The 57,671-nt window shown below is 46.7% G+C and carries 54 protein-coding genes and 1 tRNA gene (1 of these 55 running past the window's edge); 45 read left to right on the forward strand and 10 right to left on the reverse strand.

What is annotated here, in order from left to right; translation table 11 throughout:
- Positions 1-345 precede the first annotated feature (345 nt).
- From H9L42_RS00005 to H9L42_RS00015, 3 genes are all read left to right on the forward strand, one after another.
- Positions 346-657 carry a metal-sensing transcriptional repressor gene (locus H9L42_RS00005; protein ID WP_187301418.1) on the forward strand — a complete coding sequence of 104 codons (312 nt, stop codon included), beginning with the start codon at positions 346-348 and terminating at the stop codon, positions 655-657.
- Between the two features lie 32 nt (positions 658-689).
- Complete coding sequence (locus H9L42_RS00010) at positions 690-3,218, forward strand: heavy metal translocating P-type ATPase (RefSeq protein ID WP_187301419.1); 2,529 nt, start codon at positions 690-692, stop codon at positions 3,216-3,218.
- A gap of 442 nt (positions 3,219-3,660) precedes the next feature.
- Positions 3,661-4,425 carry a helix-turn-helix domain-containing protein gene (locus tag H9L42_RS00015; RefSeq protein ID WP_187301420.1) on the forward strand — a complete coding sequence of 255 codons (765 nt, stop codon included), beginning with the start codon at positions 3,661-3,663 and terminating at the stop codon, positions 4,423-4,425.
- Between the two features lie 688 nt (positions 4,426-5,113).
- Here the strand turns inward: H9L42_RS00015 and H9L42_RS00020 are convergent.
- Together H9L42_RS00020 and H9L42_RS00025 are read right to left on the reverse strand one after the other, a co-directional pair.
- Complete coding sequence (locus H9L42_RS00020) at positions 5,114-7,294, reverse strand: YhgE/Pip domain-containing protein (RefSeq protein ID WP_187301421.1); 2,181 nt, start codon at positions 7,292-7,294, stop codon at positions 5,114-5,116.
- Positions 7,291-9,858, reverse strand: coding sequence for a YhgE/Pip family protein (locus H9L42_RS00025; RefSeq protein WP_187301422.1), 2,568 nt, complete (start codon positions 9,856-9,858; stop codon positions 7,291-7,293). Before H9L42_RS00025 ends, H9L42_RS00020 begins: the two co-directional genes overlap by 4 nt.
- Before the next feature lie 243 nt (positions 9,859-10,101).
- Here H9L42_RS00025 and H9L42_RS00030 point away from each other — a divergent pair, with 243 nt between their 5' ends.
- Positions 10,102-10,338, forward strand: coding sequence for a hypothetical protein (locus H9L42_RS00030; RefSeq protein ID WP_243235579.1), 237 nt, complete (start codon positions 10,102-10,104; stop codon positions 10,336-10,338).
- Between the two features lie 11 nt (positions 10,339-10,349).
- Positions 10,350-11,378: a type II TA system antitoxin MqsA family protein gene (locus H9L42_RS00035; protein WP_187301423.1), complete on the forward strand. Its 1,029-nt coding sequence runs from the start codon at positions 10,350-10,352 to the stop codon at positions 11,376-11,378.
- A 159-nt stretch (positions 11,379-11,537) separates the two neighbouring features.
- On the opposite strand, the gene trpA is transcribed toward H9L42_RS00035, so the two are convergent.
- The 7 genes from trpA to trpE are packed head-to-tail and all read right to left on the reverse strand — an operon-like array spanning position 11,538 to position 17,980.
- Positions 11,538-12,326 (reverse strand): tryptophan synthase subunit alpha, encoded by a 789-nt coding sequence (trpA, locus tag H9L42_RS00040; RefSeq protein ID WP_187301424.1) that lies wholly within the window; start codon positions 12,324-12,326, stop codon positions 11,538-11,540.
- Positions 12,319-13,509 (reverse strand): tryptophan synthase subunit beta, encoded by a 1,191-nt coding sequence (gene trpB / locus H9L42_RS00045; protein WP_187301425.1) that lies wholly within the window; start codon positions 13,507-13,509, stop codon positions 12,319-12,321. The genes trpA and trpB overlap by 8 nt, the downstream gene beginning before the upstream one ends.
- Position 13,510: 1 nt before the next feature.
- The gene (locus H9L42_RS00050; RefSeq protein ID WP_187301426.1) at positions 13,511-14,128 is read right to left on the reverse strand and encodes a phosphoribosylanthranilate isomerase; all 618 of its coding nucleotides are present in this window, start codon (positions 14,126-14,128) and stop codon (positions 13,511-13,513) included.
- Positions 14,125-14,907 (reverse strand): indole-3-glycerol phosphate synthase TrpC, encoded by a 783-nt coding sequence (gene trpC / locus H9L42_RS00055; protein WP_187301427.1) that lies wholly within the window; start codon positions 14,905-14,907, stop codon positions 14,125-14,127. The genes H9L42_RS00050 and trpC overlap by 4 nt, the downstream gene beginning before the upstream one ends.
- A gap of 4 nt (positions 14,908-14,911) precedes the next feature.
- A complete protein-coding gene (trpD, locus tag H9L42_RS00060) occupies positions 14,912-15,937 on the reverse strand; it encodes an anthranilate phosphoribosyltransferase (protein ID WP_187301428.1) in 1,026 nt (341 codons plus the stop codon).
- The gene (locus H9L42_RS00065) at positions 15,930-16,517 is read right to left on the reverse strand and encodes an anthranilate synthase component II (RefSeq protein WP_187301429.1); all 588 of its coding nucleotides are present in this window, start codon (positions 16,515-16,517) and stop codon (positions 15,930-15,932) included. Before H9L42_RS00065 ends, trpD begins: the two co-directional genes overlap by 8 nt.
- Positions 16,514-17,980, reverse strand: a complete 1,467-nt coding sequence (gene trpE, locus H9L42_RS00070) for an anthranilate synthase component I (protein ID WP_187301430.1) — start codon at positions 17,978-17,980, stop codon at positions 16,514-16,516. Before trpE ends, H9L42_RS00065 begins: the two co-directional genes overlap by 4 nt.
- A gap of 898 nt (positions 17,981-18,878) precedes the next feature.
- Here trpE and H9L42_RS00075 point away from each other — a divergent pair.
- The 16 genes from H9L42_RS00075 (at position 18,879) to H9L42_RS00150 (ending at position 37,011) form a co-directional block, all read left to right on the forward strand.
- Positions 18,879-19,679 (forward strand): acyl-CoA dehydratase activase, encoded by an 801-nt coding sequence (locus H9L42_RS00075; protein ID WP_187301431.1) that lies wholly within the window; start codon positions 18,879-18,881, stop codon positions 19,677-19,679.
- Between the two features lie 489 nt (positions 19,680-20,168).
- Complete coding sequence (gene nhaC, locus H9L42_RS00080) at positions 20,169-21,623, forward strand: Na+/H+ antiporter NhaC (RefSeq protein WP_187301432.1); 1,455 nt, start codon at positions 20,169-20,171, stop codon at positions 21,621-21,623.
- An 89-nt stretch (positions 21,624-21,712) separates the two neighbouring features.
- The gene (locus H9L42_RS00085) at positions 21,713-23,536 is read left to right on the forward strand and encodes a sigma 54-interacting transcriptional regulator (RefSeq protein ID WP_187301433.1); all 1,824 of its coding nucleotides are present in this window, start codon (positions 21,713-21,715) and stop codon (positions 23,534-23,536) included.
- Between the two features lie 221 nt (positions 23,537-23,757).
- Positions 23,758-25,029 carry a glycine/sarcosine/betaine reductase component B subunit gene (locus H9L42_RS00090; RefSeq protein ID WP_187301434.1) on the forward strand — a complete coding sequence of 424 codons (1,272 nt, stop codon included), beginning with the start codon at positions 23,758-23,760 and terminating at the stop codon, positions 25,027-25,029.
- 18 nt (positions 25,030-25,047) lie between these two features.
- Positions 25,048-26,343, forward strand: coding sequence for a glycine/betaine/sarcosine/D-proline family reductase selenoprotein B (locus tag H9L42_RS00095; RefSeq protein ID WP_187301435.1), 1,296 nt, complete (start codon positions 25,048-25,050; stop codon positions 26,341-26,343).
- Between the two features lie 22 nt (positions 26,344-26,365).
- Positions 26,366-26,743: a GrdX family protein gene (locus tag H9L42_RS00100; RefSeq protein WP_187301436.1), complete on the forward strand. Its 378-nt coding sequence runs from the start codon at positions 26,366-26,368 to the stop codon at positions 26,741-26,743.
- A gap of 15 nt (positions 26,744-26,758) precedes the next feature.
- Positions 26,759-27,697, forward strand: coding sequence for a thioredoxin-disulfide reductase (trxB, locus tag H9L42_RS00105; protein ID WP_187301437.1), 939 nt, complete (start codon positions 26,759-26,761; stop codon positions 27,695-27,697).
- A gap of 15 nt (positions 27,698-27,712) precedes the next feature.
- Positions 27,713-28,030, forward strand: coding sequence for a thioredoxin TrxA (gene trxA / locus H9L42_RS00110; RefSeq protein ID WP_187301438.1), 318 nt, complete (start codon positions 27,713-27,715; stop codon positions 28,028-28,030).
- 43 nt (positions 28,031-28,073) lie between these two features.
- On the forward strand, positions 28,074-28,535 hold the full coding sequence (gene grdA / locus H9L42_RS00115) for a glycine/sarcosine/betaine reductase complex selenoprotein A (protein ID WP_187301439.1): 462 nt from the start codon (positions 28,074-28,076) through the stop codon (positions 28,533-28,535).
- Between the two features lie 86 nt (positions 28,536-28,621).
- Positions 28,622-30,163 carry a glycine/sarcosine/betaine reductase complex component C subunit beta gene (gene grdC / locus H9L42_RS00120; RefSeq protein WP_187301440.1) on the forward strand — a complete coding sequence of 514 codons (1,542 nt, stop codon included), beginning with the start codon at positions 28,622-28,624 and terminating at the stop codon, positions 30,161-30,163.
- Between the two features lie 18 nt (positions 30,164-30,181).
- Positions 30,182-31,294 (forward strand): glycine/sarcosine/betaine reductase complex component C subunit alpha, encoded by a 1,113-nt coding sequence (grdD, locus tag H9L42_RS00125; protein WP_187301441.1) that lies wholly within the window; start codon positions 30,182-30,184, stop codon positions 31,292-31,294.
- Between the two features lie 177 nt (positions 31,295-31,471).
- Positions 31,472-31,568 (forward strand) — tRNA-Sec (locus tag H9L42_RS00130).
- A 28-nt stretch (positions 31,569-31,596) separates the two neighbouring features.
- On the forward strand, positions 31,597-33,003 hold the full coding sequence (gene selA / locus H9L42_RS00135) for an L-seryl-tRNA(Sec) selenium transferase (RefSeq protein WP_187301442.1): 1,407 nt from the start codon (positions 31,597-31,599) through the stop codon (positions 33,001-33,003).
- Entirely contained in the window at positions 33,000-34,910 is a 1,911-nt protein-coding gene (gene selB / locus H9L42_RS00140; protein ID WP_187301443.1) for a selenocysteine-specific translation elongation factor, read from the forward strand. The genes selA and selB overlap by 4 nt, the downstream gene beginning before the upstream one ends.
- Before the next feature lie 10 nt (positions 34,911-34,920).
- Entirely contained in the window at positions 34,921-35,835 is a 915-nt protein-coding gene (locus H9L42_RS00145; RefSeq protein WP_187301444.1) for a selenium metabolism-associated LysR family transcriptional regulator, read from the forward strand.
- 9 nt (positions 35,836-35,844) lie between these two features.
- Positions 35,845-37,011, forward strand: a complete 1,167-nt coding sequence (locus H9L42_RS00150) for an aminotransferase class V-fold PLP-dependent enzyme (protein ID WP_187301445.1) — start codon at positions 35,845-35,847, stop codon at positions 37,009-37,011.
- 38 nt (positions 37,012-37,049) lie between these two features.
- On the opposite strand, the gene H9L42_RS00155 is transcribed toward H9L42_RS00150, so the two are convergent.
- Entirely contained in the window at positions 37,050-37,262 is a 213-nt protein-coding gene (locus H9L42_RS00155; RefSeq protein WP_207734885.1) for a sulfurtransferase TusA family protein, read from the reverse strand.
- Between the two features lie 188 nt (positions 37,263-37,450).
- Here H9L42_RS00155 and yedF point away from each other — a divergent pair, with 188 nt between their 5' ends.
- The 24 genes from yedF to H9L42_RS00270 form a co-directional block, all read left to right on the forward strand.
- The gene (gene yedF, locus H9L42_RS00160; RefSeq protein WP_187301446.1) at positions 37,451-37,801 is read left to right on the forward strand and encodes a sulfurtransferase-like selenium metabolism protein YedF; all 351 of its coding nucleotides are present in this window, start codon (positions 37,451-37,453) and stop codon (positions 37,799-37,801) included.
- Positions 37,802-37,817: 16 nt separating this feature from the next.
- Positions 37,818-38,099, forward strand: a complete 282-nt coding sequence (locus tag H9L42_RS00165; protein WP_187301447.1) for a putative Se/S carrier protein — start codon at positions 37,818-37,820, stop codon at positions 38,097-38,099.
- 48 nt (positions 38,100-38,147) lie between these two features.
- Positions 38,148-39,188 (forward strand): selenide, water dikinase SelD, encoded by a 1,041-nt coding sequence (gene selD / locus H9L42_RS00170; protein ID WP_187301448.1) that lies wholly within the window; start codon positions 38,148-38,150, stop codon positions 39,186-39,188.
- A 115-nt stretch (positions 39,189-39,303) separates the two neighbouring features.
- Entirely contained in the window at positions 39,304-40,212 is a 909-nt protein-coding gene (locus H9L42_RS00175) for a CobW family GTP-binding protein (RefSeq protein WP_187301449.1), read from the forward strand.
- On the forward strand, positions 40,212-41,090 hold the full coding sequence (locus H9L42_RS00180; RefSeq protein ID WP_187301450.1) for a uroporphyrinogen decarboxylase family protein: 879 nt from the start codon (positions 40,212-40,214) through the stop codon (positions 41,088-41,090). The genes H9L42_RS00175 and H9L42_RS00180 overlap by 1 nt, the downstream gene beginning before the upstream one ends.
- A gap of 15 nt (positions 41,091-41,105) precedes the next feature.
- Positions 41,106-42,176: a uroporphyrinogen decarboxylase family protein gene (locus H9L42_RS00185; protein ID WP_187301451.1), complete on the forward strand. Its 1,071-nt coding sequence runs from the start codon at positions 41,106-41,108 to the stop codon at positions 42,174-42,176.
- Positions 42,177-42,204: 28 nt separating this feature from the next.
- Positions 42,205-42,852 carry a corrinoid protein gene (locus H9L42_RS00190; protein ID WP_187301452.1) on the forward strand — a complete coding sequence of 216 codons (648 nt, stop codon included), beginning with the start codon at positions 42,205-42,207 and terminating at the stop codon, positions 42,850-42,852.
- A gap of 19 nt (positions 42,853-42,871) precedes the next feature.
- The gene (locus H9L42_RS00195) at positions 42,872-44,017 is read left to right on the forward strand and encodes a double-cubane-cluster-containing anaerobic reductase (RefSeq protein ID WP_187301453.1); all 1,146 of its coding nucleotides are present in this window, start codon (positions 42,872-42,874) and stop codon (positions 44,015-44,017) included.
- Between the two features lie 59 nt (positions 44,018-44,076).
- The gene (locus H9L42_RS00200; RefSeq protein ID WP_187301454.1) at positions 44,077-45,093 is read left to right on the forward strand and encodes a uroporphyrinogen decarboxylase family protein; all 1,017 of its coding nucleotides are present in this window, start codon (positions 44,077-44,079) and stop codon (positions 45,091-45,093) included.
- Between the two features lie 17 nt (positions 45,094-45,110).
- Positions 45,111-46,874, forward strand: coding sequence for an ASKHA domain-containing protein (locus H9L42_RS00205; RefSeq protein ID WP_243235581.1), 1,764 nt, complete (start codon positions 45,111-45,113; stop codon positions 46,872-46,874).
- A 528-nt stretch (positions 46,875-47,402) separates the two neighbouring features.
- A complete protein-coding gene (locus tag H9L42_RS00210; RefSeq protein WP_207734886.1) occupies positions 47,403-47,783 on the forward strand; it encodes a VOC family protein in 381 nt (126 codons plus the stop codon).
- Positions 47,784-48,302: 519 nt separating this feature from the next.
- Entirely contained in the window at positions 48,303-49,097 is a 795-nt protein-coding gene (locus H9L42_RS00215) for a DUF6017 domain-containing protein (protein ID WP_187301456.1), read from the forward strand.
- A gap of 148 nt (positions 49,098-49,245) precedes the next feature.
- Positions 49,246-49,647 carry a single-stranded DNA-binding protein gene (locus H9L42_RS00220; RefSeq protein WP_187301457.1) on the forward strand — a complete coding sequence of 134 codons (402 nt, stop codon included), beginning with the start codon at positions 49,246-49,248 and terminating at the stop codon, positions 49,645-49,647.
- A 50-nt stretch (positions 49,648-49,697) separates the two neighbouring features.
- A complete protein-coding gene (locus H9L42_RS00225) occupies positions 49,698-49,886 on the forward strand; it encodes a hypothetical protein (protein WP_187301458.1) in 189 nt (62 codons plus the stop codon).
- A 28-nt stretch (positions 49,887-49,914) separates the two neighbouring features.
- The gene (locus H9L42_RS00230) at positions 49,915-50,703 is read left to right on the forward strand and encodes a ParA family protein (RefSeq protein ID WP_187301459.1); all 789 of its coding nucleotides are present in this window, start codon (positions 49,915-49,917) and stop codon (positions 50,701-50,703) included.
- Positions 50,703-51,806, forward strand: a complete 1,104-nt coding sequence (locus H9L42_RS00235) for a ParB/RepB/Spo0J family partition protein (protein WP_187301460.1) — start codon at positions 50,703-50,705, stop codon at positions 51,804-51,806. Before H9L42_RS00230 ends, H9L42_RS00235 begins: the two co-directional genes overlap by 1 nt.
- A 419-nt stretch (positions 51,807-52,225) precedes the next feature.
- Entirely contained in the window at positions 52,226-52,486 is a 261-nt protein-coding gene (locus tag H9L42_RS00240) for a type II toxin-antitoxin system prevent-host-death family antitoxin (RefSeq protein ID WP_187301461.1), read from the forward strand.
- Positions 52,476-52,796 carry a type II toxin-antitoxin system RelE/ParE family toxin gene (locus tag H9L42_RS00245; protein ID WP_187301462.1) on the forward strand — a complete coding sequence of 107 codons (321 nt, stop codon included), beginning with the start codon at positions 52,476-52,478 and terminating at the stop codon, positions 52,794-52,796. Before H9L42_RS00240 ends, H9L42_RS00245 begins: the two co-directional genes overlap by 11 nt.
- Before the next feature lie 136 nt (positions 52,797-52,932).
- Entirely contained in the window at positions 52,933-53,067 is a 135-nt protein-coding gene (locus tag H9L42_RS17220) for a hypothetical protein (RefSeq protein ID WP_346726247.1), read from the forward strand.
- Positions 53,048-53,191 (forward strand): hypothetical protein, encoded by a 144-nt coding sequence (locus H9L42_RS17225; RefSeq protein WP_346726248.1) that lies wholly within the window; start codon positions 53,048-53,050, stop codon positions 53,189-53,191. Before H9L42_RS17220 ends, H9L42_RS17225 begins: the two co-directional genes overlap by 20 nt.
- Before the next feature lie 432 nt (positions 53,192-53,623).
- Positions 53,624-55,330: a fibronectin type III domain-containing protein gene (locus H9L42_RS00255; protein WP_187301463.1), complete on the forward strand. Its 1,707-nt coding sequence runs from the start codon at positions 53,624-53,626 to the stop codon at positions 55,328-55,330.
- An 83-nt stretch (positions 55,331-55,413) separates the two neighbouring features.
- A complete protein-coding gene (gene srtB / locus H9L42_RS00260) occupies positions 55,414-56,127 on the forward strand; it encodes a class B sortase (RefSeq protein WP_187301464.1) in 714 nt (237 codons plus the stop codon).
- A gap of 16 nt (positions 56,128-56,143) precedes the next feature.
- The gene (locus H9L42_RS00265) at positions 56,144-56,314 is read left to right on the forward strand and encodes a hypothetical protein (RefSeq protein WP_187301465.1); all 171 of its coding nucleotides are present in this window, start codon (positions 56,144-56,146) and stop codon (positions 56,312-56,314) included.
- Positions 56,315-56,482: 168 nt separating this feature from the next.
- Positions 56,483-57,671: the 5' end (the start) of a SpaA isopeptide-forming pilin-related protein gene (locus H9L42_RS00270; protein ID WP_187301466.1), read on the forward strand. Its footprint extends 2,573 nt past the window's final position; 1,189 of the gene's 3,762 nt are visible here — the first part of the coding sequence; it begins with the start codon at positions 56,483-56,485; its stop codon lies beyond the right edge, outside the window.

Below are 57,671 nucleotides of genomic sequence, written 5' to 3' on the forward strand. Positions count from 1 at the left end.
ACTGATAGATATATACATCCTTGTTGTTGGCACTGCCGGTAATATTTACATACATGGTGAAAACCTCCTTCTTTATATTATATCACAACGAGCACCGACAAGCACTAACAAAATCATAAGATTTGACAAAAAAATTCACCGCAAGCGGTGTTATTTCAATATGTCTGGTTTTTGCAATTGAAAATGATGTGTCAAACTCCCGGCCGTTACAGTGAGGACACAGGACAGTTCTTTTTCTTTTTGCAGGCGAGGAGAAAAAATTCTATATTTTTTTGTTTGCAATATACCCTTATGGGGTATATAATGAGCGTGGAAAGAGAAGAAACTGAGTGAGGGAGTTTAAATATGGAAGATAAAAAGAATTGCTGCCACAGCGCGCGCAGAACAAAGGAGCGCTCGGAAAAAGAGTACCGGGATCTGATTAACCGGTTGAACCGCATTGAAGGACAGGTGCGGGGAATCCGCAAGATGGTGGAAAGCGACGCATACTGCCCGGATATTCTGATTCAGGTGTCCGCGGTAAACGCCGCGCTGAACAGCTTTAACAAGGTATTGCTCGGAAATCATATCCGGACCTGCGTGGCGGAAGATATCCGCGCGGGAAAGGATGAGACGATTGACGAGCTGGTAAAAACCCTGCAGAAACTGATGAGATAGTTCCAAAATTCAGCAGAGACAGGAGGCAAATCATGGAACAGTTTAATGTAACAGGAATGAGCTGCGCCGCCTGCAGCGCGCGGGTGGAAAAGGCAGTTTCCAAGGTGCCGGGTGTCACGTCCTGCTCGGTCAGCCTTTTAACCAATTCCATGGGTGTGGAGGGAACCGCCGCTCCCTCGGAGATCATTGCGGCGGTGGAAGAAGCGGGATATGGGGCGTCGGAAAAAGGCGCCGCCGGATCCGGATCATCCGCGGCAGCAGCGGCAGCGGATAGGGAAGAGTTTTTAAAGGATCATGATACTCCGGTTCTGAAAAGGAGACTGATCTGGTCTCTCTGTTTTCTGATTCCCCTGATGTATGTTTCCATGGGGCATATGATGTGGGAATGGCCCCTTCCGGAAATTTTCGCGCGGAATCATGTGGCTCAGGGAATCTACCAGCTGCTTTTTACAACCGCGGTTATGGTCATTAATCAGAAGTTTTTTATCAGTGGATTTCGCAGCCTCTGGCACAGAGCGCCGAATATGGATACCCTGGTGGCGCTGGGAGCGGGAGCTTCTTACGGATACAGCCTTTACGCGCTGTTTGCTATGACCGGCGCGCAGATGCGGGGCGATATGGCGGGCGTAATGACCTATATGCATGAATTTTACTTTGAATCCGCGGCAATGATCCTGACCCTGATTACCGTTGGGAAAATGCTGGAAGCCCGTTCCAAGGGAAGGACAACCGACGCTCTCAAAGGCCTGATGAAGCTGGCGCCAAAAACCGCGACTGTGTTACGGGACGGAGCGGAAACCGAAGTGTCCGTTGATCAGGTGCGGAAAGGCGATGTTTTTGTCGTGCGGCCGGGAGAGAATATTCCGGTTGACGGGATTATCCTCGAAGGTTCCAGCGCGGTAAATGAATCCGCGTTGACCGGAGAGAGTATTCCGGTGGATAAAAATGCAGGAGATACCGTCTCTGCAGCGACACTGAACCATTCCGGATTTATTAAATGTGAAGCCACAAGAGTTGGAGAAGATACAACCCTTTCCCAGATTATCCAGATGGTAAGCGACGCGGCCGCCACAAAAGCGCCCATTGCCAAGGTAGCGGATCGGGTATCCGGTATTTTCGTTCCGACGGTAATCGGAATCGCCGCCCTTACGATTCTGATCTGGCTGATTGCCGGACAGGACGCGGGAACAGCTCTGGCAAGAGGAATTTCTGTGCTGGTGATCAGCTGTCCGTGCGCGCTGGGACTTGCCACTCCCGTGGCCATTATGGTCGGAAACGGTATGGGGGCCAAAAACGGAATTATGTTTAAAACCGCGGTTTCCCTGGAAGAGACCGGAAAGACACAGATCGTGGCGCTGGATAAGACGGGGACCATTACAAGCGGTGAACCTGAGGTGACGGATATGATTCCGGCGGCCGGTGTTTCTGAGGAGGAACTTCTCTCCATGGCATATGCTCTGGAAAAGAAGAGCGAGCATCCGCTGGCCCGGGCGATTCTGGCGCGGGCACAGGAAGACGGTCTGCAGGAAGGCGCCGAAGTCGCGGACTTTACGGCGGTTCCGGGAAACGGGCTGACAGGCACATTGGAAGGCGATGCTCTCTGCGGCGGCAACCTGAAGTTTATCCGCCAACACGCGGAGGTTTCCGATCTTCTGAAAAAACAGGCGGAAAAACTTTCCGAAGAAGGCAAGACGCCGCTGTTTTTCAGCAGGAACGGTATGCTGATCGGTATTATCGCGGTTGCGGATGTCATTAAGGAAGACAGTCCGCAGGCGGTCAGAGAACTGCAGAATATGGGAATTCATGTGGTAATGCTTACCGGCGACAATGAGAGGACTGCCAAAGCCATCGGCAGACAGGCCGGTGTCGACGAAGTTATCGCGGGCGTGCTGCCGGAAGGGAAGGAAAGTGTCATTCGTGCCCTTTCCAGAAAAGGGAAAGTCGCCATGGTAGGTGACGGAATTAACGACGCGCCGGCTCTTACAAGAGCGGACATCGGAATTGCCATCGGAGCAGGTACCGATATTGCCATTGACGCGGCGGATGTGGTACTGATGAAAAGCAGGCTCAGCGATGTGCCGGCAGCCATCCGGCTGAGCAGAGCGACCTTGCGGAATATTCATCAGAACCTGTTCTGGGCCTTTATCTATAATGTGATCGGAATTCCGCTGGCCGCGGGAGTGTGGTATCCGCTACTGGGCTGGAAGCTGAATCCGATGTTCGGAGCGGCGGCCATGAGCCTGTCCAGCTTCTGCGTAGTGACCAACGCCCTCAGGTTGAACTTTTTCAACATGAGAGATGCGAAAAAAGATAAAAAAATTAAGCAAAAAGAAAAACAGGAGGAACAGACAATGGAAAAAACAATCAAAATTGAAGGCATGATGTGCGGCCACTGTGAGGCGACGGTAAAGAAAAGCCTGGAGGCCCTGGAGGGAGTGGACGCGGCGGATGTCAGCCACGAAAAAGGAACCGCGGTTGTTACCATGAACCAGGAGATCGCGGACGATGTGCTGAAGAAGACGGTGGAGGATAAAGACTATAAAGTGTTGGAAATTAAATAAAGGGTGAATGCTGCGTTTCGGTTGAATAGGCTGCCGGAACGCGGCTTTTTTTTAGGATTATCATAGTCATGACCATCGGTATTGCTGTTTCCGCCTTTTGGACCGGGAAAAAGCGCGATTGTATCCCACACGCGAATATTGGCGCCAGTGGATACAAAACTTTCCCATTAGCGGGATCGGATTTCGGAAAAAACTTCGATTTTCTCCAGTTTCTCAAAAAGTGAAGCCGCAAACCCATAAGTTTTGTATCCACTGGCGGAAGATCGGGCTTTCAGGATACAAAGGAGAGGAAAAAGGAGTGGTTCGCCATCACCGGAGAAGCCCTTCAGCCCCAGAAGCAAGCAGTGTTCCGGTATTTACAGGGAAAAAAACGGAACAAAAAATCCGGATATATACAAATAAAAAATTTTCGGATATAATAAAAAGCAGGGAGGGGATGCAGATGCCAAATTTGAAAAACAACGAATTTCAGATGATCAGCGATATCCTGCTGGAATTATACTCGATGAATGATTTAAAAGAGATTGAACATCATTTCCTGATGAACGTCCGTGCCCTGATTCCTTATAATCAAAGCAACTTTCGCGCCGTCTCGCCTGACAGCGGGGAGGTCCTGAAAGACGGCACGGTTTTTATTGATACCGATGCGGCAATGATCCCTGTCTTTTTTCATAACATAGAGCCGGAAAAAAACTATCTGAAAAATTTGTTCAATTACAGAGAATCCATTGTATATAATGAAACGGATTTGCTGGATGAAGATGTCAGAAAGAATACAGAATTTTATCGTGATTACCTCCTTCCGCAGAAGATTCCCTATAGCTGCGGAATTATTCTGATTGAAGAGGAAAAACTGATTGGCGTAATCAGTATCTTCAGGAGCAGGGAGTGGGGGGACTTTACAGAAAAGGAACTGTTTATCCTCAATATTTTCAAAAATCATCTTACAAAAATCATTATGCGCTGTCTGCAAAGGCAGAAACAGACCATAGTGTTTGAGGACAGCAACCTGACTCCGCGGGAGCGGGAGATTGCGGAAATGATCTTTTCGGATGTCCCCAATTTCAATATTGCTCAGATGCTGTATATCAGCGCCAATACCCTGAAAAAGCATTCTTCCAATATATATAAAAAGCTCGGGGTATCTTCCAGAAATCAGCTGCGGCAGATGCTTTCGGAGATTGGAGATATGGGGGAAGAATCTTAATCTGCCCGCGATTCGGAGAGTTGAAAATGCATATACATTTGCATCAATGATTGAATATGCACAAGCGTCTTCCAGTTGCTTCCCGAAAATGTCCAAATTGAAAATTTTATAAAGTTTGGACACGTTTTTCCGGAGTTTCAGTACGGCTGTCCGAAATTTTCCGAGGCAGAATACCGGAAACCGTTGAAAAACGGAGAGAATCGCAGTGCATGAATATACTGGCGGTGAAAAAACGTGTCCAAAAACGGATTTTTTATCAAATTGGACAATTTTTGCAGCGGTCCTACCTTGGATTCGCCGCCCCATTTATCTGCTGGTTAATAGCGTTGGTACGAGTAATAGTTTCTGCCCCATGACTTCGACAGAATAAAGCGCGATTGTATCCCGCGCGTGAAGATTGGCGCCAGTGGATACAAAATTTTCCCATTAGCGGGATCGGATTTCGGAAAAAACTTCGATTTTCTCCGGTTTCTCAAAAAATGAAACCGCAACCCTATAAGTTTTGTATCCACTTGCGGAAGATCGGGCTTTCAGGCTACAGAATCGATCTGGAGGATAGCGACAGAACCCGGACGGGGGCAGTCTCAAAAGACTGCCCCCTGTCCGGGATCGGATTTCCTTTACATATTTTCCGATACAGGGCGGCACTTCTTTCCCATACCGGGCCAGCAGTTTGATGATCGCCGAGCTACATCAGTTTTGTGCTTTCCAGCTTTTCCATAAAGCGATCGTTTAAACGGATGACCGGTTTGCGCAGGACAAGTCCCAGGAGGAGGGAAGGAACCAGGAAGAGGAGCAGGAAGCCTAATTCCATCCAGTAGGTGTTCTGATAAAAACCGGCGATGCATTCCCGCATGGCAGCCATGCTGTGCGTGAAAGGCAGCAGCGGGTAGACGGCCTGGAAAAATCCGGGAGCGACCTCGATGGGGAAGGTGCCGCCGGAACCGGCCACCTGGATTACCAGAAGAATCACGCTGACGGCCTTTCCAATATCCCCGAAGGAGATGGTCAGGGTATAGATGATATTCACATATACGATGGACGAGATCCATCCTGCCAGAAGAAAATAAAAGGGGTGCTCGCACTGGATCCCCAGATAATACAGATCTCCCAGGCAGATCAGCGTGCTCTGAATCAGTCCGATCAGGAGAAAGATTAGTTGTCGGCCGAAGTAAAGCTGGTAATTCTTCAGATCAGTCAGTTTTTTCCTGGCGCGCCTGGAAACTGCAACTTTCAACATGGCTGCGAGGACGATTCCGCCCACCCATATGGCAAGGGTGGAATAAAAGGGCGCCATGGCGGAGCCGTAGTTTTCTACCGGATACAGCTTGTTGGTTTCCAGCTGCACGGGAGCCGCGAGAAACGCGCTGACCGTTTCCGGATCTTTTCCGAGGATCTCCTGCAGCGCTCCGACATCTCCGCTTTTCGCCGCATGGCGCATCTGCCGCAGCATGGACTCCACATGAGAAGAAGACTCGTCAAGAAGCGCGGCGGAAGTGTCAAGAGCGGCTTTTAATTCTCTGAGATCGGAGACCGCGGTATCGGTTGTTTCCGACAGGCCGGCGATTCCGCTGTCCATTTTTTTAAGAAGATTTACAGCGGAATTGCTGGTATCGCCCAGTGTTCCAAACAGTTTGCGGATCTGTTTTTGAATATCCTGATGATAATCGGACTGTAGAGCAGAAAACTCCCTGGAACTTTGCGCTGCCAGCTTTTTTAATTCTTTTCGGTAAGCGGCGCTGTTTTTTCCTGCGGTTCCAATCTTTTTTTGCGTATCTTTCAATTTGTCGCGAACCGCTTCCTGAGAAACGATGGACTCGTTGAGACCTCCAATAATTGGCCCCAGAAGTTCCGCGGTTTCGGGTACGGATTTTGTGAGATCCTGGAGGCTGTTTCGGACGCCGGTATAGCGGTCGATGATGGACTGTACTTCGGTTTCCAGACCGCCGAGGGAATCGGAGATAGAAGCGGTATCTTTGGAAGCGGAAGAAAAGGCGCTGTCGATTTCTTTGGAAACCGCCTCATAGCATGTTTTTCCCTGTGAAAGAACCGTTTTGACCGTATTCGCTGAAGAGGAGAAAGCTTTGGACAGACTGGCCGCCGAATCCCGCGCGCTTTTCAGTGTATCCAGGTTTTCTTCAGTATGCTCCCCGGACTGTTTTAAAAATTCCGAAGTTGTATCCAGTGTTTTCTGTATCGCTCCGGTCATGTTAGAAAAAGCAGTTACCGTACTGGCGGCGGCACGCAGATCCTGTGCGGTGCGCTCTACATTTTCCGTCAGCGCGGAAGCGATGGAACGAACGTCTCCCCGATCCGCAATAGCGGAAACGGTATCCAGAAGATCAATTCCAGCCTGCGTAATCGTTTCCGCGAAGATCTGATCGACCTGGCGGCGGACCGCACTGGAGCCTTTGTCCGTAATTTTCGGCGCGATGGCGTTTTCCTTTTCGTTGAGATAGTAACGGAGAGAAGCTTTTTCTGTATGGCTGGAAAACAGGCTCATCATATCCCGGCTGAAGCTTTCAGGGATGACAATAGCGGCATAATAGTCTCCCGATTTTACGCCTTCTATAGCACGCTCCGGGCTGACAAACCGCCAGTCCAGCTGCCGGTTTGTTCGCAGGGTGGAAAGAATGGTGTCTCCGAAATTCATGGTGATGGGAATCAGTTCGCTTTTATAGCCCGCGTCTTCTGTCGCTACGGCGACTTTCAAATTTCCGGTATTGCTGTAAGGATCCCAGCTGGCCGCGATATTGAACCAGGCGTAGAGACAGGGGACAACGCTAAGACCCAGCACGACGATCATCGCGATTACGTTTTTCCGAATATTGCGGGCGTCAGCCGAAAAAATCTTCCAGATATTCTTCATTTGGATCCTCCTTTCGTTTTTTCATCGGGTCCCTGCTTTTGTTTCATGGACTCCATGAGACTGCGGCTGGACATACCGGCAATGTGGCGGTGCCGCTTCAGTCGGTCGTGAATATACTCCAGACAGATTAGATACAGCGCGATGCCGATGATGGAAGCGATCCAGAGTACCAGAAAGACCAGACGCGAGTCGATGCTGAACATCAGAACCAGGAAAATCAGCGGAATTACAAGAATGCAGAAAAATCCCCGCCGTACGCGCGTTTTGTATTTCGATTCAAAGCGATCGGTTCGCTGTTTGAGTTTTTTTCGAAAATCCTCCTGATCCGACAAGACCTTTACAATGGTGGCCAGGCGGATATTGGAACGTCCGATGCCGCCGCTTTCTTCGCAGATCATCAGATCCGTTGCCGCCAGCTTTTTGTCGAACATCAGATTGAGGTTTAAAAACAGCGGGCGTATGGCGATGCCGATCAGCAGAGCCAGAGGTACATAGAGCGCCAGGCAGAGCAGGCTGACCGCGTAATGGCTGCCGTAGATTCCGGCAAGAGCTTCCCGCATGGCGTCAATTCCATAGGTGAAAGGAAGCAGGGGATGGAGTCCTTGGAAAAATCCCGGCGTCATTTCAATGGGGTAGGTTCCGGCAGAACCGGGAATCTGCACAATGACCAGGATGACGCTCAGGGCTTTTCCGATGTGCTTAAAGGTGATGGAAAGCGCGTATATGAGGTTGACATATACAAAAGAAGCCAGCATTCCCGCAAAGAGAAAAGCGGGCGGTGAAACGCACTGCACCCCCAGCAGCAGAAGGTCGCCAACGCAGATGATCAGGGCCTGGATCTGACCGATGACAATATAAAGGAGCCATCTGCCGAAATAGGCCTGCACCGGCGTGAAACGGGGAATCCGATTGTCCCGATCCACTTCCAGCCGGAAAATCGCGATCAGAACAATTCCGCCTACCCATATGGCGAGGTTGGTGTAAAAAGGAGCCATGGCGGAACCGTAGTTCTTCACCGGGTAGAACGCCTCGGTGTCCAGATTTACCGGCGCGGAGATGAAGTCCGCGGCAGATTCGCTGTTGATGTCGGTAAGTTTGAGGAAATCCTGATAGGCTTTTGAGTCTGAAAGCGCGTTGAGATCCGCAGTGACCTGGGACAGACGGGTCTGAACGGATTCCACGGCGCGTTTTGTGCCGGATACGGCGGACTTTGTATCGCGGAAACTCTGATCCAGACTTCCGACGATTTCCTTCATTTGTTCCGCGGAAGGGGAAACGCCGGAGAGAATTCCGGAAAGCAGGCCGGAAGTGTGGGACACCGAATCCAGGGAATGGTTTAAAGAAGGAAGCCCTTCCTTTTCAAAGGAACGTCTGGCCTTTTTGAGAGCCGCGCGGTTTTCTTTCAGCGAAGAAGCGATGCCGGAGGAAGCGGTTTCGGTGGAATTCAAAAGGTTTCCGATTCCTTTGTTTCCGGACTGAAGCTGCTTGAGCAGAGTTTGGTGACGTTGATTGTCCGCCTGCAGAGTACGGATTGCTTCGGATATCTTTGAGGACGCGCTGCCTGGGAGCAATTCGTCCAGAGCTTTCAACTGTTCGATGATCTTCTGGTTCTGCTGCAGGAGGCTCTGCAGCGAACGGATCATCTGATCGACATTTGTATTGACCGTCTGCGCCGTCGTGTTCAGACTGCTGATGTTGGAAACAGCCGTATTTCCGAGGCTTTGCAGCAGAGCGTCTCCATCGCTGAGGGTTCCGCCGAAGGAAAGAGAAAAGGCAGAAACATTCTTCCGGATGGAGGAGAGCAGATCCGACGCGTTGTCCAGGGATTCCGCGCCGGATTCGGCAGTTGTTTTTACATCGTCGAGCAGCGCGTTCGCGTCCTTTGTTCCATCGATCCCCTTGTCAAGGGCTGTCAGAAGGTTTCCAAGAACCTTCTGATAATGATCCAGATTTTGATTGACGCGATCTAATTTGGAAAGAGCGCTTTCTTTGGCCGCGGAAAACTCCCCGGTCAGCAGAGACGCGGAATCTTCGATCAGTCCGGACACCGTTTCCGCCGCAATCGCGACAAAGGTCGTATTGATTTCCTCCTGAATGGTCGAAGCGCCGGTATCCGTAATTTTCGGCGCGATGGCGTTTTTCTTTTCGTTTAGATAGTACAGGATTTGAGGCCGTTCGATCTTACCGGAAAAAACGCTGACAAGGGAGCTGCTGAAATCTTCCGGAATCACAATGGCAGCGTAATAATCGCCGGAACGGACGCCTTTCACCGCTTCTGTTTCCGTCACAAAGCGCCAGCCCAGTTCCCGGTTTTTACGCAGGTTCTTTACAATTTCATTTCCCGCGTCCAGCGTTCCCGCCGCTCCGCCTGCTACGCCCTGATCCAGGTTGGCGACCGCGATGCGGATGTTCTGCGTATTACTGTACGGATCGTAGTTCGCCGCGATATTGAACCACGCGTATAAAGACGGAATCAGGCAGATTCCGATTACGACAAGGAGCGCAACCCAGTTGTGCGTAATTCGCCGGATATCCCGTTTAAAAATTTGAACGATCGTCTTCATTTACTACCCCTTTTATCTGTAAACCGTATGCCCCTGACGGGACAACTTGAAGGTATTATAACAGAGAATTCAGGTAGAGTCACTATTCTAAAAGGGGAAATGTGTCTTTGGGGAAAAGGCGGAAAATTCGGAAAGAGAGGAGGGGAAAATTGAGAAAAAATCAACTATTTTCTATATTGACAAAAATGAAAATAGATCATATTATAAAAGTATCAATTGATACTTTCGGGGAAGGGGGGTAAATTGGAGAATGGGATTAAAGCACGAATTGAAAGTGAAATAGATGTTAAAGCATATCGTTTCCCCAAGAGAAGTGAAATGCGTGAATTTGGGAAAGTCTATAATGGAAAAGATGAAGTATATATTAAAATAAGAGTAGAACTTTTAGGAATGTATGGAAATGCTACAACATTTGTTATGTCATTTCATTTTGCAGAGAAACCGTTTGCACCGGACGTATTCCCTTATAGAAAGAATTAGGAGATGTTTTCATGAACATGAAAGTCATAAAAAGTGAAAATTGTTTATGCTCCTGCTGTATGGAAGAGCACGAAGTAAAAACAGTCCTTGTGACTGAAAAGGCGACTTTTAAGAATGTGAAAGTGGAATATATAGCCTCTTATTTATATTGTGATGTGGCAGAAGAGTTATATATGAATGAGAAGCAGATGCAAGAAAACGATATACATCTTAAGGACACATACAGAAAAAAAGAAGGGCTCTTAACATCTGACGAAATCAGTGCAATTCGTGCAAAGTATGATATCAGTCAGAAAGATTTATGTATTATACTTGGCTGGGGGGAAAAAACGATTACCAGGTATGAGAGCCATCAGGTACAAGATAAGGCGCATGATACAATTTTGAAAAAACTTGCTCAGGATCCGGCATGGTTTTTATCACTGTTGAATGATGCGAAAGAAAGTTTGTCAGAAGAGTCTTACCGAAAATCTTTAGAGGCAGCAACGGCTCTTTACGAGAAAGATCAGGATTCTTATTTGCGTAAGACGATAGAGGCATATTATGCAAAATTCCATGGGAATCGGTTGCTTCATGGAAATGCAAGTCTCGCATTGGATAAAGTTGTAGATGTCATACGTTATTTTGCTGCTTCTGATCAGATTACGAGTCTTTATAAGGTAAAACTAATGAAACTCATGTGGTATGCAGATGCACTTGCTTATAAGAAAAGAGGTTTTTCTATAACGGGATTAGTCTATCAGGCACTTCCGATGGGGGCAGTGCCGATAGCGCATAATCTTATTATTGATCTTAAAGGTGTTCCTTGTGAAGAAGTGGAAATTGCGGAAATAAATGCGTATCATTTTTCTTTAAATGAAAAAATCTCCTTCCCATCGCTTTCAGATGCTGATAAAAGTATTTTGGATATTGTTATTAGGAAACTTGGAAAAATGACCAAAAATGAAATTGTCGAATTTATGCACAAGGAACAAGCTTACATCTGTACTCATCTTAGAGATGAAATTTCGTTTGAATACGCAGAAAAATTGCAGATTTGATTAAAAAATTTTTTTCTTATCATCAGAAGTGCTGCCGGAGAAAGAGCCGGAAGCGGAGTTCCCGATATATACAGCGTATGGAACCAGCAGGGATGGGAACCTGCGGGACGGCTTCCCGCAGGCTCTATCTTATGCGGTTTTGAAAGTTGAACCCGCTCCTCAGATTTCACTGCAAGTTTCCCGCAGAGCTCCTTTCATTTCCCGTACATATTCGCCGATATAAGGCGGCGCGTCTTTTCCGTACTTTTCCAACAGCTTGATAATCGCCGAACCGACGATGGCTCCATCGGAGAGAGCGGCCATGGCTTTCGCCTGCTGCGGCGTGGAGATACCGAAACCGATGGCACAGGGAATATCTGTGTTTTGGCGGACAATGGAAAGGATGGAAGCGAGATCTGTCTTGATTTCCGTCCGGGTTCCGGTCACGCCCATGCTGGAAACGATGTAGAGAAAGCCTTCTGCCTCTCTGGCGATTTTCGCCGTGCGATCTTCGGAAGTCGGGGCGATGAGAGAGATTAAATCAACTCCATACTTATGGCAGTCAGGCAGAAACTCTTCTTTTTCTTCATAGGGCAGATCCGGCAGGATCAGTCCGTCGATTCCGATTTCTCCGCAGATGCGGATAAACCGATCCGCGCCGTAGGAAAACACCACATTGGCGTAAGTCATAAATACCAGCGGGATTTTCACATCGCGGCGCAGTTCCCGCACAAGCTGAAAGATATCGTCCGTCGTTACGCCTCCCTGGAGCGCCCGCAGGTTGGCGCCCTGGATAACAGGCCCTTCAGCGGTGGGATCGGAAAAAGGGATCCCCAGTTCAATAAGATCGGCTCCGTTTTCTACGGCAGCCCGTACAGCCGCGGCGGTAGTTTCCAGATCCGGATCGCCACAGGTAATAAAAGGAATAAACGCTTTACCGTTTTCAAATGCTGCTTTGATATTACTCATGAAGATCCTCCCCTCTGTATCTTGCGATGGCCGCGCAGTCCTTGTCTCCCCGGCCGGATATGGTAATAACGAGTATCTGATCCCGGCGCATGTCCGGCGCGATTTTCATGGCGTGGACTACTGCGTGAGCCGATTCGATGGCGGGAATGATGCCTTCGGTCTTTGCCAGATACTCAAAGGCGCGGACCGCTTCCTCATCGGTGACGGGCACATATAGAGCGCGGCCGATATCGTGAAGATGAGCGTGTTCCGGACCGATTCCCGGATAGTCCAGCCCCGCGGAAATGGAGTAAACCGGGGCGATCTGACCGTATTCGTCCTGGCAGAAATAGGATTTCATTCCGTGAAAGATGCCGACTCTGCCCGTATTGATGGTGGCCGCGGTTTCAAATCCGTCGATTCCCCGGCCGGCGGCTTCACAGCCGATGAGAGCCACGTCTTCATCTTCGATGAAGTGATAAAAGCTTCCAATAGCGTTAGAACCACCGCCGACACAGGCAATCACCGCGTCAGGAAGCCGTCCTTCCTTTTCCAGGATCTGCTGGCGGATTTCTTTGGAAATAACCGCCTGAAAGTCCCGCACAATCATCGGGAAGGGGTGAGGTCCCATAACCGAGCCGAGACAGTAGTGGGTGTCGTCGATGCGGCTGGTCCATTCCCGCATGGCTTCGGAAACCGCGTCTTTCAGGGTAGCGGTCCCCGTTGTTACCGGAACGACCTTCGCCCCCAAAAGGCGCATGCGGTACACATTGAGAGCCTGCCGGATCGTATCTTCTTCTCCCATGAATACAACGCACTCCATATCCATCAGAGCGGCGGCAGTTGCTGTGGCGACTCCGTGCTGGCCGGCTCCGGTTTCGGCGATCAGACGGGTTTTTCCCATTTTTTTCGCCAGCAGCGCCTGGCCGAGCACATTGTTGATCTTATGGGCGCCGGTGTGATTCAAATCCTCCCGCTTCAGATAGATCCTGGCGCCGCCCAGATCCTCGGTCATGCGTTTGGCGTAATACAGCCGGGAGGGACGGCTCGCGTATTCGCACAGCAATTCGTTCAGTTCCCGATTGAATTCCGGATCATTTTTGTAGAATTCGTAGGCATCTTCCAGTTCAATAACAGCGTTCATCAGGGTCTCCGGGATGTACTGCCCACCGTGGATGCCAAAGCGTCCTTTTTGATTTATCATTTCACAACTTCCTTTCCGCCGCGCCGCGGACAGCGCGGACAAAATCGTTCATTTTCTGTATATCTTTTACTCCATCCGTCTCAATACCGGAACTGACGTCCACCCCATAAGGGGCAAGACGCCGGATCGCGTCTGCCGCGTTTTCGGGAGAGAGACCGCCGGCGAGAAACCATGGCCTTCGGATCGGTTCCAGCAGATCCCAGTCAAAAACCGTTCCTGTTCCTCCGCCTCCGGAATCCAGGAGGATAAGATCGGCGGGGCTTTCGCAGGCAATCCGGACATCCTGAGGCGTTTTTACGGAGAAGGCTTTGATAATGGGACAGGAAGCAAGTTCCCGCAGCTTTCGGAGAAAGTCTTCGTCTTCGGAACCATGCAGTTGGACAACATCGATGATGCCGGAGCGAACCAGATCGGCAATCGCTTCCGGAGATTCATTTACAAAGACGCCGACGGGGGAAATCCCTTTGTTCAGTCTGGCGCGAAGTTTCCGAGCCTGTGCAGGGTCGACATACCGCCTGCTTTTTTTCGCGAAAACAAAACCAATATATTCCGGATTTAAGCGGTTCGCGGCTTCAATATCGCAGATTCTTGCAAGGCCGCAGAGTTTCAGCTTTGTCATACTTCCCTCCTCAGTTCCGCCAGTTTGGAAGACTTATCCGGCGCGCGCATCAGGGCTTCTCCGACGAGGACAGCGTCCGCTCCGATTTCTCGCAGCCGTCGGACATCCTCGCCATCCTTCACGCCGCTTTCCGATACAAAGAGTACATTTGGAGGAATCAGTTCCCGGAGCCTGCGGCTGTTCTCCGTATCTACGGAAAAGTCTCGGAGATTTCGGTTGTTAACGCCGATGAGCCGGGCGCCGCAGGAAAGGGCAGTTTTCACTTCCTGCTCGTCGTGCGCTTCGACAAGGGCGGAAAGCCCCAACCGGTCGCAGATTTGCAGATAACGCCCGATTTTCTCACGGCTGAGAATCGAAACGATGAGGAGCACTGCCGATGCTCCCAGCAGTTTTGCTTCATAGATCATATATTCATCCACGGTAAAGTCCTTTCTCAGACAGGGAATGGATACGGAGCCGGCGATTTCTTTCAGATAATCGTCTTTCCCCAGAAACCATTTCGGTTCTGTGAGGACCGAGATACAGTCGGCGCCGGCGTCTTCGTACTCTTTCGCAATCTGCAGATAAGGAAACTCCGGAGCAATCAGCCCTTTGGAAGGAGAAGCCTTCTTGCATTCGCAGATAAACGCGATGTCCGGTTTTTTCAACGCGTTTTCAAACGCGAAGTTCCCCTGGGGGAACGTGTCCGCCAGGTATTTGATTTGATCCGGCGGCAGGAGCTCTTTGGCGTTTCGGACGCGAAGCCGGGCGTAATCCGCCAGCTGATCGAGAATGTTCATGGGTCTATCCCTCCCTCTGGTTGCTGATGATCCTTACTTTTTCAAGGGTTTCGAGAGCCGCGCCCGAATCAATCAGCTGGGCGGCCAGGGCGATGCCCTCTTTGAACGTGTTCGCCTTTCCCCCGATATAAAGGGAGGCTCCGGCATTCATCAGCACCGCGTTCCGTCTGTGGCCCTGCTCCCCTTTGAGGATGCTTGTGGTGATTTCCGCGTTTTCCTGAGGCGTGCCTCCACGAAGATCGGCTTTTTCGCATCGGGAAAGACCGAAATCTTCCGGCGCGATGGTGTAGGTTTTGTACCAGCCGTCCTTGCATTCGCAGATTGTAGTGGGAGCACTGAGGGAGATTTCATCCAGTTTGTCCTGGCCGTAAACCACCATGCCACGCCGCACGCCCAGGCTCATCAGCACCTGAGCCAGTGGCTCCACCAGGTATTCGTCATATACGCCCAGCAGCTGCATGGAAGGGCTTCCCGGATTGGTGAGGGGACCCAGAATATTAAAGACTGTGCGAAATCCCAGCTCTTTGCGAATCGCGCCTACATATTTCATGGATGTATGGTATTTCTGGGCGAAGAAAAAGCACAGGCCCGCTTCTTTGAGCAGTTTTCGGCACAATTCCGGGCTCTGCTGGATGTTGACGCCAAGAGCTTCCAGGCAGTCCGCCGTACCGCACTGAGAGGAAGCCGCCCGGTTCCCATGTTTGGCGACCTTCATGCCTCCCGCGGCAGCCACCAGGGCGGAAGTGGTGGAAATGTTGAAGCTGTGGGCTCCGTCCCCGCCGGTTCCGACGATTTCAAAGAGATCGTCTCCAGCCTCCACTTTGGTGGCGCTGTCCCGCATGGCCGCGGCGCAGCCCGCGATTTCCACGATGGTTTCAGCTTTGGTGCTTTTTGTGGAAAGGGCGGCCAGGAACGCCGCGTTCTGGGTGGCGGTAGTCTGTCCGGTCATAATTTCACTCATAACGCTGTAAGCTTCGTCATAGGTAAGGTCTTCTTTATTTACAATTTTTACGATTGCTTCTTTAATCATGGGAGCCTCCTCCGGTATATTTGATAAAATTTTCCAACATGGTTTTTCCATCCGGCGTCATAATGGATTCCGGATGGAACTGAACGCCGTAGATGGGGTATTCCGTATGCTGCACAGCCATTACTTCCCCGTCCTCCGTTTCCGCGGTAATATTCAGGCAGGATGGAAGGGTCTCAGGGTCTACGGCAAGGGAATGATAACGGGCCACGGGAGCTGTTTTGGGACATCGCTGAAACAGCGGGCTGGTTTTGTCAAAGCGGACTTTGGACTGCTTGCCGTGCATCAGGGTACGGGCGTAGGTGATATCGGCTCCAAAGGCGGCGCAAATGGCCTGATGGCCGAGACAGACTCCCAGCATGGGAATTTCCGGTCCCAGAGCTGTTACCGCTTCCATGAGAATTCCCGCGTCCTCCGGCCTGCCCGGACCGGGGGAGAGAATGACACGATCCGGCCTCAGGGTCTTTATCTGATCGGTTGTCATTTCGTCGTTTCGGATGACCCGGATATCCGGATCGATGCTCCCGATCAGCTGGTACAGGTTATAAGAAAAACTGTCGTAATTATCAATGAGTAAAATCATAAGTCCGCCTCCTCCGCGAGTTTCAGCGCGTTTACAACGGCTTTCGCTTTATTGATACATTCCTCAAATTCGGTTTCCGGCACCGAATCCGCCACGATTCCGGCGCCGCTTCTCACAAACACCCGGCCGTTTTTCTTATAGGCGATGCGGATAGCAATGCAGGTGTCCATGTTTCCGGTAAAGTCGATATATCCGATGGCGCCGCCGTAGATGCCCCGTTTGTTGTTTTCCAGTTCTCCGATGAGCTGGCAGGCCCGGATTTTTGGAGCGCCGGAAAGGGTACCCGCGGGAAGTACCGCGCTGACAGCGTCCAGAGCGTCACAGTCTTCCCGGATTTCGCCTCTTACCGTCGAGCCGATGTGCATGACGTGGGAATAGCGTTCGATGGTATGAAAGCTTTCCACCTCCACGGTTCCAAAGCGGGAGACTTTTCCCAGGTCGTTGCGGCCCAGATCCACCAGCATGTTGTGTTCGGCGATTTCCTTGGGGTCGATGAGAAGATCTGCTTCCAGAGCTTTGTCTTCTTCCTCGGTCTTTCCTCTGGGACGGGTTCCGGCAAGGGGAAAGGTATGGAGCACACCATTTTCCAGTTTTACCAGCGTCTCCGGGGACGCGCCGGCGACTTCCACGTCGGTTCCGGAAAAATAGAACATGTACGGGGAAGGGTTCATGGTCCGCAGGATCCGGTAGGTATTGAGCAGGCTTCCCTCAAAAGGCGCGCTGAGCCGGTTGGACAGCACAATCTGGAAAATGTCTCCCTCATAGATGTGCTGCTTTGCTTTTTCCACCATTCGGCAATAAGCGTCCCGGTCAAAGAGGGGCGTCACCTCGCCCAGCAGCCGACCGGCGGGTTCTTCTTTCTTTTCTCCGGTACGCAGCAGCCGACAGAGCTGTTTTAATTCCATAACCGCCTTGTTGTAGCCGGTTCGCGGGTCGGACAGGGACATGTTGACGATGAGGATGATTTTCTGGCGGAAGTTATCAAAGGCGATGACTTTGTCAAAGAGCATCAGATCCACATCTTTAAAATTCTCACTGTCCTCGGTTTCCACCCGCACCGCCGGCTCACTGTAGCCCAGGTAGTCGTAAGAGAAATAACCGACAAGCCCGCCGGTGAAAGAAGGAAGATAATCGAAGCGGGGGCTTTTGTAGTCCGCCAGGATCTGGCGCAGGAAGGCGGAAGGGTCTTCCGTTTTTAGATGGATATTGCCTGCTTTCAGATCGCCGTCCGCGCAGGTGATTTCCAGCTTGGGGTCAAAGCCCAGGAACGTGTAGCGGCCCCATTTTTCCTTTTCGGTTACCGATTCCAGCATGTAACAGTGGGTGGATACGTTTTTCAGAATTCGGAGAGCTTCGATAGGCGTGCAGATATCCGACAGAATTTCACAGCTTACGGGAACCACGTTGTACTCCCTGCTTTCCGCGATTTTTTCCACGTCCTTTAAGCTCGGTAAAATGTTCATAAAGCAAACCTCCTGAATCATATAGTGTGTTACGGGAGTTCTGCCAGATCAATAAAAAAGTCCCTGACAGATGTTTTCTGTCAAGGACGAATAAAGCAATTTTCAGCAGCTTATCCGCGATGCCACCTTGATTCGCAAGCCTATTACAGACTGCGCCCTCAGCAGGATACCAGCATATCCCCGGCAACTGACGTATGCCCTCACGTTGCAGAATACTCTGCGCGAACTTTGCGCATTTGACTGCACCCTCAGCGGTCCATTTGGAAGATCTGTGTTTCACCCGACTCTCAGCAACACGGGCTCTCTGTAGAAGCATAATCAGCGTTATCTCCGCCTCATCGGTTTATTGTAATGAAGTGTAGCACAGATTGGGAATGGTGTCAAGGGGGGAATTTAAAAAACAGAGAAGACAGACAGGCGGATGTCGGCTTCGTGATGGAATCATATTATGAAAAAGACAAATTGCTTATAAGAATTACAGGGCTACGGAGTGTGGAGCGGGGAAGAATGCGAAATGTATAAATAATTAAATAGAAGAATAAAAATTTGCCCAACTTTCTGCGCCCGCCTATGGAAATTGTCCAATTACTGAAATTTTATCTATTTGGACACGTTTTTTGAAAGAGACAGGCTGCAAGCCGGGCGAATTCTTCTGTCAGACAACCTGTAACCATTGGAATCAGATAGGAAATGGCAGAGGAGCGAAAAAACGTGTCCAAAAGGGGATTTATCCGCGGATTGGACACGTTTGCGTCTGTAGATATAGGAAGGATAGAAATTCTTTATACAAAAAATATTTCAGAAAGAGCCAATGAATTGATTTTATAAATTAGACACAGGCAATCCCGTTGTTTATAATAAAAGAAGCGTTTAGTAAAGAGAAAATGGGAGGAACTGTGTGAATTACATTGGTTTGGATCTAGGATCCACAGCAGTAAAAGTCGTGGTAAGAGGTGCGCACATGATGCAGTTCTTAATGCCCACAGGTTGGAGCAGTAGGGAAACGGCATTGCAGATTAAACAACTGCTGCTGAAGGATGGTGTTGACATGGACAGCGAAGAAACGGTTGTTGCGGCAACCGGATATGGAAGGATCTCTGCTGACTTCGCAGATTATATTATTACAGAAATTTCTTGCCATGGAAAAGGTGCTTATGCGCTGACAGGTCGGAGCGGTACGGTTATCGATGTAGGGGGGCAAGATACAAAAATTATTCAAATGGAGAATGGAAAAGTTTCTGACTTCTTGATGAATGAGAAATGTGCCGCAGGAACTGGAAAGTTTGTTGAAATTATGGCAAACCGTTTAGGCATTACAATTGAAGAACTGTTTCGCATGGCACAAGAGGGAACCCCTCTTCCAATCAGCTCTTTATGCACGGTTTTTGCAGAATCAGAAGTGATTACCTATATTGGAGAGGGACAGGAAAGAAAAAATATTGCGGCAGGTATTATTGACTCTGTAGGCACAAAAGTTGCCCAGATGTATAAACGACACCCCTCGAATAAGGAAATTTTTCTGACAGGAGGGCTCAGCCATAATTCCTATTTTGCGGAGGTGCTGGCAGATAAGATCGAAAAGCCCGTTAAGATTATGGATATGGGAAGATACGCAGGCGCTTTAGGAGCAGCAATTTTCGCAGAAGAAAAGAGTAAGGAACTCTTTAATGGAAGAATGTGTATAACATATAAAAAATAAAACGAGAATAAAAGGCGAGAAAGGAGCAAGGATAGATCCTAAAAGGGGTCCTTGCTCTTTTTGTTGCGTTTTTACACTGATTGTAGAACTGCAAGGGAATTAAGTATAAAATAGGCAAAAGAAACGAATGCTTTCGAGGGAGTCTTCAAAACAGCAAATTGAAAGATGATTAAAACCAACGAGCTGGGAATTGATAAGTCCGCGCTGACAAGAAAAATGAAAAAGTATCAAAACGTATGTGGGTTATGACGACGCGATGAAAGAGGACTTTCGTGTGCTGAATTATTCGCTGACGCGGGCCGCGTTTGGATAGAGGAGATATGGCGTTTTGCATAGAAAGGGTATGCGAGTCTGCGTTTATCTGAACGTTTTTTTTCAAGTGATCCTTGAAAACGATTGAAATTTTCGATATTTGCCAGTGGCATAGTAATTGCATTATATAAACAATGGGTAATGACAGAAAATTAAAATAGAAAGGAACTAGGAATTATGATTAAAAGAGCGCCAACATTATGGGAATCTGTCTTTGCGCTGTTGTCTATGGTAGTAATTATTACAGTGGGATACATAGGCTTTGGGGTCAGAGTAGAACCTTTGATGATCATTTCCGCAATTGTGGCAGGCCTTCTTGCCAGGAGAGTGGGAATGCGGTGGAAGGATATCGAAAATGCGATCTGTCAAAAACTGATTCAGGCAACGCCGGCCATTCTGATAATGTGGACAATTGGGATGGTAATTGCCACCTTTATTTTTAGTGGTTCAATCCCGATGATTATTTATTATGGACTGGAAATTATTAATCCGCAGTATTTATATGTGTGTGCCTTCCTGGTTTGTGTGGTACTGTCCATTGTCACAGGGACATCCTGGGGATCTGCAGGAACGATTGGTGTAGCGATGATGGGTGTCGCAGCGGGGCTGGACATGCCTCTTCATATTACAGCTGCTGCTGTAATATGCGGAGCAATTGTTGGGGATAAATTATCACCTTTGTCAGAAACTACGAATCTGGCACCGCTCTGCGCGGGCGTCAACTTATATCAGCATATCCGTTCTATGATGTGGACAACAATACCGGCGGCAGTCATATCACTTATGTTCTTTTTCATTTTGGGACAACAGACAGAGATTACAAGCACGGAACTACCAGAAGGTGCTGTAGAAACCATGAGAATTCTGTCCGACATGTACAATTGGAACCCTCTGCTCCTGTTACCATTTGTGGTAATCTTGGTAGCGGCTTTTACAAAGCAGCCGCCGGTTCCGACGATGGTAGGCGCATCTCTGCTGGCCCTGGCAATTGGAGGTGTTTACCAGGGGTTTAATGTGGTAGATGGATTTGCTTCAGCAATTACAGGATTTACAACGGATATGATTTATGCAAATCCAGTTTCCGATGCAGTAGCGGAACTATTGAATCGGGGAGGTATGACATCAATGGTGGGCATTGTAGTTGTAATTTATTGTGGTTACGCATATGCGGCCATTATTAGTAAAGCTGGTTTTTTGGAAACTGCAGTGGCTCCTATTCTCCATGCGGCGAAAACCAGGTTCTCCCTGATTGCAGTTACTCTGTTTACTGATTTAATTGTGCTGTGCTGTTCGGGATCTTCGTATCCAGCTTCAATTATGACGGCGGAAATTTACAAGAGAGAGTTTGTAGAGCGGGGAATTGATAGGAAGGTACTTTCCAGATGCTTGGAAGATGTAGGAACGATGGTAGCACCGCTGATTCCCTGGGGCGGTTCGGGTGCTTTCTATATTACAACACTGGGAGTATCGGCATTTGGATCAGAAGGGTTTGTGCCATACTGTGTCAATTCTTATCTGAATCCAGTCATGGCACTGATTTGCGCAGCGACAGGAATTGGCATTTACAAGCTTTCAAAGGAGCAACAAAAAAAAGAACTGGAGGAACTGGATAAAGAGGAAAACGCTCTTTAACAAGACTCAACCGGAAGTGTATTATGAAAGGGGGGCAACTGAGGCCCCCCGGCATACAAACACAAGAATAAGAGGTCAGGAGCAGGAATATGAGGAAAAAAATAAAACAGATTGCCGTAAAAGAGATCATGCGAAAACCGGTTATCACTTTGCACGAACAGGTGAGCGTCCGGGCGGCCATACCGAGTTTTTCTTCGTTCAATGTCCATATTATACCAATTGTTGATGAGGAAAACAGGCTGAAAGGTGTGATCACTGCGGAACATCTGCTGGAATATTTGCTGCGGGATTTTGACCTGGACATTCCTGTTTCTGACTGCTTTGATGACAGAAGTCTGAAAACAGTGGAACTGGATGCCAGAATCAAACCGGACGAGGTTGGCAGATATGAATTAATTTGTGTAAAACAGGAAGAACATTTAGAAGGGGTTATTGAAGCCAGCAGTATTTTAGATTGGTATGGTTGGAAGTCTGGCCTTCTGCGGCAGACGGAAGAAAAGTGTCGAGAATACGAGATGATTTTTAATTATTATTATGATTCTATTTATGAAATCGACGCGGAGGGCATTATTTTAATGGCAAATCCGGCGACCAGGAGAATTACTGGGAAAACGCCCGATGAACTGATTGGAAGAAATATAAAAGAAATTGAACAGGAAAAGATTTATTTCCCATCAGTTGTGAACAGTGTTCGGGGAACGAAAAAAACAACAACGATTATACAGAATGTAGAAGGAGAGCGGAAGGCTCTGGTAACCGGAGTGCCAATTTTCAACGAAGAAGGGTGTATAGAACGGATTATTACTGCGACAAGAGATTTAAAAGTGCTAATTGAGGAAGTTGAAAAAAATCCAATGCAACAGGAAATTGACAGTTTAGTAAACCGGCTGCAGCGGACGGAATCGCTGGTGGAAAAATATTTTGCAGAACTGCGACAACTGCGAAAGGAAAAGACAGAAGAAAAACGAATTACAAGCAAGAATAAGGAAATGCGTCTGGTGCTGGAGTTGGCGAAAAAAGTCGCACCTGTTGACAGTAATGTATTGATTCTTGGGGAATCCGGAACCGGAAAAGATTTGTTGGCGAATATGATTCATAATATGAGCAGGAGATGCAGTGGCCCTTTTATCAAAGTGAACTGCGGTGCGATTCCGGGAAACATTTTGGAGTCGGAGCTATTCGGATATGAAGAAGGAGCTTTCACCGGAGCACAGAAAAATGGAAAAGCGGGATTATTGGAAATTGCAGATGGAGGAACAATTTTTCTCAATGAGATTGGAGAAATGCCCTATCAGCTTCAGGTTAAGTTACTGCAGGCTATACAGGATAGGAGTTTTATCCGACTGGGCGGTTGTGAGCCGAAAGTTGTAGACATCCGAATTATTGCGGCCACCAATAAAGATCTGCGGATTGCGGTAGAGCAGGGGGAATTTCGGGAGGATCTGTTTTACAGACTGAATGTGATCCCCATGACCATTCCTCCACTGCGGGAACGAAAAGAGGATATACCGGCATTGGTATTCGATTTTTTGAAGCAGTTTAATGAACAATACAGGCGGAACAAGCACATTTCCTCTAGGACCATGGAGCTTTTGCTCAACCATGAATGGCCAGGAAATGTAAGGGAACTTGAAAATCTAATAGAACGACTGGTGGTTGTCAGCAAGGATGACACCATTTATCCAGATGACCTTCCTTTCGAACTGTTGCTCAAAGCAGGCCGCCGAGATGGACCACATATACGGCTAACAGAAGGGGAGGGGCTTCAGGAAACATTGGATAAGGTAGAAAAGAATATTCTCTGCGAGCTATATCAAAAATACAAAAGTACAAACAAACTCGCAGAATTATTGAAAATAAATCAATCCACTGTTGTGCGGAAGCTTAACAAATACGGCATTACAGAAAAGTGATGATATGCGGAAACGCATAAGGAAGATATGCAGGGACCACAGGAAACAGAAATATTCGATAGGGGAATACGGGAATGCATCATAGGAAAAAGCAGGAGTTTTCAACATATATATTGTTTTTTTCGAAACGGTGGGAATTGGCATAAGGATTGCTTTATAAGTAAATGTCATTACCCAAATCGAAATTGAATCGGAAAAAACAAGTAAAGAAGGTGAAACAGATGAAACAGAAAAGCCTTGATTTGGAAATTGTCAAAATCCATGATATTCAATTTGGAGAAAAGACGGAAATTAAAGAACATGTGCTGACAATTCAAAAAGAGGAATTGAAAAAAATCCTGGAGTGTGAAGAGTTTTCTTCCGTAGATATTCAACTGGCAAGACCCGGCGAATCGATTCGGATTATTCCGGTTAAGGATGCGATTGAGCCAAGAATCAAGCCGGACAGCGGAGAATACTTCCCCGGAATTTTGGGAAAGTATGATTCTGTAGGAGAAGGAAGAACGAGGGTTCTGGAGGGCTGCTGTGTCATTACGACAGGAAGAATTGTGTGTTTTCAGGAGGGCCTGATCGATATGAATGGTCCGGGGACGGTTCATTCTATTTATTCTCACATGAATAATGTAGTGTTAGTGGCAGAGCCGGCAGAAAACCTCTCTCCGGAAGAGCATGAGGCGGCCGTACGCAAAGCAGGTCTGAAAATGGCGCACTATCTTGCAAAAGCGGGAATGGAAGTGGAAGCGGATGAAGTAAGAACCTATACTTTGAACAAAGTTGATCCAAAACTGCCGCGGCTGATGTATGTAAATCTGGTATTGGCACAGGGTCTGCTCCACGATAACTATATCTATGGGGAAGATGCGAAAAAATTGCAGACCATGCTAATGCATCCGAATGAAATGATGGATGGAGCAATCGTATCTGGTAACTGTGTAACTGCCTGTGATAAAAATACAACATATGATCATCAGAATAATCCTGTTGTAAAAGATATGTATGAGAGACACGGAAAGGATTTAAACTTCTGTGGCGTGATTTCGTCTCCAATCAGTACAATTCTGGCAGAAAAAGAGAGAGGCGTTATGGAAATTTTATCAATTGCGCGGCTCCTTGATATTGATGCCATAGTTGTAACAGAAGAAGGTGGAGGTAATCCAGAAGCGGATATTATGATGATAGCCGAAGAAGCAGAAAAAGTCGGAATTAAGACAGTAATTTGTGTACATGAAAATGCGGGAGACGACGGATCTTCCGAGCCTCTTGCCAATTCGAATCCTGCAGCGGACGCAGTGGTTACTGCGGGAAACAATAATGAATTCATCGTCCTGCCGCCGATGAAAAAGACCATCGGACATCTGGAAGCGGTTGATGTTCTCGCTGGAGGAGTAAGCGACGCGCTTCAGGAAGACGGGAGTGTGAGGGTAAGACTTGCGGTCATTATGGATGCGGCAAGCAACCTGGGAATTACAAAACTAAGAGCAGTTACATACTAAGACAGGAGGTGAATCCAGATGAAAATTATTCATTATATCAATCAGTTCTTCGGGCAGATTGGCGGAGAAGAAAAAGCAGATTATCCTTTTGAAATACGGGAAACAGTCGTTGGACCCGGTATGATGTTGAAAGGGCTTTTAGAAGATACCAATGAGATAGTAGCTACGATTTTATGTGGAGACAATTATTTTTCAGATCATACAGATGAAGTAGTAGCACAGATCAAGGATGCACTGCGCCGCTATAATGCGGACTTGGTCGTTGCAGGGCCGGCATTTAACGCAGGGAGATACGGAATGGCCTGTGGACAGGTATGTAAAATCGCCTATCAGGAAGGAATCCCTGCAGTTTCCGGTATGTTTGAAGAAAACCCGGGGCTGGAGCTGTTCCGGATGTATGGGTTCATCTTCCCTACGGAAAATAATGCGAGAGGAATGAAAAAGGCTCTGGAAAAAATTGCAGGTTTTGTGAACCGATTTGCCAGAGGGGAGGACGTGCTGGATTATGAGAAGGAAGGGTACTTCAAACGCGGACTGCGTAAGAATGTCTGGACCGAGCATGTGGGAGCCCACAGAGCGGTAGATATGGCATTGGATAAAGTGGCGGGAAGACCGTTTAAAACGGAGCTGGAGATGCCACAATTTACACGGGTTGTGCCTAGCCCTCCAATTGCGGATCTGAGTAAGGCTAAAATCGCACTTATTACTACATGTGGACCGGTTCCTACAGGCAATCCGGATCGAATAGAGGCACATGCTGCGACAAAATGGAGAATCTATCATGCGGAAGATTTTGGTGGATCGGAAATGAAGCAGACAGAGATCGCCCATGGTGGATATACACCGAGTTTTGGTAATGGAAACGGCAACCGCGTAGTTCCGCTAGATGCGATGCTTCGCTTGGAACAGGAAGGTTTTATTGGAGAGCTGGATAAAAATATTTATGTAACAGTTGGGAATTCTATGCCTGTAACCAGAGCGGCCGAGTTTGGAAAAGAAATTGCCAAATCTTTAAAAGACAGCAGTGTTGCAGGAGCAATTCTAACATCGGCTTGAGGAACCTGTACACGTTGCGGTGCAACGATTGTAAAAGCTATCGATGAAGCGGGTATCCCGATTGTGCATGTATGCACGATTGTTCCAATTTCAAAGGCCGTGGGAGCAAACCGAATCTATCCGGCAGTAGCGATTCCGCATCCTACAGGATTTCCGGAGGAATCGCCAGAAAAGGAAAGAGAACTTCGGTACGAGCTAGTAAAGAAGGCCTTGAATACTCTTACTGTGGATATTCAGGACCAGACGATCTTTAAATAAAGAAAAAAGAGAGGGCCAGGCCATGTGCTACATGATTATTACCAATAATCCGGAAGTAGAACGTTATGTTAAGCGAAAAAAGAAACAATTTATTGTTTCAAAGAGAAATGGGACAGTCAAAGAAGTTGTAATGGAAACAAGGCGTCTGCTGATGGAAGGATGGAGCCTGGTCTGCGACCCTCTCGGAGGGAGAAAGGAACGGGCAAATCCATATCTGACCGTAGTAGTTGGAAGAAACGGAACACTAGAATCCATCACCTGTGATGTGCTGAGAGTTGAGCAGCTGCTGGATATTTATTATCGGAACAGAAGCTATTTGGAGGGTCTATCCGAGCGCCAGAGAATGGATTACAGTGCGATTGACTGCTCCCTGACCTGCGGGGCTTTAGACAAATTATAGAGAAAGGAGAAACATATGGGTAAATTGTATGATGTAATCATCATTGGAGGCGGTCCGGCAGGCCTGGCGGCGGGCCTTTACGCCGGAAGGGCAAGGCTTTCTACGCTGTTGATTGAAAAAGACAAAGAGGGCGGACAGATTGTTCAGACCGCGGAAATTGAAAACTATCCGGGAGGCCTTGCAGAGGAATCCGGTCCGACCCTGATCGACCGCATGAGTAGCCAGGCAGATAAATTCGGCGTAGAAAAGGTAATCGACACCATCGAAGATATGGAACTGGCGGGAAAAGAAAAATTACTCACAGGGAAAAAAGATACCTATCGGGCGAAAGCGGTCATTATCGCGGCAGGAGCATCGCCAGTGCCCATCGGCTGTCCGGGAGAGAAAGAATTCACTGGAAAGGGTGTATCCTACTGTGCAACCTGCGACGCTGCCTTTTTCGAAGACTTTGAAGTATATGTGGTAGGGGGTGGAGATTCCGCAGTGGAAGAGGCCCTTTACCTGACAAAATTCGCAAGAAAAGTAACCATCATTCACAGAAGGGATCAGCTGCGGGCCGCAAAATCCATCCAGGAAAAGGCTTTTGCTAATGAAAAGATCGATTTCCTATGGGACAGTGTTGTAAAAGAGCTGAAAGGCGACGGCCTTTTGGAATCTATGGTAGTAGAAAATGTAAAGACAAAGGAGAAAACCGAAATCAAAGCGAGCGAAGAAGATGGAACCTTCGGCGTGTTTGTGTTCATCGGTTTTAAGCCGGCAAGTGAAATTTTTGAAGGCAAAGTCAGGATGGACAATGGCTACATTGTAACGGACCCGGATATGAAAACAAATGTAGAAGGGGTATTCGCGGCAGGAGATATCCGTGTCAAGAGCCTGAGACAAGTGGTGACAGCAGCGGCGGACGGCGCGATTGCCGCCGTGCAGGCAGGAAAATACATAGAGGAAAATGAATAGGAAGGAGAAACTGTGATGATTATTTGCGACAAAAAGACATTTGAACCGGAAGTCCTTCAGGCAGAAGGCACAGTACTGGTGGATTTCTTTGGAGATGGCTGCGTTCCCTGCGCGGCACTGATGCCTCATGTTGAATCCCTTTCTGAAAAATATGGGGATAAGATAAAATTTTGCAAACTGAATACAACTTCCGCAAGAAGACTGGCCATCAGCCAGAAGATCATGGGCCTTCCGGTAATCGCCATTTACCAGAATGGAGAAAAAGTGGAGGAACTAGTAAAAGATGACGCGACACCGGAAGCCATCGAAGAAATGATTAAGAAATATATATAATCTGTTTATATATATGGACTTGGGAAGAAAGGAGGATCTAAAAATGGCATTGTTGAAAGACAAAAAAGTTGTGATTATCGGCGACCGTGATGGAATTCCGGGACCTGCAATTGAAGCGTGCGCAAAGAGCGCGGGCGCGGAAGTTGTTTTCTCATCCACGGAATGCTTTGTTTGAACGGCCGCAGGGGCAATGGACCTGGAGAATCAGAAGAGAGTAAAAGAGTTTTATGATCAGTACGGGAAGGACGATCTGGTTGTACTTCTCGGCGCCGCGGAAGGAGAAGCTGCGGGACTGGCAGCAGAAACCGTTACTCTTGGCGATCCGACTTATGCAGGGCCATTGGCCGGAGTCTCGTTGGGACTCACTGTATATCACATCTGTGAACCGGAAGTCAAAGAAGAAATTGATGAAAGTGTTTACGATGAACAGATCAGTATGATGGAAATGGTGCTTGACGTTGATGATATTATCAGCGAAATGAAAGCAATTCGGGATCAGCTGTAAACCATTTGATGTGTTGACATTTAGGGAGCGGGGCCCCGGTATACGGGGCAGCGCTTCCAGCAAACGAAAATAAAGGAGTAGAAAAAATGGGAGGATATGCTGTACTGAAAGGGATGAGTTATACCCTTGCGATTACACCGGACATGGTGTTACATAATGGGACCACACAGACAACGGAACGTGTTGTTAATCCGGATTCTGAATACTTGAAGGAACTGCCCGGACATATCCGTTCGTATGAGGATGCTCTGGCATACCTGCCGAATCAAGTATATATCGGAAATAAAACACCGGACGATCTGGAAACGACCAAGTTCCCCTGGTATGACAAAAAATGCGAAGGCAAAAGAAAAGGCAAATACGGTGAAATAATGCCGCAGGATGAGTTCCTGGGGTTGATGCAGATTTGTGATGTCTTTGACTTGGTAAAGCTTGAAACGTCTTTTGCCGATGAAGTTCGAAGAAAACTTGCGGCTCATGCGCTGATTGGTGAAGAAAAAGCTGCGATTTTAGATAAAAATGAAGAAACGGTTGAGGATATTAAAATCCTTGTAGAAGAAGAACATGCCGAACCTCTTTATCATAACGGAGTTTTAGTGGGGGCTGTGAAACGGGCACATGATGTGGATGTGAATCTGTCAGCCCATGTGATGCTGGAGAATTTGGTGACAAAGGCATCGAGCGTTTTATCTCTGCTGCATCTTTTAGAAACTTCCGGTATTGACGCCGGTGAAGTGGAATATGTGATCGACTGCTGTGAAGAAGCCTGTGGAGATATGAATCAGAGGGGAGGAGGCAATTTCGCAAAAGCAGCAGCAGAAGCGGCAGGTCTTATGAATGCCACTGGATCAGACGCCAGAGGATTTTGCGCAGGGCCGGCCCACGCTTTACTGTCTGCAGCGTCCCTGATTAAAGCGGGAACTTTCCGCACAGTAGTTGTTACAGCAGGAGGCTGTACAGCTAAACTGGGTATGAACGGCAAGGATCATGTGAAAAAGGGGATGCCGATTTTGGAAGACGCTATCGCAGGATTTTCCATATTGCTTACGGCAGATGACGGAGAAAGTCCACAGATTCGGACAGATATTGTGGGGAGACATACTGTGGGGACCGGTGCCTCGCCGCAGGCAGTAATCGGTGCGCTGGTAACAGAACCTCTGGATCGGGCAGGTTTGAAAATTACAGATGTCGACAAATATTCTCCGGAAATGCAAAATCCAGATATTACAAAACCAGCCGGCGCGGGAGATGTGCCGGAGGCAAATTATAAAATGATTGCGGCGCTGGGTGTAAAGCGTGGGGAAATTGAAAGAAAAGAGATCCCTGAATTTGTAAAGAAACATGGAATGTGCGGATGGGCGCCGACACAGGGACATATTCCTTCCGGAGTGCCTTATCTGGGATTTGCTAGAGAGGCGATTATGGAAGGCCGCATAAAACGGGCGATGATCATCGGAAAGGGCAGTCTGTTCCTGGGCAGAATGACAAACCTGTTTGATGGAATCAGTTTTCTGGTAGAGAAAAATGATGGAAGCAGTACATCGGATACAGGGAACAATGAGGCGGAAGTGAAAGCTCTGATCGGGGAAGCCATGCGTAGATTTGCTGACGGACTTCTCAGCGAATAAAGCGGAAAGGAGAAGGGGATGTCAGAAAAGAAGATAAGAAAGATGATTGGAGAGATCTTCCTGGAGCTGGCAGAAGGGCTTGAAACCGGACAGCTTGGGAAGACGCCTGTAATTGGAATTGCGGCGGACGGCAGTGAACATGGGAAAGAGAATCTCAAGGAAGCAGCTGGATTGGCTGCGGAAAGAGGGATAAAAGTCCACCTGATTGAAGGGGAAGACTCCCATAAAGCGATGGAAAATCTGTTAGAACAGGGAGAAATCGACGGGGCTGTAACGATGCATTATCCTTTTCCCATCGGCGTATCAACAGTAGGCAAAATTGTTACTCCAGCAAAGGGAAAAACCATGTTTCTGGCGACAACAACAGGAACATCCGATACGGATCGGGTTTGTGCATTAGTAAAAAACGCAATTTATGGTATTATTGCAGCAAAAGCCGACGGGACGGCCCATCCAACGGTAGGAATTGCCAATATTGACGGTGCGCGCCAATGTGAAAAGGCATTACGCAGACTGCAGGAGGGAGGATATCCTATTTCCTTTGCAGAATCAGCCAGGGCGGATGGAGGTGTTGTAATGCGTGGAAATGATCTCCTTACGGCGACGGCGGATGTGATGGTGATGGATTCTCTAACCGGAAATCTGATGGCGAAAATCTTTTCATCTTATACAACAGGAGGAAGTTTTGAATCCCTGGGATGGGGATATGGACCGGGAATCGGTGAAGAATTTGAGAAAACAATTCTGATTATCTCAAGAGCATCGGGAGCGCCGGTAATTGCGGCAGCTGCTGAGTACGCAGCCCATCTGATTCAAAATGACATGAACCGTATTGCCAAAGAAGAATTCAAACTGGCGAAAAAAGCGGGGCTTTCCAGGGTTTTGAACGAACTGGCGAAAAAAGAGACTGCGTCTAAAACAGAAGAAATTGTGGCAGCTCCACCTAAAGAGGTGGTTACCGCTCAGATTCCGGGGATTGAAGTAATGGATCTGGAGGATGCGGTAACCGCTCTCTGGAAAGAAAAGATTTACGCAGAAAGCGGTATGGGATGTACAGGTCCAATTATCCGCATCAGTGAAGCAAATAAAGAAAAATCCGAAAAAATACTTTCCCATAAGGGGTTTATTTAAGCAGAACTTCAGGAATCCTATAAGAAACAGGACTCGCATACTCCTGTTTCGCATAAATAGCAGGACAGACGGTTTTCGTCCAGGTACTCCTTACCATTAGACGATAAATTCTTTATGATGAATAAGCAAAATCGTCTTTCCTGCTTGAGAAATCTGTATGAATCCTTATTATGATATGGGGGTAGATGGGTGCTGGTGTGCCTTCCGGTCTTCAAAACCGGTTCGGGGAGTTAAGAGCTTCCTGGGTGGGTTCGATTCCCACATACTCCCGCCATTTTTATCAAAGCAGGAGGAGATACATAATGGAAAAAAGACAGCTTCTTTCCAGGCTTCCAAGTGTCGATGAAGCGCTGAAGGATCAGCGCTTATTTGCGTTTTTTGAAACTACAGCAAGAGAGCTGGTCACAGACAGTGTCCGAGAAGTCATAAATAATGCGCGTCAGCGGATTTTAAATGGAGAAGCCTTGGCAGAACCGGATAGAGACATCCTGATTCAGGAAATGGTCAGTCTGGTTCGGCAGAAAAAGAGGCACAGCTTGACAAAAGCCGTCAATGCGACAGGTGTTGTCCTTCATACAAATTTGGGACGCGCGTGTCTTTCCAGAGCAGCCTGCGAAAATGTCATTCGTACCTCAGAAGGTTACTCGACTTTGGAATACGACGTAAAAAAAGGCAGTCGGGGATCGCGTCATAATCATGTGGAATATCTGATTACGAAAATCACAGGCGCAGAGGCGGCCATGGTAGTTAATAACAATGCGGCAGCAACGATGCTCTGTCTTTCCACTCTGGCAGAGGGGCAGGAAGTCCTTGTCTCCAGAGGAGAACTGGTGGAAATCGGAGGATCGTTTCGAATTCCTGATATTATGAAACAAAGCGGTGCGACTCTTTACGAAGTAGGAACCACGAATAAGACGAGAATTGAAGACTATCAAAGGGGGATTAACGAACAGACCGCGGCAATTATGAAGGTCCATACCAGTAATTACCGAATTATCGGGTTTACTGCGGAAACCTCCCTTGAAGAACTGGCAGCGCTGGGAAAAAAGTGCGGCATCCCGGTCCTTTACGATATGGGATGCGGCCTGATGTACGATCTTCAGCCCTATGGAATCTGTGAGCCTTCTGTGCCGGAAAGCCTGCGGACAGGAATTGATGTGATTTTATTCAGTGGGGACAAGTTGCTGGGGGGACCACAGGCAGGAATTCTGGCTGGACGAAAAGATTTGATTGACAAAATGAAGCGACATCCTCTAGCTAGAGTTTTGCGGGTGGATAAAATGACTCTGGCCGCATTGGAGGAAACGTTCCGAGCGTATCTGGATCCGGAGAAAGCCAGAACAGAGATTCCAGTGTTGGCTATGCTGACGGCTTCCTCACAGGAGCTGAAAGAACGAGCGCAGCAGCTTGCGTTGAAATTGGAAACACAGGGCGGATGCAGTGCAGAAGTGGTTCCTGTGAAAGATCAGACAGGCGGAGGATCCGCGCCGACTGTGTTGCTGGACGGATGGGCTGTCGCCATAGAAAACGGGATAGCACCGGAAAAGATGGAACGCTTGCTCAGGAGCAGAGAAGTGCCGATTATTGCGCGAATTATTCGAGAACGGGTACACTTTGATATACGGACGATTGCAGACAATGAACTGGATGAAATTACCGAGGCTGTATCTGAAATTACAAAATCCGTAGAAGGAGGAGAGAGGCAGTGAAGCATGTCATTATGGGTACAGCGGGCCATGTAGATCATGGAAAGACCTGTCTGATTAAAGCGTTGACCGGAACAGACACAGATCGTCTGAAGGAAGAAAAACAGAGGGGAATTACAATTGAACTAGGTTTTGCCAGGCTTTCAGGATCAGAGGACCTGGAAATCGGGATCGTAGATGTGCCTGGTCATGAGAAGTTTGTCAGGCATATGCTGGCCGGAGCATCTGGAATCGATATGGTTCTCTTTGTAATCGCTGCGGATGAGGGTATGATGCCGCAGACTGTGGAGCATTTAGAAATTCTTAAAATGCTCCATATCGAAAAAGGGATTATCGCACTGACCAAAATCGATCTGGTAGAAGAGGAATGGCTGGAAATGGTGAAAGAGGATGTACGGGAATCTACGAAGGGAACGTTTCTGGAAAATGCGGAGTTGATCGAGGTATCTTCGCAAACCGGATATCAGATTGACTATTTGAGAGCGCGGATCTGTGAGATGGCAGAGGCGTGCAGTTTGCGCAGAGAGGAAGAAGAATTGCTGCGGATTCCAGTAGATCGGGTATTCACGATCGATGGATTCGGTACTGTTGTTACAGGAACGTTGACGGAAGGTTCCATAAAAACAGGAGAGGAAATCTGGATTTACCCATCTGAGAGAAAAGTGAAAGTCCGTAATTTGCAGGTGCATGGCAAACCTGTTAAACAGGCGACGGCCGGACAGCGGACTGCCGTGAATCTTGCCGGAATCAAAAAGGTCGACGTGCGGCGGGGAGAAGTCCTGGCAGCGCCTTTTTCTATGGAAAAGAGCCGTATGCTGGATGTAAGGGTGTCTATGTTTGACACAGCAAAACGACCTTTGGAAAATGGGGCCAGATTGCATCTGTTCTATGGCAGCGCGGAAGTTCTATGTAAAGCAGTACTGTTGGACGCTGATATTCTGCAGCAGGGGCAGAGCGGGTTTGCGCAGTTGAGGCTGGAAGAGGATATTGCGGTAAAGCGTGGAGACCGATTTATCCTTCGGTTCTATTCCCCGCTGGAGTCCATTGCGGGCGGTGTAGTTCTAGACCCTGTTGCTCCCAAACGTAAACGGTTTCAGGAAACGGCTCTGGATGCTCTTAAGAGGAAAGATGAGGGAAGTGGAAAGGAAGTTCTGGAACAGATTCTTTTGGAGGAAAGTCAAAAGTTTCCCCAGGAAAGACTGCTAGCGAGAAAATGGGGAGGCCTGAGAACAGAGGCGGCAGAACTGTTGCGTGAAATGGAAGAACTGGGAACGGCTTACCGAATCGATAAAGACGTATATCTTCACCGAGATTTTTTGCGTACAGTTCAAACAACTGCGGAACAGATCCTGGAAGATTACCATGAAAAAAATCCAGTCAGTGGAGGAATGGTACGGGAAGAACTGCGTGTAAGGTTGAAAAACGGTCTTCATGCGTCAGATATGAGACCTATGGATGCTCTTATCGCAGGTATGATCGATAGAGGAATTCTGAAAGAAGCAGGAAATACGGTCGCTCTTTCCGGGTTTTCCATTCAGTATACAGAGGAACAGCGGCAGATTCGGGATGCGATTGAAGAAATTTATCAGAAAGCGGGGGTTGAGATTCCAGAGTCGGAAGAAGTAATAGACGGCTTTAAAGATAAAGCTTTGGCACGGCAGATGATTGAACGGCTTTGTGGAGAAGGGGTTCTGGTAAAATTAGAATACCCGAACTATATGCATTCTGAAACCATCGGTTGGGCAAGGCAGATCTTGAAAGAGACAATCGCTGAAAAGGGACAAATTACACTGGCAGAATACCGAGATAAGATCGAAACTTCAAGAAAATACGCGATGATGATTCTGGAATATTTCGATCGAGAGCATATTACGAAAAAAAATGGTGACGCGAGAGTTTTGTGGGAATAAGGAGGCTATTATGGATTTCAGGCAGATTGAAGCGTTTGTTAATGTTGTAAAACACAGAAGCTTTTCGAAGGCAGCGGATGCCACTTATCTTACACAGCCGACGATCAGCGCGCATATTCAGACTCTGGAAAAAGAACTGCAAATGCAGCTGATTGACCGTAGCCGCAAAGAGGCTTTGCCTACAGCGGAAGGAAGGCTTTTCTATGATTATGCTCTGACAATGCTGAACACCAGAGAGCAGGCAGTCTATTCTCTGCAGAATTTTTGTTTGAATATAAATGGAGTTGTAGAAATCCAGGCCTCCAGTATTCCAGGGGAATACCTGGTTCCGGATTTGATGGCTGCTTTTAAAAGGGAGTATCCTGCTGTCCGGTTTTACATGGAACAATCCGATTCTCAGAGTGCGGCGGAACATCTTCTTGCGCGCAGAGGAGAACTCGGATTTATCGGTATGAAGAGAGAGGACGGATTAATTTACGAGCCGTTGATGAAGGACAAAGCAGTATTGATTGCGCCGGATAATGAGAAATTTCGAAAAAAGCAGGGAAAAGCCCTTCCTCTTGTGGAGTTTGCAAGAGAACCGTTTCTTTTAAGAGAAGAAGGTTCGGCTACCAGAAAGACCTTTGAAGCAAAGTTGGAAGAACGGGGAATTCCTTCGGGGGCGCTTACTGTTGTCGCCAAGATGAACAGCATGGAAGCGATTAAACGAGCAGTGGCGGGCGGTATCGGAGTATCGATTATATCAGAACTGGCAGCAGAACGGCAGCGGAAAGATCGAGGTTATCTGATTTTTGATCTGGCAGACTATGATTCGGATCGAGAGTTCTATCTGGTATCAAATCGGAACATTACGATGTCGCCGACGGCGGAGACTTTTAAATTGTTTGTTCTGGATCAATTTGGATCTTCATCAGAAAAGAAATAGGAGGGAGCAATGAGACACGTATATTGTGATAATGGGAGCACTTCTTTTCCCAAGGCGCCGGGGCTGGGAGCAGCGATGGGGCGCCATATTGACTATCGAGGGTATAATATCAGCAGAGGGAGTTACCAGGATGCCTACAGTGTGGAAGGGAGTGTGATACAGATTCGGGAACAGCTTTGTCATTTCTTCGGGTTTGAACAGCCTGGGAATGTGATTTTTACACCAGGAGCAACTGTGGGACTCAATATGGTGTTGAAAGGAATTTTAAAATCCGGTGACCATGTTCTGACATCATCTATGGAACATAATGCAGTTGTACGGCCGCTAATGCAGCTTTCAGAACAGGACGTTGAGTGGGAAGAAGCGCCCTGTGGGAAAAACGGGGAATTGGAGCCGGAAGAGTTAAAAAAAAGGTTGCGTCCTAATACAAAACTAGTGCTGATGCTGCACGCTTCCAATGTGTGCGGAACAATACTGCCAATTCAAACAATCGGAACCATTTGCCGGGAGCAGGGGGTCCTATTTGCGGTGGATGCCGCCCAGACTGCGGGAAGTCTAAAGATTTCCATGAAGGACTGCGGCATCGATGCGTTGGTTTTCCCTGGACATAAAGGCCTGTTGGGCCCTCAGGGAATCGGTGGGCTGATTCTTTCGGAACGCGCCGCAGAGCAGATGACGCCTTTGATTGCCGGGGGGACTGGAAGTTTATCGGATAAGGAGGTAATGCCCGAATTCCTTCCGGATAAATTTCAGCCTGGGACGCTGAATCTTCCGGGGATTATCGGACTGGGCCATGGGGTGTCTTTCCTGGAAAAAGAAGGGATGCAGGCAATAGCGCAGAAAAAGGAATGGTTGACAAAACGTTTTTTGGAAGGTATCTGTAATATGAAACAGGCGGTGCTGGTTGGAAAAGAAACGGCCCAGGGAAGGTGTGCCGTAGTATCGGTAGATTTTCCGAATGTGGATAACGCAGAGGTCAGCTATATTTTGGAACAGCATTTCGGCATTATGACAAGGTGCGGCCTCCACTGTGCCCCTCACGCCCATAAAACTCTGGGGACCTTTCCGAAAGGAACGGTACGGTTTTCCTTTGGATACTTTAATACAGAAGAAGAAATAAAGTATGTACTTGATGGGATCCATCAAGTATTGCTGCAACTGAAAATGGGCATATAGTTCTTTGGGGGGATACACAAGAAGAAAAGTTCATCAAATTATTTTTCAATTATAATTTTAAAATAACAGTCTATCTTTTCAAAAGAGAATGTCCATCCCTTTCCAGATGCAAGACGCTTAATATTCTGCAGCGCAATTTTATTATCTACAAGGACTTCCACAGCTGCGGCATCTCCTTCTAAAGCCTTTTTCGTTTTTATCACTGGTTCCGGGCAGGCACATCCCCGAACATCAATTTGGATCAGAGCCATTTTATCCTCCTTAATCTGTTTTGTTTATGTAAAATCACCATATCACAGAAAAAGGCAAAAATAAAATATAAATTAGTGATAAAAAGTGCGAAAAGAATAGAAAAAAACGATTAACGAAAACGTTGAAAAATCAATGTTTATAGAGTAATCTAAAAGAAAGACAGAAGCGAAAAGGAGGCGGAAACAGTATGAATGAAAAAAAGAAAATCGCGATTCTGGTGACAGCGGATACCTTTGGAAGCGGGAGTGAAGAGCTGGGACAGAATTTAATGAAAAGTTATATTTATTCTTTAACAGAGGCAGAGGAAAAGCCGTCTGTGATTATGTTCCTTAATCGGGGGGTGTATCTGACAACAACCGGTTCGCCTGTGCTGGAATCTTTGAAACAGCTTGAACAGGTGGGAACAGAGATTCTTTCCTGCGGAGCGTGTCTGAATTTTTACAAATTGGAAGAGGCGCTGGAAGTCGGAGAGGTTACAAATATGTATTATAACGTAGAACTGATGCACAGCGCGGAACGTATAATTACAGTTGGATAAAGGAGAGCCGATGGGAATGGAATCGTTTGCGGAAGGCTTTTTTGCCATGGTATTTTCCGCGACAGGGGACACAATAAAGACAGAAGAGGAAGCCAAAAGGCATTTTCAGACTTCGATTATTCCTACTCCGAGGGAAATTTCCAAGAGCTGCGGCCTTGCGATTCGGTTTACGAAACCGGATGAGCAGGAGCTGAAAGCGTTTTTTGAACAGAGAAACGTTCCTTGCGCTCTGTATTTTCTTAGTGAAAGAAATGAACAGGGACAACGGATAGCCAGACAGCTTGGTGAGAAAAAGTAGTGGAGATAGGGAATGTAATACAATTCTGCAGGGAAAGGAGGGGAGCGTATGAGCACGGAAAAAATAAAGCTGACAGAGATGACAGCTCACGGTGGTTGAGCGGCTAAAATTGGGCCTGATGCCCTGGCACAAGTTCTGTGTCATTTACCGAAATTCAGCGATCCAAACCTGTTGGTAGGTTTTGAAACCAGCGATGATGCCGCAGTTTACAAAATTGATGAAAAGACTGCCATGATTCAGACTGTGGATATTTTCCCTCCGGTTGTAGATGATCCCTACCAGTATGGGAAGATTGCGGCAGCTAACTCTCTCAGTGATGTCTATGCGATGGGAGGAACTCCGAAGCTTGCTCTGAATGTGTTTTGCTTTCCAGAAGATCTTCCAAAAGAAACGGTGCAGGCGATTTTGCAGGGAGGTTATGAAAAGGTTGCGGAAGCGGGAGCAGTGATTGCAGGCGGTCATACAATAAAAGATCCGGAGCCCAAATACGGACTTTCTGTAACCGGGTTTGCTGCCCCAGAGGAAATTCTTTTGAACAGCCGGATGCGGCCGGGAGATATTGTTCTTTTGACGAAAAAAATTGGCACAGGCGTTTTGACGACTGCAGCGAAGGGAGAGCTTCTTTCTAAGCAGGATTATGATATTATGCTTCATTCTATGACCCGATTGAACCGTAAAGCTGCGGAAGTGATGAAACGTTTTCCAGTAAACAGCTGTACAGATGTAACGGGATTCGGCCTTCTGGGCCATGCCTTTGAGATGGCAGCAGGAAGTGCGTGTACCTTCTGTCTGGATGCCCAGGCAGTTCCTATGTTGCCAGGAGCCAAAGAAATGGCAGAACTTGGGATGATTCCGGCAGGAGCCTATCGGAATCGGGAATATCTTGAGGAGGTTATATGCATAACGGACTCCCTCGAAGCATCTGTTGAAGATCTCCTTTTCGATCCGCAGACTGCAGGAGGCCTTCTTATTTCCCTGCCGGAAAGAGACGGACTGCATCTTTTCACAGAATTGCGGGATGCAGGGGAAGATGTTGCAATCGCAGGATGGGTGGATGAATTCCATGATTATAGTGTTTTTGTAAAATAACAGGATGATAGAAAAAAGATACCAAAATGTAAAATGGTATCTTTTTTATCAATTGGACGACTCTTTTTCTGGGGTGCTATAGTAATTGTGAAAGGAAACGAAAGGAAGGCAATTTATGAAAGTCAGAATTATATCTGGTTTTTTAGGAGCAGGGAAGACCACATTTTTAAATAAACTGCTTCCGGAACTGGGAGAACAAACCGTGGTAATTGAAAATGAATTTGGGGAAGTTTCTATTGACAGCGGTCGGGTGAAAGACGGGATTCCTGTGCGGGAGATTTACGCCGGCTGCATCTGCTGCAGTCTGGCTGCAGATTTTCAGCAGGCGCTGAAAGACATTGCCGTGGAGCAGAAAGAGCAGCAAGTATTGATCGAGCCTTCCGGAGTGGGGCGGTTATCGGATGTTGCGAAGGCTTGCAAAGATGCGGGAAATCAGGCAGGGATTGAAATCGAACCATTGATCACGATAGTAGATGTTACTGCTTTTGAAGAGGACAGAAAACAGTTTGGACAATTTTATTTGGATCAGATTAAAAATGCAGATGTCATTTTTCTTTCTTATATAGAGGAACTCTCAGAAGCTGATCTGAGTGTACGAATGGAAGAAATCCACATGCTGAATCCAAAGGCAGCGATTTATAAGGAAAACTGGATTGAGAAAGATGGACGAGAGCTTTTGGCATTTCTTAAATCTGTAAAACTGGAAAGCAGGAAACTGTTCTTTTCACATGCAGAACTCCCAGAGGAACATAGTTTTTCTTCTGTTTTCTTGGAAAGCAACGGCCACGCATCAGAAAAGGAAATCCGGCAATGGATCGCGAAGTGGGATTCAGGATGTTATGGAACGATTCTTCGCGCAAAAGGCATAATCCTGACCGAAAAAACAGCAGTGGCAGTTGATTATACGCCGTACCATTACACTCTGAGCGCGGCAGAAGCGCCGGAGGAAAATGGGCTGGTACTAATCGGCTATCATTTGGACAAGAAGGCCCTGGCTGCCGACATGGAAAGGAGAACGTCTTAATGGTTCAAATTGCTGATTATTCATGTACATATGATAACTCTGTGGGAATACGGGAAGCAGTAACAAGGGAGTTAGAGTTGACGTTTCCCGATGCTTATAAAAATTGGAAAACAATGCGAGATATTGCGCTGGCACTGAAAAAGGAAGATAAAGCGGAGTTTTGTGAACTACCTTTTTGCCATACAGTTGAAGGGGAGGCAATGGGAGGAATTATAAATTATGGTGACGCAAAGAGCGGACCGAGAGCAAAAACTTACATTTGCCAAACGCCAGAAGAAATCCTTGCTTTGCCGCAGATTGATTTTACAAAAGGGAGAATTCGAGAAGTTCTGAAAGCTTGCGAAGCACTGAGTAAAATGGGGGAAACTGTAGTTTTTGAAATTTCCGGGCCTTTTACTGTTTTGAATGTCTTGGCAGATGCTTCTATTACACTGAAATGGATGCGAAAACAACCGGAAGAGATGAAGGCCATACTGGAGAAGCTAAAAGGAGAACTGCTGCGTTATATGCAGGAAGCGGCGCGGGCAGGAGCGGCGATTATTAGTTATGCGGATTCTACAGGAGGTGTCAATATCCTAGGACCAAAGCAAATGGCAGCAGTGACGGAGCTTTTTACATACCCGCTGCTGAAAGAAGCGGATAAGATACTTCCGGAAAATGTGCTGATACAGCTCTGTCCTAAAACGAGTTTTGCGCTGATTGGAACAGACTTGGCAAAGTGGAAAGAGATTAAAGTTTCTGACGGAGAGCTTTGTTATGGGCAGGCTTGCGGGAAGCTTGTGGGAAGGGCCAGATTTACGGGACAGACCTGTATCAAAAATATAGAGTATTGTATAGACAGTACTGTTCAAACCTTGGAATTAACAGCAAATGATTGAAGGAGGATGAAAAGGATGCACAAAGACGATCAAATGACACCAAATGAACGAATGGCGGGTTTTTTTTCCGGTGAAGAGATTGACCGGCTGCCGGCGATGCCTTTTACAGTTTCAGTAGCGGGTAAAGTGGCGGGAATGACACACAGAGAAAAGAGAAGCTGTGCGAAAAATCAGGCACAGGGGCAGATTGCCTGTTATGAACGCTTTGGGAACGATGGTATGACGATTGAATATGGACTCCACGGCGTAGGAACAGCATGTGGCAGTATTACGAATGATCCGGAGGACGGGGTACCCGCTATTATGGATCATTTCCTGAAAAGTCTGGACGAGCTGGATAAACTGGATTTGGAAAAAATAAGAAAGAAAAATGATCCATGGCTTCAGCTTAACTATGAAGCTACAGAGATCTGTCTGGATAAATGGGGGCATGAAGTAGGTGTTTCGATCAGTATTCCAGGGCCTTTTACAGCAGCGTCCAGTCTGTTTCCAGTAGAAAAGATGCTTCGGCAGACAAGAAAACAGCCGGAAAAAGTACATGAACTTCTGCGGTTTTGCACAGACGCAGTTAAAATTGTAATCAAAGAATTTATCCCGACTGGAGCGGGAATGTTCCTATGCGATCCGATCGCTTCGGGCACAATTATTGACAGGAAAAATTATCGGGAATTTGTACTTCCATATACAAAAGAACTGATGGACTATACCCATGAGCTGGGAACGACAATGGGGTACCATATCTGTGGAGACACAACGGCTATTACGGCGGATATGCTGGAGTCAGGCTGTGATATTCTCAGTGTGGACAATCGGGTCGATCTTAAAACCGCTAAGGAAATTGCGGGCTCAAAAGTGCCAATTCTGGGGAACGTGGATCCGATTACGATTATGATGCAGGGTAGCCCTGATCAGGTGGACGAAGCGGTTAAAGAATGCCTGCGGAAGGCGTGGGATTCGCCAAAAGGCTATATCGTAAGCACAGGATGCGATATTCCAATCAATGGACCTCTTGAAAACATTGACCGATTTATGGAAGCGACACGGAAGTTTGCAAAATGTCCGCTGGATCCGGAGAATTTTAAATAAAAAAGCAGAGAAGAACAGGGAGGAAACGATGGTAAAAGAAGAATTATTAAAAAAGCTTTCAGACTGTGTTGTGGAAATGGAGGAAGAAGAGGCTGCCGAAACGGCAAAAGACTATCTGGAAGCGGGATATCCAGCTTTTGATGGAATTATGGACGGTCTGGTAGATGGTATGAACCGAGCCAGTGATTTATATGATGCAGAAGAATACTTTGTAACAGATGTCCTTTTGTGTTCCGACGCGATGTACGCGGGGCTGGATATTTTAAGACCGCACTTGCCGGACCAGGAGACAGAAGAAAAGAAAAAAGCTGTGATCGGTGTTGTGGAAGGCGATACTCACGACATCGGAAAAAACCTGGTAAAAATCATGCTGGAAACCGCAGGGTTTGAGATGTTTGATCTGGGGAGAGATGTACCTTTGGATTCTTTTGTAGAAAAGGCGAAAGAAGTGGATGCGGATCTAATCTGTATGTCTACATTAATGACAACAACGATGACAGGTATGAAAACGGTAATTGAAAAGCTGCAGGAAGAGGGAATACGGGATGCGGTAAAAGTTATGGTAGGAGGAAGTCCTATTTCACCGGGATATGCAAAGGAAATCGGTGCAGACGGATATTCGACAAATGCGGTAGAAGCGGTAAAAGTAGCGAAGAGCCTGCTGGCCATCGCATAGAAAAGAGGGAGGACGCTAAATGGATTTGAAAAAGAATTTACCAGAAATCTTCGATGATTTTGCGGAAGGAAGAAGAAATGCGTTTTTGAGTGTGAAAGAACAGAAGGATAAGAACATTCCTGTAATTGGGATTTTCTGCACCTATTTTCCGCAGGAGCTGGCGGTTGCTATGGGTGCGTCAGTTGTATCCCTGTGCGCGACCTCTGATGAAACGATTCCGGCGGCAGAAGAAGATCTGCCGAAAAATTTATGTCCGTTAATTAAATCCAGCTACGGATTTGGCAAAACGGATAAGTGTCCATTTTTTTTCTTTTCCGATCTGGTCGTAGGAGAAACCACCTGTGACGGAAAGAAAAAAATGTACGAATACATGGCGGAATTCAAACCGATTCATGTGATGGAACTTCCTAACCGGGTCAGCGAAGACGGACTTGTTCTCTGGAAAAATGAGATTATCCGTATGAAAGAAAAACTGGAAGAGGTTTTCGGCATCACGATTACAGAAGATGATATCCGCAAGGGTATCCAAGTGAAAAACGCAGAGCGTTCCGCAATTAAAAAGTTTTATTCGATTATGAAGGCGGACGAGCTTCCTGTCAGCGGTATGGATGTACAGAAAACCCTGGTGGGTACGACATTTAATTTCGATAGGGAAGCGATTCCAGCCCAAATGGACGAACTGATCAAACGAATTCAGGAAGAGGGAACGTGTCTGGAAAAACGGCCGCGTATTTTGATTACCGGATGTCCGATGGGAGGCGCGACTGAAAAGGTTGTTCAGATTATCGAAGATAATGGGGGCTGGTGTGTTGCTTTTGAGAACTGCACAGGAGCAAAGGCGATTGAGGAAAACGTGGATGAATCCATAGAAGATGTATATGAAGCTCTGGCGAAAAAATATATGAAAATCGGATGTTCTTGTATGGCGCCCAATGAAAACAGATTTGAGCTGCTAGGAAAGATGATCGATGAATATAAAGCGGACGCGGTCATTGATATGGAACTTTCCGCATGTCATACTTATGCGGTGGAGACAAGAAGAGTAAAGAAATTCGTAAATGATGAGAAAAAGATCCCCTATCTTTCCATTGAAACCGATTACTCATCTGCAGATATCGGGCAGCTGACAACCAGGATTTCCGCATTTATCGAAATGCTGAAATAAACTTTGAAAAATGGCGGGGCTGGGAGGCCCCGCTTTGTTGTAGAGAAAAGAGGTATGATATGATCACAGAAAAAGAGCGGCTCGCGGCAATTTTGGAACATAACAACTCTGGGCGTCCTCTCTGCATTTGCCCCGGAGGTATGATGAATATGATTGTAACGGAGCTGATGCAGCAGGCGGGAGCAGAATGGCCCCAGGCTCATACAGATGCGAAGGCAATGTCCAGACTTGCGGCGGCAAGCTATGAGACGGGATGCTTCGAAAACATAGGCGTCCCCTTTTGTATGACAGTAGAAGCCGAGGCAATGGGAGCAAAGGTGACATTGGGAACAAAACAGTTTGAACCGCATATTGAACGTTATGTGATCGATTCTGTCTCCCAGTGGAGGCAACTTCCCTGTGCTGATTTTCACACAGGACGAGGGAAAGTAGCATTAGAGGCTCTTATAGAGTTGAAGAAAAAATATCCACATGTTCCAATTGTAGGAAATCTGACAGGACCCATCAGTACGGCAGCCTCTCTGATGGAACCAACTGTGTTTTACAAAGAACTAAGAAAAAAGAAAGAGGATGCTCACAACTTTTTGAGGTTTGTGACAAAGCAGTTGATCTCTTTTGCCAATCTGCAGATTGAGGCCGGAGCTGATGTAATCGCCATTTCGGATCCGAGTGGAACTGGTGAGATTCTAGGGCCAGATCTTTTTGAGACGTTTACTGTTTCCTATCTAAACGAGCTGATCGAGCATCTACTGCCACAGAAAATGGCAGTAATTGTACATATCTGTGGGCAGATGAAGAGTGTGTATAAGCAGGTAAACGAAATCAAAGCAGATATACTCAGTTTTGATTCTATCGTTCCAATGAAAGAGGCGCGAATCAATCTTCCAGATCGAATTCTCATGGGAAATGTCAGTACTTATGCGCTGGAATTTGCAGAACCGGAGAAAATTCGGACGCTTACCCGCCATTGTGCCGAAGCGGGGAGCGATATCCTTGCACCGGCCTGCGGTCTGGGAACAAAGACTCCTCTGGTTAATATCCAGAGTATGATGGAAGAACTGAAAGGATTCGAATGATAATGGGAAAAATTTTTATGAAAGGGAAGAATGGGCACATTTTATATGAACCGGGGCAGACTCTAATGGAGACTCTTCTTCAGGAAGGGGTATTTATTAATAACTCCTGTAATGGGAAGGGAACTTGCGGGAAATGTAAAGTACGCGTTTTGGAAGGATATGAGAATGTGTATTCCCCATCCGAGCAGCGTCTGCTTCGCAAAGAGGAACAAGAAGAGAATATTCGGCTGGCTTGTCTTCTTGTTCCGGAAGGCGACATCAGGATTGAACTGCTGGAAGAAGAAACAAAACATGAAATACTTACTGAAGGAACTATTCCGCAATTCGATTTCTCACCAGAGATTACAGAAAAGACAGTGTGTATTCAAAAACCAGGGCTGGCAGATCAGACTCCGTTTGAAGAACAAATAAAACAGCAGCTCGATCTTCCGGAAATGAGTCTTTCTACTTTGAGGAAAATTGGAAAAGGAGAGGGCTTGTACCGCGCTGTCACTCATAGAAAACAATTGCTCAACCTGCAGGAGCTGCCAACTTCGGAGAAACTTTACGGTGTTGCGGTTGATATTGGGACAACAACCGTAGCGGCTTGTCTTGTAGATCTGGCCACAGGAATTGAATTGGCTCAGGCCGCAGTGATCAATGAACAAAAACAATATGGATTGGATGTGCTGACGAGAATCACCTATGAAATTGAAAATCCTCAGGAAGGAAGAAACCGTTTAAGACAGGCAATCACAGCTTCTTTAGATAAACAAATCAGACAGATGTGCGCGGAAGCAGGAATTGATTCAGATTCGGTTTATGAAATCACTATCAGCGCAAATAGTACAATGCTGCATATGTTTTTAGGTGTGAATGCTGTTTCTCTGGGAACCTCACCGTTTGCTCCGGTCTTCACAGCAGGTAGATATTTGAGCGCAGCAGATACAGGACTGAAAACGGCGGAAAACGCAGTGGTATACCTTTTGCCTGCGGTATCTTCTTATATCGGGGCTGATATTGTCGCTGGGGCATATGTATGCGGGCTGCAAAGAACCAACAGACGGGTTTTATTTATTGATATTGGGACAAATGGAGAGATTGTACTGGCTTCTGGCGGCAGACTTCTGAGTTGTTCTTGTGCGGCAGGGCCGGCTCTGGAAGGAATGAATATCCGCTCGGGAATGCGGGCAGCGGAAGGGGCGGTAGAGGATGTGCGTCTTACTCCTGAAGGCGCAGAGCTTAATGTAATTGGCGGAGGAAAAGCGAAAGGCTTTTGTGGAAGTGGAATACTAGCAGTCATTCGGGAACTTCTTAAAAACGGGTTGATTGAAAAAAACGGAACGCTTCTTAAACCGGAAAAGCTGGATGACAGTGACTGGCGAAAAAAATTTTTGCAGTTGAATGGAAAGAAAAGAGAAGTGGTTTTGGCACCGGAGTTAATCGTTACACAGTCCGATATACGCCAGGTACAGCTTGCGAAGGGCGCCATTTTGTCCGGGTTTTATGCACTCTTAAAACAAGCAGGAATTACGATGGAAGATTTGGACGAGGTCATTGTGGCGGGACAATTCGGCATGCATCTTCCGGTAGAAAGTCTGACTGGCACCGGAATCCTTCCGAAAGAAGTGGGGAACAGACTTACTTATGTCGGAAATTCTTCTAAAACAGGCGCCTATATGGCGCTTATGTCGGGCAGTGTAAAACGAGAGATGGAAAAATTGGCGAAGAAAATGGAATACATGGAATTAAGCGCTTCTCAAGGATACGAACGTTTATTTTCTCAGTGCCTGCAATTTTAAGGGGAAGATGCTATCGATTCTTTTTTAGCAGAAGAAGAAAATTTAGTCAAAAATGGTGTAGTAGCCTTTAAATGATGGATTTTAACAAAAATAAGGTGGATATTTACACAGAAGGGCAAATGTTAACCTTCATTTTTTATTCCGAAACAAATTATTTGGAGTTAGAGTTTTTGTGTTTAGGGAAATTGTAAAAATGCAAAAGTTGCTTACAGAAATTACCGGGCTGCAGATCACGGAGCGGGACAGAACACGGAATGTATAAATAATTAAAAAAAGAAATAAAAATTTGTCCAACTTTCCGCGTCCGCCTATGGAATTTGTCCAATTACTGAAATTTTATCTATTTGGACACGTTTTTTGAGAGAGACAGGCTGCAAGCCGGGCGAATTCTTCTGTCAGACAGCCTGTAACCATTGGAATCAGATAGGAAATGTCAGAGCCTTTTCTGCGTCTGTCCCCGGGAGGCTTCTTATTTACAGGCAGAGGGCGGCGCGGTATAATTAAGAAAAAAGGATGCGGGTGATTGTTATGAAAATCAAAGTCGAATATTCCACCATGATCGTCAGGAACATGGAAGAATCCGTTACATTTTACAGGGATGTGCTGGGCTTTCAGGAAGGGTATCATGTGGATACACCGGACGGAGGCCATATTACGATTATGGAAAGCGAAGGCGGAGCTAGTGTGGAGCTGATTGAAAACCCCAACTTTGGAGTGGGGTTGTACTCTGTGGGAACGGATGTGGAAGACCTGGATGAAACCATCCGACATTTAGAAGAAAAAGGGTACAAAACTACAGGGCCTGTGGTTCCGACGACCGTGGGGCGGATGACTTTTGTGCTGGATCCCAATGGCGTACGGATCTGTCTGATCGAACATTCCAGAGAATATAAGGACAAATACAGGTAACGCGAACGGCTGTCTATTGAAAGAAACCGGAAAATTTTCTGAAAAAATTAGCACTCACCTCTTGTTATAACGGAGTGGTTTTCATCTTGTATCATCATGTAGTAAAATGGCTATTTTTCAATGGTTCTAAAGGGAACTGAAATTCATCAGACTGCATCAGGTTTCATATATTTACATAAAAATGGTGTAGTGAATGGTGTAGTGGGATTACTATCTGGATCTTGCTTTTTATAATATTGATGGAGTGCTATATACTGATTGAGTTGAAGTGTGGACAGGGAAACAATTCGATAATCGGCACTCTGTTGTGCTTGGAAACGGATGAAGGCATTACCCGATATTCATGGCAATGAGTAGCAAAAAGGAACCCTTTTATAAGCAGTATTCGATACTGTAGGAAGGGGAAGAAACAGCCGTCATAGACGGGTATTTAATTGGATAGAGTTTTGTATAGGTGTTTCAAAGAGAGACATCTATTTTTTATTGGAAGGAAATAGAAACGATAGAGAGGAACTATATATGGCAGTCTTCCGAGTAGAAAAAACAAAGGATTTTACCTTGATGTCCAACCATCATTTAAAAAATAAGAAACTTACGTTAAAAGCAAAGGGGTTGCTGTCCCTGATGCTGTCCCTGCCGGATTCCTGGGACTATACGTTGAAAGGTCTGGCGTCAATTTGTAGTGAAGGGATCGACGCAATTCGGACTGCAGTCAAAGAACTGGAACAGGAAGGATATATTGAGCGGAATCAGATTCGAAATGAAAAGGGACGCATTCAGGATCTCGAATACATCATATATGAAAGGCCTCGGATGCTGTATCCAGATTCGGAAGAACCAGAATTGGAAAATCCAATCCTGGAAGAACCAATCCTGGAGAATCCAACACAATTAAATACTAAAGAATTAAAAACGAAACAAAGAAAGGATCCATCGATCTATCCATCGGAAGTAGCATGGGAACGAGAGGAAACCAATGAAATCCGGAACAGGATTCAATATGATCGATTGATTCAGGAGTATGAGGAAAAAGGGATTCAGGAATTGGTGGATCTGATCGATGAGATACAGGAAGCCTGTCGCTGTAATACGGAAATCCGGATTGGAGAACATCGATTTCCTTCCGGGTTTGTGCGAAAGCGATTTCAGGCGCTTGAGTATGACCATATCTGTTATGTGATGGAATGTCTGAGTCAGGTCAGAGGGAGAATCAGCAACATCAAATCTTACTTGCTGGTAACGATGTTTAATGCGGCGGGAACAATCCAGCAGTATTATGAGGCGGAAGTTCGACATGATTTTCGAGCCCTATGAAAGGTAATCGAAAAAGGATGAATCCATTTTCGATTACCTTGTATGGTGACAGTCGGACTGTTCCCCGATTGTTGGAATGGATTACTGCCGTAAGTTTTAATCGGAAGTTAGACCGATAAGGAAATTAGGAATAGAGAGGGAAAAAGAAATGAATCATGCTGTATTGATTGGAAGATTAACCAGAGACCCGGAAGTCAGGTATACTCCCGAAACACAGACGGCAGTTGCCAGATTCAGTGTTGCGATTGACCGACCTGTACGTTCAGACGGGGAAAAACAGACCGATTTTCCGAAGGTTGTAGTTTTTGGCAAGCAGGCAGAAAATTGTGGACGATTTTTGCGAAAAGGAAGGCTGGTCGGAGTCCAAGGACGGATACAAACGGGCAGATATACGAATAAAAATGGAGATACTGTGTATACGACTGAGGTTTTTGCCAATCATGTAGAATTTTTAGATTGGGGAAAGAAAGAGTCGAACGAAGTAAAGGCAGAATCAGTGAATGTACCAGAGGAATTTGAACATATGATGGATGAAGAGATTCCGTTTTAAAGTAGGAAGTAAAAGCAATTGTGTACAGAGAAAAGAGAAGGAAGAGAAACATGGTAAAATTTGAATTTTATATATCGGACGATAAGTTTGAGCAATTATATATGCAAAAGGACGCAGAAGGAAAAGAAGGCTGGACAGGAAACGAATTTGCGCGTGAACTACTTTTACGGCAGTTGGCGAAATACAAGGTAAAAAGAACAGAACGCTCAGGAGATAAAGTCGTAAAACGAAAAGGTTGAAGTTGAGAAACGGAAAGGAAAAAAGAAGATGGGGAAAGTAATCGCAATCTGTAATCACAAAGGCGGTGTCGGAAAAACCACAACGACCTTAAATATGGCAGCACAGATGGCAACAATGGGAAAGCGAGTATTGGTGCTGGATTTTGACGGCCAGGCAAATCTGACGTTAGCTTGTGGAATTGAGGATTTTGAAAAGCTGGACGCAACGATCGCGGGGGTATTAGACGATCTGATTCAGGAAGGAGAAACCGAGCGACCTATGCCCATTTATCAGGTACAGGAATGTCTGGAATTGATTCCGGCGAATACTGCGCTGGCTGCGACCAATCAGGAACTCATTAAGGCCATCGCACGGGAGTGGGTTCTGCATACGGCGCTGGAACCAATTCGCAATCAGTACGATTATATCTTAATTGATTGTGCTCCATCGTTAGGGATTGATCTGCTCAATGCGCTGGTGGCAGCGGATGAGGTATTGATTGTAACCAACCCGGCGCGATTTTCGGAGAGAGGAACCCATCAGCTTCTAAGAACCATTAAAATGGTACAGAAGTTGTTAAATAAGGAGCTGACCATTGCAGGGTCTTTATTTAACCGGGTGGATCGGCGGACTCGACTAGCGCGGGACATTATGGCTCTGATGAGGGAAAACTGGGGAACAGAACTGCATTTGTTTGATACGGAAATCCCAAATTCCATCCGTATCGATGAAAGTCAGGCCATGGGGGTTCCATTGATCATGTATCAACCGGAAAGCAAACCGGCGAAAGCGTATCAGGAATTTGTCCGAGAATATTTGCAGGGAGAGGAAAGGTGATGAGAAAAATGAAATATAATCGGAATGTTTTACAGACGAAAGTAGAACGGGATATTCAGGAGCTACAGCAGGCGGAGCCAGAACGGAGCGAACATGCTGGGCTCAATCAAATGTTTCGGATTAACCCCAAATTGGAAGATGTGGTGGAAGTACCGCTGGAAGAAATCCGGGATTTTGGAGGGAGCTACGGCACGAACCGGTTCCAGATTCGTCAGGCAAAAGTGGAGGAAGTAGCAAAATCCATTCAGGTTTCCGGTATTTTGACGCCCTGTATCGTAAGAAATGATAAAAGTGGACTGGCAAAGTATGAGTGCATTGCGGGACATACCAGAAGGAAAGCCGCGGAACTGGCAGGGAAAAGAACCATTCCGGTTATTATCCGGGACTGTAGTGATGAGGAAGCGGTGGAGATGATGGCTGCAACCAACCAGCAGCGGGAAGATTTGCTGCCCAGTGAAAAAGGCTGGATTTATCGGATTGAATATGAATCCATGAAAAGAAAAGCCGGTCGAAGAAATAGTTCCCAAGTTGGGAACCAAACAGGGAGGGAAGCTGAGGGAGAGAATGGTTCCCAAGTTGGGAACCAAAAGAAAACGATTGACCTTTTAGCAGAGAAGAGTGATGAAAGCAAAAATCAAATCTTAAGATACATTCGCTTAACCTATCTGGAAAGATTTTTAAGTGAACAGGTGGATACAAAGAAACTTGCCGTCAATGCTGCAGTGGAACTATCTTACTTAACCGAAAAGGAACAGTTTCACGTTCATTCCTGTATAGTTGCAGATCGAAAAAAGGTACGGATTGAACAAGCTAAAATGTTGAAGCAGCGATCCCAGCAGGCGCAAAAAGAAGGCCGGGAACTAACCGTGGATGAAATTACAGAGGTGCTAAGTATGGAGGAGCCGAAACAAGAATCTGAAGGGTGGAAGTTATCCTTACCGCCTCTGTTCCGACAGTACCTCCCGCGGGACTTTGATGGACAGAATTGGAAACAGCTGGCATATATTGAGCAGACCTTGCTGGTATGCAAACGCGATCCGGATCTGCAGCGGAAGATACGGGATGCAATGAACGCAACAGGAGGAATGACAGCCCAGTCGTAACAAATTCGTGTGTAAAGCGGATGTTTGCTACGATGCTTGCCAAAAGGCGTTACCTGCCATGCAAAAAGAAAAAGCATAGTAAGCACTGGGAAAATCTTTGCGAGCATCTGCCAAAAGGTTTTCCCGATTTCAATCCTTCTTCTTTCATACTGGTGATTTGGAAGTCCAGGAATTGGCAGAACAAAACATCGCATTCCTGGATGTTCCAATGAAAGCAGTCCGTAAGAAGAATAACATATTGTATTTGCCAGATTCCGGGTCAACCCTCCCCGGTTAATTGAATCATAGTGGAATGACAGGAAACACACAGGGGGAAATGAGCAGAAAATCGGAAGAAAACTGCTGTAAAATTTGATATTGAATTTTACAGCAGAAAGAGATATACTGAAGAAAAAAGAATGATGCAGGGAGGGAGCAGGATGCCGAATATTAAACCAATTTCAGATTTAAGAAATTACAGCGAGGTGCTTCGAGATGTATCCGTAGGTGCACCTGTGTTTCTTACAAAAAATGGGCGAGGCCGCTATGCGATCCTGGATATCCAGGACTATGAGAAGGCAAACGCAACCTTAAAACTGATGGATGAACTTGCGAAAGGGAAACAGTCCGGAGAGGAAAAGGGATGGCGTACCGCTTCGGAAGTACGGGCGCATTTCCAGGAAAAAGCAAATGAAGACTAAAATTCGGTATGCCCCGGAGGCAGAAACGGATCTGGAGCAAATTTGGGACTATTTACTTTCTGAATTAGCTAGCCCACAGGCTGCAGAGCAGACGGTAACTCAGATTTTAGATACAGTGGATTCGTTAGAGGATTTTCCGAAGCGGGGAACTCCGCTTTCTGCTGTGACCGATGTAGAAAGTGGCTATCGGTTTCTTTTGAGTGGTCCTTATATCGTGTTTTATCGCATAGAGAAGGATGCGATCTATATTGACCGGATTTTACATGAAAAACAGGACTTTCTTCGGATTTTATTTTCAGATTTGCAGTAGTGGAATTTTTAGGTTTCACGTTGTTAAACTGAGGGGTTTCCGAAAAAATTTCAATAGTAAATAAATCCGAAGATTCTTTTTGTGATGGGATAACTATGGTGTAATTAGAACATCAAAAGAAAGGAAAAGTGTGGATATGCCACAGATCATTCCGATTAAAAAGTTAAAGAATACCGCAGCTTTCCGAACCATGCCATTCCACCACCGAACCGATTTTCACTACGAAAAATGGATATGGGGATATGGTATTGATGAGCATGGAAGCGTATGAAGAAGCGTTCTTAAAGCTGAAGCTATATCAGGAACTGGAAATTTCCGAGCAACAGATCCAGGAGGGAAAGGTTATGGATGCGAAAGACTCCCTTGCAAGATTGAAGGCGAAATATGAATTATAAACGGGTTGTAACCGAGAGGGCAGAAGATACAGCTGGATCGGATCTTACGCTATCTTTTGGAGCGTTTTCACAGTAAACAGGCGGCAAGAGCTTTGATGGAGGATGTAGAACGCACCTATGCAAAATTGGAATATATGGCAGGGGCGGTGCAGTTGTGCGAGGATCCGTTTTTAGCAGGAAAGGGATATATTTCTGCTTCTTTATGGTAGTATGGACATTACTCCGTTTCTTTTTCCTGGTTGAAAGGCCTTGCAAAGAGAAGAATCGGATCCAATATCTGCAGTATCTGCCGGGACATGGGTCACATGGACTCCGCCTGTCATACCATCTTTCTTTTCTGGCATTGGACATCGAACAACACGCCGGAAAATCGGATGAAAAAACAGTGCCCAGTGTGTTACAATAAAGGAAAGGAGACAATGGAGATACAACATGGAGAAGAAACGAAAAGGGGCGGTTGCGATTCTGGCTCTGTTTACGGTTCTGACCGTTGGTACGACCATGCTTCTGCCGGCAGAAGTATCCGCAGCCAGCCGACCTGCAAAAGTGAAAAGCCTGAAAGTCAGCAGCGCTGGGTACAACAGCTTGAAAATAAGCTGGAAGAAAGCAAAGCGGGCAAAAGGCTATCAGATCTACCGTGCGACGAAAAAAAACGGGAAATATAAAAAGGTAAAAACAATAAAGAAAGCGAAGACGGTATCGTGGACAAACAAGAAGCTAACAACTGGAACACGGTACTATTATAAAGTCCGGGCATATAAAGGGAGCCGAAAGGGAAGCTTTTCTACAAAGAAAAGTGGTGTTCCAAAACTTTCTAAGACCGGCGGTGTGAAAGCAAGTGCCGCCTCCAGTTCTGCAATCAAGGTGAGCTGGAACAAGACTGCTGGAGCAAAGGGGTACCAAATTTATCGCGCAACCAGTAAAAGCGGATCTTACAGTAAAGTAAAGACTACTAGCGCGGCAAGCTATACGAATACAGGACTTGCGGCCAGCAAGACCTATTATTATAAAGTACGCTCTTACCGCAAGGTAGGAAAATCCACAAAGTACAGCAGTTTTTCCAGTGTTGTATCGGCGAAGACGAAGGCAAAGGCAGCCGCAACTACGCCAACGAATCCTGCAGAGCCGACAAACCCAACAACCCCTGCAGAACCGAGTGAACCGGAAGAAACGAACACTTTGAAAGTGATTGATCGAGAGACGGGGAAAGAGGTGACAGAACTTCAGGCAGGAAAAATTTATGATGTAGAATCAAGTAGTACGGTATATATCGGAACGGATAAGAGTACCGTTGGTGCAGCTGCATCTGCGAATAAAGCTGCACAAATTTGCCACTATGCAAGAAGAGAGTTGCATCCTGTTTCACAAGGAGTTTTTTGGCTGAAGAATGAAGATGGAGTTCGCTCTTATAAAGTGACAAAAGGCACAACGATTCAGACAGGTGGACTGAATATTGAACTGGGCGGATCCGTTCCGTCTGGATACAGTGAACAGTATGAATCCCCTTATGGAGATACGCAATATGTGTATCAGAAAAATACAGAGAACCTGCTTTTCATAGGTGCGAAAAATGGAGCGGTTAAAACGGTTTTCACTATGGGGAATTACCGTATGAATACAGATGAGGCATACCTGTCTGTCGAAACCACCGAGTTTGGAGGCACCACCATTCAGCCGGTTCGATATTACAGTGAGCAAACCACGGGAGGAACATTGAACCCCACTGCTGCAGAACTTGCGAATGAAGAAATTCTTGCAAACTATGTGGCAAATGCGGTAAGGCTGAAACAGGATTCCGGGATCCTGGAGATTAATCAGAAATTAACACAGGGTGCGGAGGAGCAGTCGGTGCGGGTATCGGAATGGATCGGCGATTCTGAATACTGGCACTATATTGGAGGGAATCCCGGGGAGCGGTATGGCGCACTGGGAGTTGAAGATGTGAATGAAAATATTACAAGTGGGGGAATGGGAAGCAAGCATTGTGTTGCGGTTCAGGCGGTTGAGAATTTCTATAAGTCTGCAGGGCATGTACAGAACCTGCTGGATGAATCCCACCAGTTCATTGGAACCGGAATCGTATATAATGGAGCCGATAACTTTACGGTGACCCAGGCTTATGCCGACCCGCAGTCTTAACATCCTCACAAAACATTTGCAACAAAAAGGCGTTGAGCAATCAGCGTCTTTTTTTCTTGGAGAAAAACGGAAAGGAATTCAGAATGAAATATCTACGAAGGCTGCTGCTTGTATTACTCGCCCTTATTTTCCTGGTTTCGGCATTTCTGGTTGGCCGCTATGTCTGGCAGAGCTTCCAGACCCAAAGGGACTTTCAGCAGCTTCAGGAAGAAAAAAGCAAGAACCGGGATCTGAAAGCACTATGGAACCGGAATCCCGATCTGATCGGATGGATTACCATTGCGGGAACGGAGATTGACTATCCGGTGATGCAGACGAAAGAGGAACCGGAGTTTTATCTGCGGAGAAATTTCAAAAAGGAATACAGCCTTGCAGGAACGCCGTTTCTGGACGCAGCCAGTGATGTGGCCCTTCCGACTTCCAACTGGCTGCTTTACGGGCATAACATGCAGGACGGAACCATGTTCCACGATCTGCTGAACTACGCGGAGGAATCCTTTTATCGGAAGCACCCAACGGTTTCCTTTGAGACGGTCCGCGATGGAGCCGAAACCTATGAAATCATCGCGGCCTTTTACGCAGAAGTGGATACGGAAGGATTTCGATATTACGACTATGCAAAAATGACCACTCCGGAGGACTATACCACCTATGTCCGGGAAGTGAAGGCGGCTTCCTGCTATGATACCAAAAAGACGGCGGTATATGGAGAGCAGCTGCTGACCCTTTCCACCTGCAGCTATCATGTTCCGGATAAAAAGGGACGCTTTGTCGTGGTGGCGAAACAAAAAATCTGAGAAAGGAGGTGCGGCTATGAGTTGGAATCCGGTTTTGTGGAATCCGTTGCTTCGTGTTTCTGATTTTGCCATGGAACTGGAGTGGGAGCGACGGTATGGCCGGGATGTTTTCCTGAGCGGGAAGGATGCTCCGGAAGACTGGCAGGAAGACGACCTGGAAGAAGGGGGGAAGGAAAAGGACGAATGAAAGATATTCGCAAGAGGGAGAAGATCCCATGAGGGGATCCCTCCGGTCACAAACAATAGAAATACACCTCATTTGAAAGGACTTTGGAAACAGAGTCCTTTTTCTTTTGCAAAAGAAGTTAACACTACAGAACCAAAACTTAATCGATTAAGAAGGAGAGAGACAGAAATGTTTCAAAAACAACAAGTTGTAACCCATCCGGCAAGGAGAATCCTGGTCCTGCTTCTGGCACTGCTTCTGCTGTGCGGAACTCCAACCTGGGCCAGTGCGGACAGTATCAGTAGCACTAGTAACGGTACCGTTCAAACCGGGGATACGGTGCAGGTAGAAGGGACCAATGCGACGGCCAAACAGGAACTGCAGGAGATGGAAGAAACCGGCGGTGCGGTACTCTTTTCCACAGAAGCGACCCCGATGGCGGCAAAAGACAACGTGGAGCTGACGTATACCCGGACAATTCAGTACGAAGGCTACTTTACAAGAAATTTTCGCGTTAAAGTGGATGGAAAAACCAAAGTGGCTTACTGTGTGCAGCCAAAGGAAACCCCTCCTGATCAGGGAAATCATACGGCAGAAGACTACAATAATGCACTCATGACGAAAGCACTGTACTATAGCTACGGCTATGCTGGTTATGATAAGCATACAAAACAGTATGTGTCGAAGAAAGACGACGATGATGACTGGACAGACGATGATGGAGCCTATGCGCTTTGTCATATGATTTTAAGCTATTTATATGATAAAAGCAGTGCGGATTCAGACGCTTTCAACGGCGTCAGCAGCGATACGATTAAGCTGGTCAAGCAGGTTGCGGATAAAATCGAGAATGACTGGCCGGATGCGCCAACGGATTCCACGTTGACGTTAAATCATGACAGCGTCGATGCTACCTGGCAGCAAGCGGATCAGGAGCAGAAAACACCGACCTTTCGGTTGACTGCTCATGAAGATAACCGGATTAATATCAAGCTTCCAGAGGGCGTAAAGATTCATCGTACACGGAACGGAAACACACAGACCTTTGGAAATCAAAGAACTATAAAAATTTACGGAGGTGACAGTTTCTACTTTACGGCGGATAAGTCCGTTCGGGGGACATGGAAATCGGGAAATCTGGAAGGCTCCCTGACCTCTTTTAATCCCTACATCATTCGTGTTACCGGCCATCAGAACATCGTGTTCTGTGGAACGGGAGAAACCAATAAGGTATCATTTTCCGTCAACTGGGTGGAATGGGGCTATCTGAAAGTCACAAAGAGCCTGGAAGACGGGCAGAAGATGATCGATCTTGGCATCAATCTGTATGACGGAATCACCTTTTCTCTGACTGGAAATGGAGAAAACCGGACACTGA

The sequence above is a fragment of the Zhenpiania hominis genome, assembly GCF_014333425.1.
GTDB lineage: Bacteria > Bacillota > Clostridia > Peptostreptococcales > Anaerovoracaceae > Hominibacterium > Hominibacterium hominis.

What these genes read in the sequence shown, in the direction of transcription:
- H9L42_RS00220 (WP_187301457.1), top strand. Translation starts at nt 49,246, where the DNA reads ATGAATCATGCTGTATTGATTGGAAGATTAACCAGAGACCCGGAAGTC.
- srtB (WP_187301464.1), top strand. Translation starts at nt 55,414, where the DNA reads ATGAAATATCTACGAAGGCTGCTGCTTGTATTACTCGCCCTTATTTTC.
- H9L42_RS00245 (WP_187301462.1), top strand. Translation starts at nt 52,476, where the DNA reads ATGAAGACTAAAATTCGGTATGCCCCGGAGGCAGAAACGGATCTGGAG.
- H9L42_RS00065 (WP_187301429.1), bottom strand. Translation starts at nt 16,517, where the DNA reads ATGATTTTACTCATTGATAATTACGACAGTTTTTCTTATAACCTGTAC.
- H9L42_RS00050 (WP_187301426.1), bottom strand. Translation starts at nt 14,128, where the DNA reads ATGACAAAGCTGAAACTCTGCGGCCTTGCAAGAATCTGCGATATTGAA.
- H9L42_RS00090 (WP_187301434.1), top strand. Translation starts at nt 23,758, where the DNA reads ATGAAACAGAAAAGCCTTGATTTGGAAATTGTCAAAATCCATGATATT.
- trxA (WP_187301438.1), top strand. Translation starts at nt 27,713, where the DNA reads ATGATTATTTGCGACAAAAAGACATTTGAACCGGAAGTCCTTCAGGCA.
- H9L42_RS00155 (WP_207734885.1), bottom strand. Translation starts at nt 37,262, where the DNA reads ATGGCTCTGATCCAAATTGATGTTCGGGGATGTGCCTGCCCGGAACCA.
- H9L42_RS00020 (WP_187301421.1), bottom strand. Translation starts at nt 7,294, where the DNA reads ATGAAGAATATCTGGAAGATTTTTTCGGCTGACGCCCGCAATATTCGG.
- H9L42_RS00005 (WP_187301418.1), top strand. Translation starts at nt 346, where the DNA reads ATGGAAGATAAAAAGAATTGCTGCCACAGCGCGCGCAGAACAAAGGAG.
- H9L42_RS00205 (WP_243235581.1), top strand. Translation starts at nt 45,111, where the DNA reads ATGAAAGGGAAGAATGGGCACATTTTATATGAACCGGGGCAGACTCTA.
- trpA (WP_187301424.1), bottom strand. Translation starts at nt 12,326, where the DNA reads ATGAGTAATATCAAAGCAGCATTTGAAAACGGTAAAGCGTTTATTCCT.
- trpB (WP_187301425.1), bottom strand. Translation starts at nt 13,509, where the DNA reads ATGATAAATCAAAAAGGACGCTTTGGCATCCACGGTGGGCAGTACATC.
- selA (WP_187301442.1), top strand. Translation starts at nt 31,597, where the DNA reads ATGGAAAAAAGACAGCTTCTTTCCAGGCTTCCAAGTGTCGATGAAGCG.
- grdD (WP_187301441.1), top strand. Translation starts at nt 30,182, where the DNA reads ATGTCAGAAAAGAAGATAAGAAAGATGATTGGAGAGATCTTCCTGGAG.
- H9L42_RS00150 (WP_187301445.1), top strand. Translation starts at nt 35,845, where the DNA reads ATGAGACACGTATATTGTGATAATGGGAGCACTTCTTTTCCCAAGGCG.
- H9L42_RS17225 (WP_346726248.1), top strand. Translation starts at nt 53,048, where the DNA reads ATGAGCATGGAAGCGTATGAAGAAGCGTTCTTAAAGCTGAAGCTATAT.
- H9L42_RS17220 (WP_346726247.1), top strand. Translation starts at nt 52,933, where the DNA reads ATGCCACAGATCATTCCGATTAAAAAGTTAAAGAATACCGCAGCTTTC.
- H9L42_RS00190 (WP_187301452.1), top strand. Translation starts at nt 42,205, where the DNA reads ATGGTAAAAGAAGAATTATTAAAAAAGCTTTCAGACTGTGTTGTGGAA.
- H9L42_RS00225 (WP_187301458.1), top strand. Translation starts at nt 49,698, where the DNA reads ATGGTAAAATTTGAATTTTATATATCGGACGATAAGTTTGAGCAATTA.
- H9L42_RS00185 (WP_187301451.1), top strand. Translation starts at nt 41,106, where the DNA reads ATGCACAAAGACGATCAAATGACACCAAATGAACGAATGGCGGGTTTT.
- H9L42_RS00180 (WP_187301450.1), top strand. Translation starts at nt 40,212, where the DNA reads ATGGTTCAAATTGCTGATTATTCATGTACATATGATAACTCTGTGGGA.
- H9L42_RS00100 (WP_187301436.1), top strand. Translation starts at nt 26,366, where the DNA reads ATGTGCTACATGATTATTACCAATAATCCGGAAGTAGAACGTTATGTT.
- H9L42_RS00255 (WP_187301463.1), top strand. Translation starts at nt 53,624, where the DNA reads ATGGAGAAGAAACGAAAAGGGGCGGTTGCGATTCTGGCTCTGTTTACG.
- trpC (WP_187301427.1), bottom strand. Translation starts at nt 14,907, where the DNA reads ATGAACATTCTCGATCAGCTGGCGGATTACGCCCGGCTTCGCGTCCGA.
- H9L42_RS00195 (WP_187301453.1), top strand. Translation starts at nt 42,872, where the DNA reads ATGGATTTGAAAAAGAATTTACCAGAAATCTTCGATGATTTTGCGGAA.
- yedF (WP_187301446.1), top strand. Translation starts at nt 37,451, where the DNA reads ATGAATGAAAAAAAGAAAATCGCGATTCTGGTGACAGCGGATACCTTT.
- H9L42_RS00265 (WP_187301465.1), top strand. Translation starts at nt 56,144, where the DNA reads ATGAGTTGGAATCCGGTTTTGTGGAATCCGTTGCTTCGTGTTTCTGAT.
- H9L42_RS00145 (WP_187301444.1), top strand. Translation starts at nt 34,921, where the DNA reads ATGGATTTCAGGCAGATTGAAGCGTTTGTTAATGTTGTAAAACACAGA.
- H9L42_RS00015 (WP_187301420.1), top strand. Translation starts at nt 3,661, where the DNA reads ATGCCAAATTTGAAAAACAACGAATTTCAGATGATCAGCGATATCCTG.
- H9L42_RS00200 (WP_187301454.1), top strand. Translation starts at nt 44,077, where the DNA reads ATGATCACAGAAAAAGAGCGGCTCGCGGCAATTTTGGAACATAACAAC.
- nhaC (WP_187301432.1), top strand. Translation starts at nt 20,169, where the DNA reads ATGATTAAAAGAGCGCCAACATTATGGGAATCTGTCTTTGCGCTGTTG.
- H9L42_RS00215 (WP_187301456.1), top strand. Translation starts at nt 48,303, where the DNA reads ATGGCAGTCTTCCGAGTAGAAAAAACAAAGGATTTTACCTTGATGTCC.
- trxB (WP_187301437.1), top strand. Translation starts at nt 26,759, where the DNA reads ATGGGTAAATTGTATGATGTAATCATCATTGGAGGCGGTCCGGCAGGC.
- H9L42_RS00210 (WP_207734886.1), top strand. Translation starts at nt 47,403, where the DNA reads ATGAAAATCAAAGTCGAATATTCCACCATGATCGTCAGGAACATGGAA.
- H9L42_RS00230 (WP_187301459.1), top strand. Translation starts at nt 49,915, where the DNA reads ATGGGGAAAGTAATCGCAATCTGTAATCACAAAGGCGGTGTCGGAAAA.
- trpE (WP_187301430.1), bottom strand. Translation starts at nt 17,980, where the DNA reads ATGAACATTTTACCGAGCTTAAAGGACGTGGAAAAAATCGCGGAAAGC.
- grdC (WP_187301440.1), top strand. Translation starts at nt 28,622, where the DNA reads ATGGGAGGATATGCTGTACTGAAAGGGATGAGTTATACCCTTGCGATT.
- H9L42_RS00035 (WP_187301423.1), top strand. Translation starts at nt 10,350, where the DNA reads ATGAACATGAAAGTCATAAAAAGTGAAAATTGTTTATGCTCCTGCTGT.
- H9L42_RS00175 (WP_187301449.1), top strand. Translation starts at nt 39,304, where the DNA reads ATGAAAGTCAGAATTATATCTGGTTTTTTAGGAGCAGGGAAGACCACA.
- H9L42_RS00240 (WP_187301461.1), top strand. Translation starts at nt 52,226, where the DNA reads ATGCCGAATATTAAACCAATTTCAGATTTAAGAAATTACAGCGAGGTG.
- trpD (WP_187301428.1), bottom strand. Translation starts at nt 15,937, where the DNA reads ATGATTAAAGAAGCAATCGTAAAAATTGTAAATAAAGAAGACCTTACC.
- H9L42_RS00165 (WP_187301447.1), top strand. Translation starts at nt 37,818, where the DNA reads ATGGAATCGTTTGCGGAAGGCTTTTTTGCCATGGTATTTTCCGCGACA.
- H9L42_RS00085 (WP_187301433.1), top strand. Translation starts at nt 21,713, where the DNA reads ATGAGGAAAAAAATAAAACAGATTGCCGTAAAAGAGATCATGCGAAAA.
- H9L42_RS00235 (WP_187301460.1), top strand. Translation starts at nt 50,703, where the DNA reads ATGAGAAAAATGAAATATAATCGGAATGTTTTACAGACGAAAGTAGAA.
- H9L42_RS00025 (WP_187301422.1), bottom strand. Translation starts at nt 9,858, where the DNA reads ATGAAGACGATCGTTCAAATTTTTAAACGGGATATCCGGCGAATTACG.
- H9L42_RS00010 (WP_187301419.1), top strand. Translation starts at nt 690, where the DNA reads ATGGAACAGTTTAATGTAACAGGAATGAGCTGCGCCGCCTGCAGCGCG.